Raw genomic sequence first — 44,501 nt, 5'->3', positions numbered from 1 at the left:
AAACGGGCAACCAACTTTCTAGGTGCAATTTATCTGGCTGCTTCTGTCATCTGGCTCAATTGATGACACGCCCTAGCTTTTTAATAAAATTTGTACTTTTTCTAATTTAATTATTTCACCTTGAGATTTATATATTTCAACAGCTTTATGACAATTTATGTCTCCTAGAAAAAGGGTAGCTTCTCGTGCGTAATATTGATAACTTTGCTTGCAAAAATTCTATATCAATGTCAACATCTGACTCAGTTTTCATCGCTTGAAATCCCATACTTCTGCTGCATTTCCCGTTTACATTTCGAAACAGAACATGTTTGACCTGTGTTTACGTCCTTCAGTACCATTGTAAATAGTAGTATTTAAGACAGTGCCTCATCAACCATCAGCCATCCTATAACTACCCATCAGCACAATTAATCACGGGATCGCTTGCTGTATTCTTCACAGTTTGTTACAAAAGTACAAAGAACTTCTAGAGACCCAAAACCACATGTTCGGCGGACTTACTGGTTTACAAGATCCTAAAGGCACAGATTGGGGGGAGCGGATGCTCAACACAGTCGCCAGCCAAACGATTCGCCACCTGTTTACCCAAAGCGAGTCAGTAGAAGTCTTTGTGCGCTGCTATCCCTCCAGCAAACTGTTGCAAGGCAGCATTGATAGCTTCAAAATGAGCGGTCGTGGCTTGGTGATTCGAAGAGATTTCGCAGTAGAGGAGATGTCTTTTGAAACCGATGCGGTTGCCATTGACTTCGGCTCGGTTTTAAGCGGCAAACTCAGTCTTAAGCAACCTACTCAAGCGATCGCTCAAGTAATATTATCAGAGGCAGGCATCAACCACGCCTTTAATGCGGAACTGGTGAAAAAGCGCCTGCTTAACCTCTCTCTACCATCACTTACAGCATTATCTGGCGGTGAACCAGTCTCATTTACGGAAGTCCAGGTACAGCTATTACCTGAAAATCGCTTACAGCTTGTAGCAAAAGCGGATTTAAACAATGGCGAACTCGTACCCCTAACTATGACCTTAACAATAGGCATTGAAAGGCGACGGCGCGTTTCTTTCAAAGATCCGAAAATTGAACTTGACCAAGTGCCAGAAGCCCAACGGGAAATCTCGCAAACCTTGAGCGTAGCGCTGGTAGAAATTTTGGATAATATGGTTGATTTGGATCGTTTTGACCTTGATGGAGTAAAAATGCGGCTCAACCGATTAGAAACTGAGGGTCAAAAAATTATTTTCAGTGGATATGCTGAGATTGAACGGATTCCAAGTAGTGCTTGATATTTTCATTTCACGCGAAAATGAAAAGTTTTTTGACAAAGAAGAGGGGCTTAATTCCCTTCTTTTTAAGCATGGTTAAGGAGGATCTAGTCTTAACCCAAGCGTATTGGCATATAGAGGCAAATAAAAGGTGGGAGATATTAGCCCTCTATAGTCCCTTTTGTCAAATAAATCTGAAGCCCTTGGTTCAAAAAACCTTGACTCATTTTTGAAAAAATAAAATGCATTTGCAGTCTGAAATCCGAAATCCTTATGTAAAAAGACCTTCAAAATTTCAGCTTATTTTTATCTCTCTAGAGAAATAAAGTAGGGCTAGTCTTTATCGTTTCTTTAGATAGAAGTTATATGAGGAAATGAGCAATTATTCTGGTGGTTATGCAGTCAACCGTACTGTATTGGTAGCTAAAGCTACTTCACTAATATCCTAATTAAGGAGTAACAAACTATGCAAGTTCTCGAAAATAACGCTCTGTTGACCGAATTCTCTGTTGAAGAATCTGCTGCTATCAATGGCGGTAGATCTAATTCTAAAAAGTATCTTAAATACATCCAATTGGCTCAAACCCCTGCTTCTCCAGGTGGTACTACAGTGACCACAGGTGAATCACAAGATGCATGGAACCTCCTAATCGGCTAAATTAGCCGGATCTCGATTAGACAAGTTTAGTTTTGGAGAGATGATGCTCATAGTTATTTGTACAAACCAACTATGAGATGAAGCTCAAAGAAATCTTGTTGCGTGTGAGAAATAGTAGGGTAACAATATTGCTGTTACCCTACTTAATATAGAAAATGGCTAGAAATTTTAAATTCAATCCAAAATTATCTATCTTCCCACGCCTACATATTGGAATCCAGCCCGTATCATTGCTTCGGGGTCGAGGAAGTTACGACCGTCGATGATAACGGGATGGGCCATCAATTTTGCCATCTTCACATAGTCGAGAGTGCTAAACTGCTGCCATTCGGTGACGAGTACTAAAGCATCGCAGCCATCAGCGAGTCTTTCGGCATCGGTTTCTACTAGCACACCAGAAAGCCCATGACGTAGACCTGTTTGAGAAACAATTGGGTCGTAGGCTTTGACTTTGGCTCCCAGTCTGTTTAGCTGCTCAATTAGGTTGAGTGCTGGAGCATCGCGTAAGTCGTCGGTATCGGGCTTGAAGGTCAGTCCGAGTAGTCCGACTGTTTTGCCTTTGAGAATTTTTAGAACTTGTTGGAGTTTTTCCAAAGCAATCAACCGCTGACGTTCGTTGACACTAACAGCGGATTTCAATAGCTGGGCTTCATAACCATAGTCATCAGCAGTGTGAATCAGAGCGGAGACATCTTTGGGAAAGCAAGAACCACCCCAACCAATCCCAGCTTGTAAAAACTTGTTACCAATGCGGGAGTCTAGACCAATACCTCTGGCTACTTGAGTAACATCAGCACCGACGCGATCGCAAATATTAGCAACTTCGTTAATAAAACTAATCTTAGTGGCTAAAAAGGCATTAGCAGCATATTTGATCATCTCTGCCGAACTCAGGTCTGTTGCCAAAATTGGCACAGGGGGTAAAGATTGATCCTCTGCGTACTTGCGTTCCACAATTGGGGCATACAGTTGTTGCATCAAGGCTACTGCTCTTTGACTATTGCCCCCTAGTACAATCCGATCGGGGTTGAAGGTATCGTGAACTGCTGAACCTTCGCGCAAAAACTCTGGATTGCTGATTACATCAAACTGGGCTGTAACCTCAGGTAATTTCTCATCACTAGACACCCCACCTGCGGGTATCAGTGTTTTCTGCCGCTCTGCAATACCATCTAGAACAAGCATCCGCACCCAGTCACCTGAACCAATGGGTACTGTAGATTTATTCACTATGACTTTATAACCACCGTTGAGATTTTCGCCAATCCCACGAGCTACAGCTTCAACATAACGAGTATCACTTTCGCCAGTGGGTAAAGGTGGCGTTCCCACAGCAATAAACAGAATTTCTCCGTGGGAAACTCCAGCAGCAAGATCGCTAGTAAAATGAATCTTCTCTGCATGAATGGCAGACTGCATAATTTCTGAGAGTCCTGGCTCAAAAATTGGGGACTGCCCAGACTTCATTAACTTAACTTTTTCTTCGTTGTTATCTACGCAAATTACATCATGTCCAATATGAGCCAAGCAAGCACCTGTAACTAAACCAACGTAACCAGTACCAATCACACAAACACGCATTTTTTAACTCCTCACTTTTTTGGGATTAGTCTTCAAAAAGAAGTTCTCAATATGACACTTAATACACTGCCAGGAAACTCAGCCACTAAGCATATTAGTTATCGAGGGCGAGCCTGTATGAAAATTCAGAGCGACCCTAGGCGCTTTAGATGGTTGAATTATTGATATCGCTTTGAATGCGATCGCGAAAATCTTCTATTGTCAGTTTTAACCCCTCTTGCAGAGGAATGGTAGGTTCCCAATTTAACCAAGTTTTTGCCTTTGTAATATCAGGCTGGCGACGCCGGGGATCGTCCGAAGGTAGTTCCTCGAACTTAATCTTTGCGTCTGGGTTGATCATATTTTGCACCGTTTGTGCCAATTGTAAAATCGTGTATTCACCAGGATTGCCCAGGTTCATCGGGCCAATGTAGTCGCTATTCATTAGGCGGATGAATCCTTCTACCAAATCGGAAACATAGCAGAAACTACGAGTTTGCGAACCATCACCGTAGACGGTTAAAGGATTACCCCGTAAGGCTTGAACTATAAAGTTGCTCACCACCCGACCATCGTTTTCTAACATTCTCGGCCCGTAGGTGTTGAATATCCGAACAACTCGAATATCAACTTTATTTTGCCTATAGTAATCAAATGCTAAAGTCTCAGCAATTCTTTTACCTTCGTCGTAGCATGAACGTATCCCAATGGGATTGACGCTACCTCGATACTCTTCAGTTTGGGGATGAACTTCTGGATCACCGTAGACTTCACTAGTTGAAGCCAAGAAAAACCTAGCTTTCACACGTTTAGCCAGCCCCAACATATTCAGTGTTCCCATCACGTTAGTTTTAACGGTTTTAACTGGGTTGTACTGGTAATGTACTGGTGAAGCAGGACAAGCTAAATGATAAATTTGATCTACTTCTAACCGAATTGGTTCGGTAATATCGTGGCGGATCAGTTCAAAGTACGGATGACCTAGCCATTTTATTATGTTGCGTTTGTGACCAGTGTAAAAATTATCCAAGCATATTAATTCATGCCCAGCAGTCATTAGTCGGTCGATGAGATGGGAACCAATAAACCCAGCACCGCCCGTCACCAAAATTCTCATAGTTTCCCAGTTACTTACAAATATTTTCAGTAGCTATTGCACTTACTTTTAGATTACCCAGCTTGGGGACAAAAATACAAAACTAAAAAAAGAAGAAGGCTCAATTAAAAAGTGTTGTTGAACCTACTTATTTTTCTACGGATGTAGTTTTGTTATATTTTTACCTTTTTGCTTAAGAATTTAATTAGCAAAATAACAAACTTAGTCTCAAGATTGTCAGTCTCCTGCCTAAAGTTCATCAAATCTTCAACAATATAAAGTATTTTTACGGTTAGTACTGTTCTTTGTTGGATGCAAAGTAGCAGAAATTAGGTTGAAACTCGTCCAATTTCAAGGTCTTACAATTGCCCATATTTTTACAATAGTTAAGCTAGCTCTCTCGTGTTTCCCCTGTATTGCACGAAGCTGGTACTACAAATGCGTGTATTTGTTGCAAAGATTTTTGGAAATTATTATATCCCAAGTCGACTTAAGTTTACTGAACTCTGGCTCATATTATACAGCAGATGTAATGCTAGTAACCGCATTAGAGGTAATTACATTAGTTTGAGTGCGTTGCGGTTCTCCAAGCATGACTATAGAGCAAGTAAGTTGTCTGGCTAATTGGGTTGTGACATCGCTAATGGCTAACCCTCCAGGACTGGTACGATTACGTATAAAAGGTAAAACGACTAAATCATATAATCGTGCTGCCTGCAAAATTGCTTGGGCAACATTTTCATGAGCGATAATTTGAATTTCTGGGGTATTGGCCAAAGCCAATTTAGATACCAATAGGGAGAGATGCGATCGCCTCCAAGCAATTTTACTGGAACTAGTGCGGCGATCGCACACATTCAGCACAGTAATGTGGCTTTGATTTGCCTCAGCCAACATCTGAGCAAATTGCACAGGTTGTAATGTAGGTGCTGTTAAATTTTCTATAGGTACTAAGATGCGCTGAATTTTTTTCGGTGATTCTACTAAACGTGTTACCACTACTGGACAATGGGATGCCCAAAGCACACCATCAATCACATTCCCAAATAAACGCGCTCGTAACCCAGTACGTTTACCCCAACCCATAACAATTAAATTAGCCTTTTGTTCGCGAGCTGCTCTGCTAATTCCTTGAGCAAAGGCATCATCAATTCGCATCACTGGTTCTGCGGTCACGCCCAACGCTCGACTTTGTGCCGTGGCTTTTGTTAATAATTGCTCACTCCGTTGTAGATATGCTTCTAACTGCGGTGCATCCATCTGAGCAGCAGCATTAGCGATCGCAAGCGGTATAATTTTGCCTTTGGACTGACGCGCTAATAACGCCGCCATTTCAATCAAATACTGCTCGGTATGAGGATTATACACAGGTACGACTATAGTAAAAGCACTGGCTGTCTCTGGTGCCTTCTGGTCAGGTAGAGATGGTGCTGAATCTTCCGCTGGTGAGGAAGTCAAACCAACAGCTATTCGACTGGTGATCAACGGTCCCAAAGTTGATGTAACAAGCATTAAGACAATGACACTATGTAATACTTCTATTGGCAGCAACCCAGCCCGATATCCCACTAACGTTGCTGCTAACGTTGTAGCAACCTGGGGAAGTGACAGCGACCACATTGTTAGGATTTCTTGCCACTTATAGCGGTAAACTACTTTTGTCAACAGAGCTGCGAACAATTTACTGGCAATTAAACCGATTATCATCAACAGCGTTAACTTGAGCGTGTCTAGGTTGTTCACAAAGGCGGGTAGATTGATCAGTAAGCCAAGGTCAACAAAGAAAATGGGAATGAACAGCACACTGCCAATAAATACTACCTTTTCTTTGACTGGGCCTTCACCCACAGCTTCATTCACCGCCAAACCCGCTAAAAATGCACCAACAATTTTTTCTACCCCAATCAATTGAGCGCCTACAGCCGCCAGAAACACAGAAAGCAACACAAACAAAAACTTGTTTCCTTCGTCCTCTCCAGACCGCTTGAAAAATTCTTTGCCTACCCAATCAAAGCCTGTTACAACGGCAACAGAGTAAATAGTTAACCAACCCGACAAGATGAGTAGTTTCGCGAAACTAAATGCCCCAGTATGAGCAACCGCTACACAAACGGCTAATATCAGCACTGCGCCAATATCCGTAAAAATTGTAGCTCCAATAGTGACAGTAACAGCTTCGTTGTTTACTACTCCCAAACGGCTGATTATGGGATATGCCAAAAGGGTATAGGAAGCGAATAAAGAGCCAATTAAAATTGAAGTATTCCAGCCATAGCCTAAAACCAACCCGACTAAGGTTCCCATCAGCAGGGGTATACTGAAAGTCAAGCTAGCAAACCCAAAGGCACGACTTTTTTGTCGGCGAAACTGTTCTAGATCAATTTCTAGCCCTGCGACAAACAGCAAGTAAATTAACCCAATATCTGATAATAGGTTAATCATTGGTGAGTCAGACTGGAATAAATTCCAGCCTGAGGGTCCAAGTACTAGCCCTGAGAAAACCAAACCCACTAATGCTGGTAATCTTAGCCGCTCAAACATGATGGGTATAACTAAGATGACCACCAACAAAATAGCAAAGGGAACAATTGGTTCCTTGCCAAGAACTTGGGAAGTTGGTTCCAGAACAAGAACTTGTGATATGAGTTCCATAGGTAGGAATTGAAGGGGCTATGGTAAAACTGCGATTACCTTGGGGGCGATCGCTTGATCGATATAAATAAATGGAGAAGCCACCTGACGAAAAATCAAAAATCTTAACTTACACTAACTAGGCAATTGTCTAAGAACTAACTACCTACGGGTGGATTTGACTCAAAATGAACCGCAAGCGATCGTAGTCGTCTTTAAGTAGCACACTCAAGCTACGTCCAGCTTTAATTAGCCACTCTCGGTCAGCTTTGCGTAACTGGTATACATCTCGAATGGCAGCTGCGGTCAAAGACTCTATTGGCGCACCATTGATACAAAGCAGTGTCCGTAAAAAATCTAGTTCTTCAGTAAATTTAATGATAGCTTCTGGTTCACACCGATAAACAGCTTGATGAATTTGTGGGGGACGTGGTGGTAGATACTGATATACTCTTTGGTTATAACTTTGATTTTGCGAAGATAGTTCAAATCCGACGATCGCAGCCCGGAATTCTGTTCGGAGCATGGCAAATATTTGGGGTTGTTCCTCCCGTAAGTCTTGCAAGGACAACCCCAAAGCTCTAGCCCGGTGTACGGAATCTATGGGCATAGTTGTGGCATAATACACTACAGCATAAATTTTATTGCCAGATTCTTCATCGACAGAACAAACCCAACTACCAAAGGGTGGCATAGAGGGAAAGCTCAAATCTTCCGGTTCCAAACACTGGGCCAAAAATTCGGTACTAGTAGTTTCAATCACCTCCGCAATGTGGTTGGGATGGCGATCGCCAGTGGCAAACTGTGGTAGGGGGAGGCGCATAGTAATTTAGTCATTAGTCATTGGTGAGCCAGCGCGGTCTTCTCCCAAGGGGAGACGCCAAGGGCGATGGGGGTTTCCCCCATGAGTGACTGGCGTTAGCGCAGCGCTAGCGATAGCGCAGCGTTAGCGAGTCATCGAGCGTCGGCACGAGCGTCACCCGTAAGGGTCATTAGCCATTAGTTTTTGCTAAATAACAAATGACTAATGACTAATTTTATTTGGCTTTTTTACGTCCGGCTGTGGTCTCTACGAGTTCCAATTCGCTCAGACGGAAGGTAACTAATTTATCCCAGTTACCACCTTCAAATAATACGGCTACTTTGCCATCACTCAGCCGTTGCACGAGTCCTTCGTAGCGATAATAGGTATCTGCGGGATTCTTGACGCGAACAGTTGCTCCAGGCAGAATCATGTTTTTAGCCTCGCTTGTTTCCTTTTAATAGCTTAATACTTGTCATTAGTCATTTGTCGTTGGGGAAGTGCAAATGACTAATAACCAATGACAAATGACGAATCAATAATACTTCTGTCTTTGTCGAAAATTTGCTACCGATTCTACTATTCCCAAGGAAATGAAGTTGGTCAGCATAGCAGAACGCCCATAACTCATCCAAGGTAGGGGAATTCCTGCCACAGGCGCTAAACCAACAGTCATGCCAATGTTCACAATCAGCTGAAACACAATCATCGACAAAACGCCAATAGCCAACAAAGAACCAAAGTTATCTTTGGCGGTTTGGGCAACATGCAGTAGACGCAAGCAAATTAAGCAGAAGACAAACAGTACTACCAAACAACCAACAAAACCGAATTCTTCTCCCACCGCCGAGAAAATAAAGTCTGTATGCTGTTCAGGCACGAAATTCAGTTGCGTCATTGGCCCCTTAAACAGACCCCATCCCCAAATTTCACCAGCACCAATAGCAATGCGAGATTGGATTAAGTGATACCCAGCACCAAGTGGATCGTGATCGGGGTTCATGAATACAGTTAGCCGGTCTTTTTGATACTCTTTCAAAATATGGTTCCAGGCGAAGACTCCTAATTCACCACCCAGTATATTGAGAGTCCACGCACCGATAGCACCTAAACCAAATCGACGCCAGGGAAGAGTTTGCCAGCCCACAATAGCCATCGCAACTGACCAAATTAGCCCTAATGGGCCAAAAGATAGTTCTTTGAATAAAACTATCGGCTCTGATAAAGGCCAAGATATACTAAACAAAATGGCGGCAACTACAGGAGAAATCATCAGAATTAACCAGCCTGGGTTAGCATTTGCCCAGTAAAGCATTCCTAAGACGATCGCACCAAATACCAGTGATGTTGCTAAATCTGGCTGTAAAAATACCAGTCCCCAAGGTATAGCAGTGATTGCCAGAACGCGGAAAACACCTTTGAGGCTAGAAGCAGTGCGTCTGTGTAGCAAAGCTGCTAAGGTGATGATCATGCCGACTTTGGCAAATTCTGAGGGTTGCACGTTAAACCCTGCGATACTAATCCACCGCTGTGCCCCTTTGGCGCTAGTACCAGCAATCATCACGGCGATTAAGCTGAAGTTCGTGAGTGTGTATGTTACCCAGTGCCATTGCATCAAGAGTTCATAACGGGTGCGAGCTAAAAACAGGGCTATAAGCACGCCGATACCCGCTACCATCCAGTGCCACCACCAGTCAGTTACTGGCTGCTTCAGTTCCGTGCTGAGGATCATGATCCCACCAAAGATACTTACAGCAATCGGCAAACAAAATAGTAGCCAATCTACATACTGCCAGGGCTTGACCCAAGACTTCCAGCGAATTTTGGGGAGCGATCGTTTTAACAACATTGTGCCAGTTTAGACTTTAGCTTTTAGATTTAATTGTTGGGTATTGGGCATTAAAAAAACTTTTCTCTAGTCCCTATTCCCTAATCTCCAGTCCCCATACCCAATTCCTAGTATTCCCAAGCTATAGCCCAAGAAGTAGATAGAAATTAAAATTAACTATGTCAAAGCAGCAACTGATACTTTACCAGCAATAGCAAGAGCGATCGCTGTTAATGCTTTTGCCGAAGCTGAATCTGGATCGCCAACAACTATTGGCACACCACTGTCACCACCAACTCGCGCGGAAATCTCTAGTGGTACGCACCCCAAAAGTGGCACTCCCAATTCTGCGGCTGTTTTCGAGCCTCCACCAGAACCAAATATGTCATACTGCTTATCTGGTTGATCGGGCGGGATAAAATAGCTCATATTTTCCACGATCCCCAATACTGGGACATTCATTTGCTGGAACATCCGCAATCCCTTGCGAGAATCTAACAGGGCTACGTTTTGCGGTGTGGTGACAATGACTGCCCCTGCCATCGGCACTGCTTGGGTTAAAGTTAACTGAGCATCTCCCGTTCCCGGTGGCATATCTACAATCAAATAATCCAGTTCTCCCCATTGCACTTGATAGAGAAACTGGCGAATTACACCATTGAGCATAGGCCCCCGCCAAATTACTGGTTGATCTCGGTCAATCAAAAAGCCCATTGAAACTAATTTGACGCCATGATTAAATGCAGGTTCCAGAATATCACCTGTCTCAGTCGAACGCACTACAATCTGGGCATCAGCTAGACCCAGCATGGTGGGGTCATTGGGACCGTAAATATCAGCATCTAGCAAGCCGACTTTCGCCCCAGTTTGAGCTAGAGCCACTGCTACATTCACCGCCACCGTACTTTTACCGACACCACCTTTGCCGCTGGAAACAGCAATGATATTTTTCACCCCAGAAATGCCAGTGCGGTCGGGCAAACTTTTTTGTTGCGGTGTTTCTGCCGTCACTTCTATGCTGACATCTGTAACACCTGGGAGTTTTTCGACAGCTTTCTGACAGTCTTCGACAATAAATTCACGTAAAGGACAGGCAGGAGTAGTTAACACTAAAGTGAAACTAACCTTACCACCGTCAATTGTGACGTTGCGAATCATATTTAGTTCTACCAGACTTTTGCGGAGTTCTGGGTCTTCTACTGGTCGCAAAACTTCTAAGACAGAGTGGGAATCGAGGACATCGTACATAAAAATTCAAAATTTAAAATGAATAATTACACTTGTGGCGAATTGTGGCGAACATCTTAAGCTATTAAGTGGATGCTTTCTTAAGTAAAGTCAGCTTAGTGTTTTCACTATTACTGCCGTAACAAGACTTAGCAAATTAGATTATTACCTAATAGAATCTTAACTTTCTTTGGGCATGGAGCATTGTTTATTCTCTTTGTCCCCTCGTCTCCCCTAGTCCCCAATCCCAACTCCCCCATACCTAAAAATCAAAACAACTGTCATTAAGGGATTTTTTCTTACCAGATACCGTTGACAATGCCGTCTTTTCTACTGCCTCTACTAAAGACCGTGCTACGCGGTCTGCGTAAGGACGGGATAAAGACCAAATCAGGGGCGATAGCCATCCACGTAGCGTTACAGAATAAGACAAACAAGTACCACAAACTGTTGACTCTACTTGATAAGTCACCCGTTCCTCTATCCCAGGAATCGCCAGCACTCGGATACTCAGCATTTCTCTATGATTGACGCGCTCTACAAAAATCCGGATGGGAATCGGCGAAAAGCGTGTTACAGCATGAAAAATCAATCCTGGTTTTGGTACTAATCCGTAGGGTACGTTAGTACTTTTAAGTAGTGGATGCCAGGAAACATCCGTTAAGTCAGCAACTTTTTGCCACAGTTCATCTACAGAAGCAAAACTAATCTCTCGATACGTCCGCACCAGAGAAGCGCAAAACCGACGACGTTTGCGGTGGATGAATTTGGATAACCAATCTTGCATTTTCCTAATCCTCCTCGCTAGACACTTTCTGGTAACTCTGGTATTGTAGGCAACTACGCTCAGATCCTAAATTAAAACTTTCTCAAAAATGCCCTAAACATAGCAAGCCTCGATTCGGCAAAGATGCCAACAGCAACATAATAATATAGCAAATAAGTTTTGAGCAGACGAGTAAAACCCTTGATACTTAAAGGTTACGAGTAAAGTTTAATGTTTATTCCAGAATATTCTAATTAAAAATTTCAAAAAAAACTCAGTCAATATAATATATAAGCCTATACGCATTTGAGGGAAAATAACTCTAGTGATGCCCATCAATCGTATAAATGCTTAACCAGTAAGAAAAAGCGGGTTGGGCAAATAGAGCTTGATTGTTGGCGCGTGTTTCCCCCAAATTTTAAGATAAGAAATTTGTGGCTTTCTGGAAATTGTAATTTAGGTTCGGGAATCTATGTTGACCAACTCGCAAACACCAACTGTAGCAGCAGAATCATCTAAGTCTTTGCCAGCAACTGACGCTCAGACTAGAGTCAGTCAGTTTATGAAACAACTGCAAGACGAAATTACCGAATCATTGGCAAAACTAGATGGTGTGGCTAAGTTTCATGAAGATAGTTGGGAACGCCCAGAAGGGGGTGGAGGGCGATCGCGCGTACTGCGCGAAGGTGCAATATTTGAACAAGCAGGTGTAAATTTTTCTGAAGTTTGGGGTTCCCATTTGCCAGCCTCAATTTTGGCCCAACGCCCGGAAGCAGCAGGGCACGGCTTTTATGCCACAGGCACTTCAATGGTATTACATCCTCGTAATCCTTACGTGCCCACAGTTCATTTAAATTATCGCTACTTTGAAGCGGGGCCCGTATGGTGGTTTGGTGGCGGTATTGACTTGACACCTTATTACCCTTTTGCTGAAGATGCGGCACATTTACACAAAACATTAAAGCAGGCTTGCGACCAACACCACCCAGAGTATTACCCAGTGTTTAAGAAGTGGTGTGATGAATATTTCTACCTCAAACATCGTGACGAGACACGGGGTGTGGGTGGTCTGTTTTTTGATTACCAAGATGGTCAGGGTGCTTTATATCGCGGGCCAAATCCCGATGGGGAAGCAGCTATTTATAGCAATCAGGTGGGAACACCAGCAACCCGCAATTGGGAAGACTTGTTTGCCTTTGTGCAAGGCTGTGGCAGAGCATTTTTACCAGCCTACGTACCAATTGTAGAACGTCGACATGGGATAGAGTATGGCGATCGCCAACGGAATTTTCAACTCTACCGCCGGGGACGATATGTAGAATTTAATTTGGTTTATGACCGAGGCACCATTTTTGGTCTGCAAACCAACGGACGTACCGAATCAATTCTTATGTCCCTACCTCCCTTAGTGCGCTGGGAATATGGCTATCAACCGGAACCCAATTCCCCCGAAGCCGAGTTGTATGAAACCTTCCTTAAGCCTCAAGATTGGATCAACTGGACACCACCTAAATAGGAACTGGGGATTGGGGATTGGGTATTAGCAAAGATATCGCAGTCCCTAGTTATCAGTCCCTAATCCCCACTCCCCACTCTCTACTCCCTCTTTAAATTGCTACTCAGCATTATTTTGGTGAGTTAAACTACTAAAGGTAAGCACTTAGCAGAAAAAGGTGACAATTTTAGCTATAGCTTGTTAATCTCAAGTGACAGCATTAGAAAATTCTGTAACTGGTTAATCTTAATAGGAATGCCACGGGGAGGGCTTTAGTGATTCATATAGACCAAAAAACTTATACAACCCAAGACGGAAACACCGTTATTGTCCTGACACCAGCAGGTCGCCTCGATATCACCACTGCTTGGCAATTTCGCTTGAAGTTACAGGAATGTATTTCCAAACTCAGCCGCCATGTAGTTGTAAATCTGGCTCAGGTCAATTTTATCGATAGTTCTGGTCTCACGTCTTTGGTCGCTGGAATGCGTGATGCTGATAAGGTCAAGGGCAGTTTTCGCATCTGCAATGTACATCCAGAAGCCAAACTCGTGTTTGAAGTGACGATGATGGATACTGTTTTTGAAATCTTTGAAACAGAAGAAGAAGCTTTAGAAGGTGTGCCTCGTAGTATTGCCAGCTAAAAAAGAGTTAAGAGTTAAGAGTGAGGAGTTAATTCATAATTCAATAACTCATAACTCATGACTCATAATTCTATCTTATTTAATACTGGTTTTGCTTGGTGTAGCGATAAGGCCCCATAATCGCTCCCCAAGTTGCTTTTCCAGTTGCTGGATCAATTCCTTTGTCGTAGCTGTGAAATTCTAACGCTGTAGCTTCAAAACCCAAGGAAACATTAATGCTATTGCCAAGATAAGTAAAGCTGCAACGAGTGTCTGGTAGTGGGGTAGCAGTAAACTTATAGCGCTCGGGGGCTAGTGTTTCCTGAGTAACTGTTAGGATACAACCTGGTAGTAAATCTAATTGATCGGGTGTCAGTGTGTTCAGTAGAGCAGGGTTATGACCTGCACCTTTTAGTGCGCCTGGATCTTGGGGCATATAGTATTGTACTTCGATAGATGTGTCAGAGTTGCTCCCGTGACGCAACCGCATAATTCGCTGGCGGTAAGGTTGAGCTAGGTTAATCACGCTAGCCTGTTCTGCAAACAAGGTGATGCTATCTTCTGTGAACAGATTAACTGGTCTTTGCCACAGGCAAAGGTGAACATACCAAACTGGTTCTGCTATGGCTTGTTCCCGATTATCAAATTCACCAGCTAGGTACTCACCTAAAGCAATTAACTGTGGCGAGATGTTCATAAATGCGATAAACGAATCATTAAGGGTGATAGTTTTTGGCTAGTTTTTTAGGGTAAAGGGTCTTATCCCGTGTGGCTACTAGCTGATAAAACACTTCAGATTTGTCTATATTGTAAATGAAACCGTCATCAGCCAAAAGCTCAACTTGGCAAAGTAGCCTTTAAGCGAGAAAATAAAGATACGTCGCCCTTAATATTTCTTTTTTCTTTGTGAATAACGTCCGTACTGTCTCTGATACAAAGCGAACTTTCTACAATCTTCACACCCGTCCGATCAACACTATTTATCGTCGGGTAGTAGAAGAATTGATGGTGGAAATGCATCTGCTGTCAGTAAATATCGATTTTAGCTACAATCCAATTTATGCCTTGGGCGTCGTCACTACTTTTGACCGCTTCATGCAAGGCTATCAACCAGAACGGGATCAAGAATCAATTTTTAACGCCCTATGTCAGGCTATAGAAAAAGATCCGCAACAATATCGGCAGGATGCCCAGAGATTGCAAGCTGTAGCTAAAGGTTTGCCAGTCAAAGATTTAATTGGGTGGCTAGGTCAAACTACTTATTTAGATCGAGATGCTGACTTGCAAGCACAATTGCAAGCGATCGCCAGCAATCCTAACTTTAAATACAACCGATTGTTTGCAATTGGTGTATTTTCGTTATTAGAACAGTCAGATCCCGAATTAGTCAAAGACGAAAAGCAACTCACTGAGGCGCTGAAAGCGATCGCTGCTGGTTTGCACCTGTCCGATGACAAACTCAACAAGGATTTAGAGTTATACCGTTCTAACCTGGACAAAATGGCGCAAGCACTGGTGGTGATGGCAGATATGCTCTCAGCCGATCGCAAAAAACGGGAGCAACGTAAACAACAATCAACTACCACAGTTGCTCCCCCAAGTTCCAACGAATAGTTAGGAGTTAGGAGTCATTCAATTTTAGATTTTAGATTTTAGATTTTTACTTTAATCCAAAATTAAAAATCTAAAATTGGGATAGTTTGGAGTTACTAATAACTGATCGCTCCTAACTCTTAACTTTATACGCCCAATAGTTTGTAGATTAAGCTGTTAATTATAGTCAGCGAAAATGCTCCAATAACAGCACTCCAAATCCCGTAACGTAAGCGAAAGCCCTCTACTAACCAAGCAGCAATACTAAAACAAACCACGGCAATCATAAATGTAAAAATGCCGGATAACAAGTCCAAAGTAAGTAAGTTTGGGACTGCAAAAACAAGGCTTAAAATCGGTCTGACTATTGCCGTCACGATACCAAGCACTGCGGCAGAAAGGAAGGCTTTACCAGGGGTGTCAATTTCAACTCCTAGAGGCAATTTACTAATTATCAACAAGCTGATAGCTGTTACTAGCCAAACAATTAAAAGCGTCACAATATTCATGCCACAACCCCTGAAACGTGAATGGCAATTGGTGATAAATTACTTCAGTTTATCGGTGTAAAAATCTTTAAAGCTCAACCAATTATCTATAAATTAGCAGGAAATTTTTCTCTAACCGAATTTTATTTTAGATATCTTTAGGATTGGAAAAAGCTTGAAGGGGGAGTAGAGAGCAACGAGCAGGGAGCAGGGAGCAGGGAGCAGGTAGGAAGGGAGAAAAAAAAGTTTTCCCCTCTGCCCCCCGTCCCTCTGCCTCTTGTGCCCCCCGCCTCTATCTCATCTTTTAAGAGTAGGTTGGATTTGTTTGGGTACTACAGGCGCTTGAGGGGCTGGTGAGTTAGGAACCAAGGGAGAAAAACTAGGATTAATAGGACTAATGCCTTGCCCCGTTTGAGGTTGACCAGTTTCCGTGGGTAAGGGTACGGAATTAGGTGCTAAGGGAAATTTAGGGGTAAGATTCCCTTCGGGATTGATACCTGGAACTGGTGCAGCGCCAGGATTTATTGGGAAAGAGGGGACAGCAGGCTGGTTTGGTAAGTTTGTGGGTGATTGAGATGGGCCAGGAATAATTCCCAAAGACACGCGATCGCCCCCTACTTGCCGTAGCAAGTCCAATGTCTCAATCACATCATTGTAAGTTGCTGTCCGCGAAGCATTCAGCACCACAACGGCACTAGGGTTTGCTTGGAGATACTGTTTTAACCGCTGTCCCAAATCTTCCCGTTTTACAAGTTGCTTTTCTATGTAAGTATTGCCAACGGCATCGATAGTGACAATCAGACTGCCACTCTGCGATGTTATTCCAGATACTGTAGTGGCACTGGCTTTAGGCAAATCAACATTTATTGCCTGTTGTCGTGTAAATTGTAAAGCCGCTAATAAAAAAAACGTCAGGATACAAAAAACAACATCAATTAAAGGGATGATTTGAATTTGGACTTCTTCAATTGGAGTATGTAGATTAACTTTCATGTCTCACTCTAAAGCCTGGTTCGGGGGTTGAATTCTTGACTATTAATTAGGTGTATTCGGGGGTTCAGGAGGTTCAGGCAACCTAGTCTTTCCTGGCTTGCGGGGTGGAGTAAAATTTTCCCGCACAATTGCTGATGTACTATTACTAAAGTCAGGGGGTGACTGGCGATAGAGCAATTCCATCTCATTCCCTGCCTTCCGAAAAACTTTCACTTGGTTGACTACAAAACTTTGAAATAGACGGTAAAATACCAAACTAATGATGGCAACTATTAGCCCAGTGGCCGTACTAATTAAGGATTCACCAATACCAGTAGTCACCCCAGCAGTAGATTCAGTTCCCAAATCGCCAATCCGAATTGATCGCAAAGAGTGGATTAGACCCAAAACTGTACCCAATAATCCTAGCAGTGGCGCTAGGGCAATCACGGCTTCTAAAAGTTTTTCGCCCCGTCGCATCCCAGCTAATTCATCTTCGGCCGTAGCCTCCAGTGCTAGTCGAAAGGTTTCCGCATCATTTTTCGCTAAACGTAAAGGGGCGTAGAGAAAACGCCCAACAGGCTGATGGCTTGCTTGTCTTGCAATGTCCGCAGCTACTTGCCAATTATCCTGAGCAGCATCCAGGATGCGATCGACTATTTGCTTTTCCTGAGTCAAAATTCGCAACCAGAACCACAGACGCTCGAAAATTACACTCAAAGCCAGAATCGACAGCACAAGCAAAGGCCACATCGCTGGCCCACCCTTATAAAACAAATCTAAAATATCCACTTTTTAAGTTTCCTCCCTCCATGACTAGAGCAAATGTGCTAAAGCATTTTAATTTTAGAGATTAATGCAAAATGAGGGACTTCCAAAATATAAATTTCTCGATAACCTAAAAGAATACAGTGTAAGCATCGCATATTTGACTTAGACTGCTCTATAAACTTGCTGCTGAGTAGGGCAATTGAATGATATACTCACTTTTTTCAGCAAAAGGAGAAAAATATTCCAATTTGCTACCATGTTTTTCGGTGCTAATTTGATAGCTGATTGCCATGGCCATGCCTATTCCTTTGCTTACAGGTTTGGTGGTAAAGAAATGACAAAATTTGGTTCTCCTTGCCAATAAAGTCACCACAACCAGACAATACAAGTGTTTATGGCTTAGTAATTATTGTGACAAGTAATTTGTCTTATGGTCAATTAGTTTGTTGTTTTAAAGTTGTTGTAGTGCCACAAGTTAATCAACCATAGCTCTAACAGTGGAGGCTGACACGATAATTTTTGGCATACTTTTGCTAAACTTCCTTGTAAGCTGGAGCTTTACCACAGGATATTTTCACGTAAAGGAGAACAAATTTTGGCAGCAGTCCGAGTCCGCCAGCATGTTAATCCACTTGGTAAAAAGTATCAAACACCAGCAAGTCCCCTTGACTGGGAAAAAATTTATGCAAAGCCAAATCAACCACTACATCTAGATATTGGCTGTGCTAAGGGACAGTTCTTGTTGAATATGGCCAAGATAGAACCCAACTGGAATTTTCTCGGCTTAGAAATTCGGGAACCGCTGGTGGTGGAGGCGAATAAGTTACGTTCTGAATTGGCTTTAACAAACTTGCACTACTTATTTTGCAATGTGAATAATTCAGTGCGATCGCTTTTATCTTCCCTGCCGCCAGGAAGTTTACAGCGCGTTACAATTCAATTTCCCGATCCTTGGTTTAAAACCCGCCATGCTAAACGCCGTGTAGTGCAACCAGAACTAGTGGCGGAGTTAGCCAGTTATCTTGCGGTTGGGGGGGTTATATTTCTGCAATCAGATATGGAATTTATCGCCGTGGAAATGCGCGATCGCTTTGCTGAAAATCCAGCTTTTGAGAAAATTGGTACAGGAAAATGGTTGGTTGAAAACCCTCTACCAGTTCCAACAGAAAGGGAAATAGGTACTCAAAAAAAGGGTGAACCTGTTTATCGGGCTTTATTTAAAAGGGTGAAGAGTGAAGAGTAGATACGCACCAAGATATTTGCAATTCTTCCTTGATAATAAAAAGATATTTGGGACAATTTTTATTCTTCGAGTAGAGGAAGGGTGACGGTAAAGGTTGTACCTACTCCAACTTGGCTATTGACTATAATCTCACCTCCGTGTGCATCGACACACTTTTTAGCGATCGCTAGTCCCAAGCCAGTACCTGGAATGGTTCCAACATTGTCGGCACGTCGGAAAGGCTGAAACAGTCGCTTTTGTCCTTCTTTAGGAATGCCAATTCCCCAATCTTGAATTCGGAAAATTACTGTTTTTTCCTGACTAATTAATTCAAAACGCACTATACCGCCCGGTAGTGAATACTTAATCGCATTGCTCAGTAAATTGCCCAAAATGTGCCGCAGCAAGCTTTCATCCCATAATGCTTCGTCTAATTGGCCACAACTGGCGAACACTAAAGTCAGATGCTTATCACTTGCCATTAATCGAACTTCTTCGACCATTTGACGGCAAAAAGCTTCTAAATCTAAGCAGATGAGTTCATACCCCAGCCTACCAGAATCAGCTTTCCCGATGAATGTAACTTCATCCAATAGCTTTGCCATGTTTTTGATCGCCGAGCGAATCATTTGCAAATGATTCAGTTTTTTCTCTTTGGTCAATCTTTCATCTTGGTTTTGTAGCAAACCAGCAGCCAAGAGAATAGTATTTAGGGGATTGCGGATGTCATGGGAAAGCATCGAGACAAATTCAGATTTGAACTGGTTGAGTTCATTGGCTTTCACCAGTTCAGCAGTTCGTTCTTCAACCCGAATTTGTAACGTTTCATTGACTGTGCGTAGTGATTCTAAAACCTGCTTGCGCTCGATCGCATAACGCAAAGAGCGAACCAACACATCTACATTTACCTGGCGCTTGACTAGATAATCTTGTGCCCCCTGGCGCACTGCTTCAATTGCCAGTTCTTCGTCATTAGTATTGGTTAGGACAACAATCGGTATGCTTGGCGCTTGACCAATCAGAGGAGGTAAAGATGACAATCCCTGACTGTCAGGTAGAGTTAAATCTAATAAAATAACATCATAATTACACTGACTTAGTTCCTGAAGTGCTTCCCCCAATCGCTTCACATGAACCAGAGTAAACTCTTGGGACTGGGCTTGCGTCAGAAACTCTTGTAACAACCTAGCAGAAGCTAGGTTATCTTCAATTAACAAGATTTTTACTGAGTAGCTCACAACCATAATCTTCGGGTTTCACCCCCTATTGCTCCTCTATCTTGTCATTTGTCATTTGTCATTTGTCATTTGTCATTTGTCATTTGTCATTTGTCCCCTTGTCTCCCCTACCCCCTGCCTCACTCCGATGGTAGCGTCACAGTACAGAGCCAAAAATCTTCAATACTTTTGACGATTTGGAATAATTGGTTGAGATTACGGGATTTAGTGATGTAGCAATTTACATGTAAATTATAGCTGTGAAAAATGTCATCCTCATTTTTTGAGGTTGTTAGCACAACAACTGGAATACGTTTTAGTACTGGGTCGGCTTTTATTTCCGCCAGCACTTCTCGACCATCTTTTTTAGGCAAGTTCAAATCCAGCAGAATCAGGTCAGGGCGCGGTACATCAGCATATTCACCTTCTTGGCGTAAATAAGCCATAGCATCTATGCCATCCCTGACCGTTACCACTTGGTAGGGCACTGAACTATTTTTCAACGCTTCTTGGATTAAGCGAATGTCAGCTTTATTGTCCTCGACCAAAAAGATGGTTTTGTGTTTTTCTCCCGTTTCTACGCTCAAGTTCGCGTCCTCCAACTGGAATCGTAAAGAAGAAGGTTGCGCCTTCACCCAGTTCTGACTCTACCCAGATTCGTCCTCGGTGACATTCGACAATCTTCTTACAGATGGCTAAACCCATACCTGTACCAGTATATTCATCCCGCGTATGTAAGCGCTGAAAAATGACGAAAATGCGATCGCTAAATTGTGGATCAAAGCCAATTCCATTATCCCGAACTGAGAACAGCCATGCATCTTCTATTCTTTCTGCTCCCACATGGATTTGTGGCGGCTGATCGCTGTGGAACTTAATCGCGTTACCGATGAGGTTCTGGAATAGCTGCATCATTTGGGTGCTGTCAGCCATTACGGTTGGTAAGGGGTCGTGAGTGATAGTAGCTCCAGTTTCATTAATGCGTTGACGCAAATTGCCCAACCCTCGATTTAAGGCTGTCTCTACCTCAGTCATTTGAAATGCGATCGCCTGCATATCCACTTTCGAGTATGCCAGCACGTCATCAATCAACGTCTGCATCAGGCTAACTCCCTGCACAGCGTAACTGATAAACTCCTGAGCATCTTCGTCAAGTTCTTCGCTATACCGCATCTCTAACAGCTGCACGTAATTCACGACTTGATTGAGTGGTTCTTGCAAGTCATGGGAGGCGACGTAGGCAAACTTTTTCAGTTCGGCGTTAGAACGTTCTAAATCCTGCGCTAACTGGGCTAGTTCATCGGCTTGACGCAATACAATATTTACAATTGCTTTCCGCAGTTCCAATGCTGCTTTAACTTCTACATCTTTCCAAGGTAAAGATGTTAAGCGAACTGTTTCTTTCCACAGTTCAAATGATTTGCGTGGACACAGGCGGACATTTCCTTCTGACTGGCTAACTTCAAACGCCTTATTAGGATCGCCACCCCAATTTACAGTTTGAATTACTTCCGGTCGGAACCACAAAACATAATTCCGCTTGGCGATAGGAATAGCTAACAAACCACTGGCGACATTTTTAAAACCTTCGGCATCTGGATAAATGTGTGGTAGAGAATCTGTATAGAATACTTCTTCCTCAACATTATTCTTTAGCCATTGGACTAAAAAATTTAGGTCTTCTTCTCTAGGTGTTTCACCAACTACCGTGCAATTTCCCCCAAAACACACAGCTGCACCTTGAGCGCTAGCCAAATCTAAAAGATACTGCGGGTTTTTAACTAAACCATCAATGAAGTTTTCTTCTTGAGACATGTATTCAATCAAGACTGATTGAAGGTGTGTCAGATTTATCCGGTGATAGTAGTCTTGGGTTTCTTCTCTAGCTGAGATTTCTGCAAATATTACTCGTCCCAAAAATTCGCAAGCTTTACGCAATTCGTAGGAAACATATTTAGGGGATTGATGATGACAAGCAATTAGTCCCCAGAGTTTTTGGTCTTTAATTAAAGAGATAGTCAGCGAGGCACCAACACCCATATTATGCAAGTACTCTGTATGACAGGGAGCCGCACTTCTGAGAATAGAGTTGGTTAAATTAATCGGGCGATCGCTAATTGGATTATTAATAGGAAAAAGTTTTACTGGCTGAGAATAAGAATCCGGGATGATTCTGATCGAATTGGCAGCAAATAATTTTCTCGCTGGTTTAGGAATATCTGACTCTGGGTAATGCAGCCCTAAGTATGGTTCTAAGCTTTCTAGTTTTTCTTCAGCGACAACGGAACCATGCCCATCATCATCGAATTTATATAGCATAACCCTGTCAAATTCCGTTATTTTCCGAACTTCTTGAACGATAACTTGACAAAAGTCCCGTAGATTTGCTGTTTTTTCTAGTTGATTTATAGAGGCTCTAGCTAGATGATAAAAGCTTAAAAATGGAATATTTTCCTGAGTAAGAGCAGGTTCTAACTCCAGAACTAAAAATCCTTCTGTATTGCGGTGAAATACTGCATCAAATACTATATAGTCATCGCCTTTTTTTCGCACCCAAACTTTGGTGGGATTGATGAAATCAAGATTTTGCCCGGATAGCCCTGTTTTAATTCTCTCTATTTGAAAGGGATCAAGTAAATCTTCTAGTTTTTTGTGTAACATATTTTCGGGAGCAATTCCGAAAATCTTTAATGTATTAGTGCTAACTTGTAATATTTTTAGCTCAGGCTCCTCCAAGACTAACAGGACACCATGAGGCTGAATTTGGCTAGAAATATGAATCGATGCCTCTTTCAAGCTAATTAAATTAATACCTGGCAATTGTAAGTTCATTTCCATGACGATCCTCCTGTGTTGTCCGGGAGCATCAAAACTAGAGTATCTATAATAATGCAGAATGATGAACGTAAAAAATTTTATAATTTTCCATCCATCATTTTTACTTAGTATCTAATTTCCCATGCCCTAGTGTTGCGTTTTGCAGCCTTAGTCTCATCTGCTTGCGCTTTGAAAAGTCTAACAGTCGTTAAAGTTACATAGCGATAAGAAATGTGAAAACCATGTGATTAAACAATTCTGTATTTGTGTAGCTATGTTAAGTTTAGAAAGAAGTTAGGAGTTATTATTCTTCAAATGCTCCATGCCCCTTCAATCAAATCCAAGAGTTGAACCACATTCGCAGCTTATAATCGTTAGGAGAGAGGGGTAAACCCAAATAAACGGGCATCCAGAAAATAAAAGCAACCATAATGATAAAAGTAATAGTGACACCTAGCGCCCGGAGTTGTTGATAATAACTGCGAAGGCACTGATCGACAAACCAAGCGATCGCTAGAAATACAAACACCACTGCACACATATAGTGGTAGATAAAAACGCACCTCGTTACCTTCACCCAAGGTAATAAATTAGCAGCATAATTTATAACTAAATATAAACCAATCCAAGTATCAACACTCAGAGTTGCAGGCACCGAAAAACGCTTTTCTTTCAACCAAGGAATTACGGCTTGTGACACCAGCATCCCTACTAAAAACAACATAGCAGCGACACCAAACCACCACAAAAATGGATTGCCCATTGCATGGACATCATAAATAACTTGTCCAGCACCGGCAGGCAAAGGCGGGCCCATCACAGGTAACCCTTCGGTGATACTTTCAGCTGTTTGATAATAATATGCCATTGGTCGAGTCATCAATGGCCATTTGTACCAGGCAGCACAATAAGGATGCACGTTAGGACTATTGCCACCTAGCTGTAAGTGAAACTTCAAAATTTGCTGATGTACTGCAATAAACCCATAAGTTTTATCTAGTTGAAGGTGAGGAATCCAGATGATGCTGTAAATCAAAGCTGGGATAATTCCTAGATAAAATAGTATGTGAAAAATATTTAGCTGAGTTAGGTTTTGTAGTGGTGTCTGAGATGAGAGGGATGGTGGGGATGGGGGAGAATAAGTACTAACTCCTGACTCTTGTACAGACGCGATTAATCGCGTCTCTGCTAACTCCTGACTCCTGGCTTCTGACTCTTGCCTGCTGCCTCCTGTCTCCTTCAATGAAGAAGGTACAAAAAAGAATTTGGAGTTAAGAAAAGAATGTATCAAATGAATTATCCAAGCTGCTATCCAGATGAGATAAGCACCTGACAGGAACCATAAACCATTCCACTTAGTACCGACTGACGCACCAAAAGCAATGCCAGCAAAAACTAACCAAAAAGAACGTCGCCGATTTTGGTTATCTAATGCCAATAATAAAAACCAGTGCCCTAACAAACCAAAGATAACGATATAAATATTGCTTAAAGCATAGCGAGACTCAACTAAAAAAATGCCATCACAAGCTGTGAACAAACCTGCAAGGATTGCAAAGCTACGGCGATAACTCAATTGATAAGCGATCGCAGCCACAACTAAAGGGATAAATGAGCCAGTGAGGGCATTGAACCAACGATAAGTCCAAGGCGATCGCAATGAACCTGTCAGCCCATTTACCGTATCGTGTCCAAAAGGAATGTGACTGCCAATCCAAATGCCGATGCCGATGATATATTGACTCAGCGGCGGATGAGCATTAAAAAATGGCGTATGCGTAAGATAATTATTTCCGAATTTAGCAAAGTAAACTTCATCAAACACCAGAGTGTTGAATCGCTCTAGTCCCCAAAACCGTAAGGCAAGTGAGAGAAGAAATATACTCACCATCCCAATTCGGAACCACTTTTTAGTCATTTGTCATTAGTCATTTGTCATTGGACATTAGTTATTCTTTCTTCCCCTGCTTCTCCTACTCCCTTGCCCCTGCTCCCTGCTCCCTGCTCCCTTTCCACTCTTCAGGTGCATCTAGTTGGAACAGGAGTAGTTCAATACCGTAATACTTGTTTGTCCGCCCTATTGGTTTCATACCCAGCCGTTCTGTTACACGGATTGAAGCATGATTTTCTGGCTTCACTACGGCATAAATCACTGGTAAGTTCAAAATACTAAATCCGTAGTTGAGCATAACTCGTCCGGCTTCTGTTGCATACCCTTTACCCCAAGAAGCTCGCCCCAAGTGCCAGCCTACCTCATAATCTTGAGTGGGTAAACCATCTTTGTCGGGCAATTGTTTGAGAAGGATAGTTCCCACAATTGTTGTAGTTTCCTTTTCGACAATTGCCCAAGATCCAGTACCATTGTTGCGTCGGTGCAATCGCTCAATGTTTTCAATCAAGCGCTGATGCTGTAACTCAACGCTCGTGACACGAGAAGCTTTTCCAAGAAAGTGCGTAACTTCAGGATCGCTGTAAATTACAAAGGCTTGTTCGGCATCGCGTTCGGGTATCCAACTACGAACGATCAAGCGTTCAGTTTCCAAAAGATTTGTCATCTTGCTTTTGGTTGAAATCGGAGCGATAGCTTTTCAACAGATCACTCCTGCTGATTGTACTAGTGCTGAATCAACTACAAACCATCCCACGGATATTTTTACTCAGGACTCGGTATTCTCGACTTTTGCCACTTCCAGCATCGTCTTTAAAACCGAATCTGGATTCAGACTAATCGAGTCAATTCCTTGTTCAACCAAAAACTGAGCAAATTCTGGATAATCGCTAGGTGCTTGCCCACAAATGCCGATTTTGCGATCGCATTTTTTCGCTGCTTCTATGGCCATTTTTACCATTCGCTTTACACCCTGACTGCGCTCATCAAATAACCGCGCCACTAACGCCGAATCCCTATCTATCCCCAGTGTCAACTGAGTTAGGTCGTTGGAACCTATTGAGAAACCATCAAATACCTTAGCAAACTCCTCAGCCATAATTACATTATTAGGCAACTCACACATCACATAAACTTGCAAGTCGTTAACGCCCTGTTTTAAACCATTTTTTGCCATCTCTGCCAAAACCAAACGTCCTTCATCGGGAGTGCGACAAAAAGGAATCATCGGGATCACATTCGTCAAACCCATTTCTTCCCGTACCCGCTTGATAGCATGACATTCTAGGGCAAAAGCTTCTCTGTAGCCTTCATCATAGTAACGTGCCGCTCCTCGCCAACCCAGCATTGGGTTTTCTTCATGGGGTTCAAACTGTCGCCCACCTAATAAATTGGCATATTCATTACTTTTGAAATCTGAGGTTCTGACAATCACTGGTTTTGGATAAAATGCCGCTGCAATTCTACCTATGCCTTGGGCTAATTTATCTACAAAATATTGTGGTTTCTCATCGTAAAGTGAAGTAATATCAGCAATTTTGGTTTTGACAAATTCATCTTTTAATAAGTCATAGTGAATCAATGCCATTGGATGAATTTGAATTTGGTTAGCAATAATAAATTCTGTCCGCGCTAAACCTACGCCATCGTTGGGAATTGCAGATAGACTTAGTGCTTCTTGAGGATTACCCACATTCATTAAAATTTGAGTGCGGGTGCGGGGTAAGTTCTCTAAAGGAACTTCTTTAACTTCAAAAGGTAATAAGCCTGGATAAACTTTTCCCTCTTCCCCTTCAGCGCAAGAAATTGTTACCTCTTGACCAGGTTTCAAGATTTCTGTAGCATTGCCACATCCAACGATCGCAGGTACACCCAATTCTCGCGCAATGATTGCTGCGTGACATGTGCGACCCCCAGAGTTGGTGACAATTGCACTAGCACGTTTCATAATTGGTTCCCAATCTGGGTCAGTTCTCTCTGTTACTAAAACTTCCCCAACTTGGAACTGTTCAAGTTTCTGAACATCTAAAATTAGGCGTACTTTCCCTTGACTAATTGCTTCCCCAATTGCGCGTCCCGTGACAAGAGGGATTGGGGAATGCGAAGATTTTTCCCCATTCCCTATTCCCCATTCCTTATTCCCCTGTACCAAGCGATAACTCCGCAACACATTTCCCGTCTTCTGCGACTGGACGGTTTCGGGACGCGCTTGCACAATAAAAAGTTGGTTAGTAATCCCATCTTTTGCCCACTCGATATCCATTGGTGTGGAAATGCCGTGGACTTGGGAGTAATGGTCTTCAATTAAACACGCCCAACTTGCTAGTTGTAAAATTTCTTCATCATTCAGGGCAAATTTGCCTCTTTCGCTGGCCGAAACCGAAACATTTTTTGTAAATTTGGAACCGTCATCATAAATCATTTTCAGTTCTTTACTACCCAATTTTTTATCGATAATCGGGCGAAAACCAGCTTTTAAAGTTGGTTTAAAAACACAGTATTCATCGGGATTTACAGACCCCTGAACAACGTTTTCACCTAAACCGTAGGCGGCTGTAATTAATGCCGCATCCTTAAAACCGGTTTCTGTGTCAATGGAGAACATTACCCCAGAGGTTGCTAAGTCAGAGCGCACCATTTTTTGCACACCCACAGCCAGAGCAATGCTAAAATGATCAAATCCCTTGGTGTGGCGATAAGAAATGGCGCGATCGGTAAATAGGGAAGCAAAGCATTTATGACAAGCTGCTAAAACTCCTTCAGCACCGACAACGTTGAGGTAAGTTTCCTGCTGTCCGGCAAAACTAGCATCAGGTAAGTCTTCAGCAGTGGCGCTAGAACGGACTGCAACATCTGTCTCTGCATGGTATCTTTCACAAAGACTCTGGTAAGCTTTAGCGATCGCCTCCCGCAATTCTAAAGGAAATGGGGTGTGGATTAATAGCGATCGCGCTTTTTTTCCCCGTTCTCGTAAATTTTTGACATCCTCAACATCCAAGTCAGCAAAGAGTTTGCGTAGCTTTACCTCTAAACCTGCTGATTTGATGAAATAACGATAAGCGTAAGCAGTGGTGGCGAATCCAGTGGGAACGTTAATACCTTTGGGCGTTAGCTGTTGAATCATTTCCCCCAGTGAGGCATTTTTACCACCAACTACAGGGATATCAGCGATGCCAACTTCATCAAACCACAAGATGAGCGATCGCTCTTGGGAAGATTGAGATAAAGTGCTTTTAGATACTGTAGCCATAAATATTACCTTTTAAGTTTATACTGAGTTTCTAAGTGCGTAACCGCTAGTATATTTTTCCCATATTCAATTTTAGATATTGCAGCCAATGGCGTGATTTTTGATTGTGCTATTAAATGCGAAACTATAGTCCATAAATAACAATTATTCGGGATAATGACAGTATCGTAATACCGGATGCAATGCACAATGGCGCAACTAGAAAGACTACTGAAAATGGCAGAAGATGAGCTAACTGAGTACAGCACTGATGCCCGCAAAATTGAAAAACTACGGCGTAAAATAGGTTTATCAGTAACCGCAGCTGAACAGCGGCAAGTCAAAGAGGCATTACTTGCCACTAAGCAATCTTCTAATATGATTACTCAAATTGTGGAAGAACAAAGACAAGCAGCAGCCTTACCATTTTGGGGAATTGCTGGATTGGGTTTGTTATTCGGAATTTCTTTAAATCAACCCATAGGTTTGTTAGCAGCTATAGTTGGAACTGTATTAGCTTTTAGAATTCAGAAATGGGGTTGGCAATTGCAGGCAAGTCGTCTATTGTTACAAACATTGGAAGATATTGAAGCGCGTATTGCCCAACCGAATAAGTAACAAAACAGATCCACTTTATAGAGAAAATATCTCCAAATATTTGTATTCTAATATACAAAGCAATCGAATAGTCACTTGATTGACACCTCGTCAGTACTTAACAATTCCTTTGGGATCACCATAGCAAAAAAAATTAGATATTGGATTTGATTCAGATATTTATTCACATGGCTTGCCTGCAATAAATGCTACATGTCCTTTTGACAAAAGGTATTGGCCATAATTACGCGTTGTTTCAAATCCAAAGCCCACGCGCTGGAGTTTACTTTCAACAGTTGTCGCTTTGTATAACCGCAGACAGTGTACTTCGTTAGCCCTGCAATGTCGAAGATAAATCTTGTGGGGAGTTAAGGCATTATATGTGCGGTGGAAAAGCTGAACAAGAATTTGGCGCTCGTTGTCTGAATCAAACAAGTAGCTGAAACATTTATCAATCAATGTGACAAGACAAAGCTTTAATAGATTCCCTCGTTCCCAGCCTCTGGCTGGGAATACCTACTGGAAGGCTCTGCCTTCCTTACTCGCGGCAGCAGCCCAATGAGTAGCATTTCCAGCCAGAGGCTAGAAACCAGGTTTTAAAGGAGTTTCTGCTTAAGTTGACACCAATGTATCCTTATTGCCTTCTCACAGAGATTGTGTAACTAGGTAGATGTGAGGCATCTGTTTGAGTTTTCACAAGTCGCCAGTCATTATCTATATATAAGTGCTCAAAGGCTTGAGAAGTTCCTAAGGATATTTTTTTAAATTCATTAGCATGATTTATCTCTATATTTTCTAATTTGAGAGCTTTAGGCAAAACCAATTTTGACGCGTTCAGTTTGACTTTAGTGTTAACTACATGAGTAAACCAGTTGTAGACTGATTCTAAAGTTAGAGGAATTTCTCTATTTGTAAAAGTCTGAAATCTATCAATGTTTTGAAGATACCATTTGCCATTTTGAACTCCATATTTTTGGATAACCATGAAATCATAAGCTGGCAATCTTGATTGAAAGTTCTGGGATAAAGGCGCTTCTTTTCCCATTATATAGCGAGCTACACTGGCACAGTAACCATCATGCTGGAAAATTTGAAAGGACTGCTCTTGTATTCTTTTCGGTAAACTTTCATGAAACGATATGGTAGACCAGATTGGTGTCCAAACACCCACTAAAAGCCTTAGCTGCTCCGTAACACTGAAAGCAGGATTGTGTTGGCTCAACTTTATAAAATAGGGAAGTAATTCAGTTTTATAAAAATTTATTTCGTCATCCAAAGCTTCTGGATTTCGACCTTGAACTCGTGCCAAAATTTCATTTTTAAATTTTATTTTTTTTGGAGCACTTAATTGATTTTTCAGTAATAGTCCGAACATTACCATTTACCTTTTTCTCATTTTTTTAGATGACTTGGTAAGTATTAAAAGCTGGTGAGTTTAATGCTCATAAAACTATTATCTATTCTTTTATTTTGTAAAACGGTAGAGCCTTTTTGTCCCTATTTTTAACAGTTATTAGATATTTATCTGCTTGATATTATCTATTTATACTTATAAAATGCTGTGATCCAGATCACTGTAAACTAAAATATATTGAAGAAGCATTTAGAAATTAGAGTATTGCATACATATACCTGTAGCGGCTACTCTCCGAGTTCTCCAATGGAGTACTCAAAGGGTACGAGAAGTGCTAACAATTCCAAACAGCCAACAACCGCACCCACAAGTGGACGCGGTTTCTCAAAGGAAGATCGTGAAGTGGGAAGGATAAAAATTTTGCTCCTTCACACTTCATTGTTTATCTGAAATTTCTACGATTCTCTTCCTGATGCCCAGGTATCACGCCATTTAACTGTACCTTCTTTGGCAATCACCCAACGGCGATTTACGAGATTTTCGCGCAGAGGCGATCGCCCTTCCCGCCACATGGCATATTTATAAGAAATCAGCTTACCAGTACTTTCATCAAAGGGAATCTCGGCAGACCAGGTATTCGAGTTGATGTATTCTAAAGGATATGCTTTGCTGATATCCCAGTTACCCAACTCTGGGCAATCTCCTGTCACCACAATGATTTCACCGGGTTGGGTATCCACGCCATTGAGTTGCACGCGCACAATTGTCTGTGCTTTGATCCGTTCGCCAACGTGGCTGAAAACAAGCACTCCCCGTTCTTCTAGTACCAAGTCATAAATCTTGCCGTCTTTCACCTCATACTTATTGCGAGTCACCACACAAGTATGTTCTCCATCCGGTAATTCTGTTTCTACTTCAGGGAGAGTAACTTCTGCTCCCCGGTTTAAAGCGACAAAACACACGGAGTCACGATAGCGACGCACATAACAGTAAACATCAGGTGTTAAGTATTTTTGCCAGTGGCTACCCATTGACACGGCTGGATTGAGTCGCCGTAAGCCAGATAGTAGCCTGATGCAACGATAAATCTCACTCTCAGTATCCCAATTTTCCATCATCGGGCGGTTATAAGGATCGTTACCGCCATCGGTGTCATCATGCAGATACTGTTCTGTACCGTAGTAAATGCAGGGAATGCCGCGACAGGTCATAATTAAGGCGATCGCAACCTTTAACATCGCTGGATCGGGGTTCAGCGATTGGAAGCGGGACATATCATGATTATCAATGAAGGTAACTAGCTCTGTTGCCCCGTTATAGCGATAATCTTGGTCAAAAATGTATTGAATTGTTTGGAATCCATTTTCTGAACCTTGCGCCAGTGCAGCTCGAATTGCCACACACAACCCAAAGTCTAGAAGTGTCATGCCTGAGTGGTTAACAAATTCCACCGAGCGATCGTCACCAGGATTACTGTAAATCCATTCACCAAAAATAAATACATCTGGTTTGTGATTGGTCATCTCACCAGTGAATTCTTGCCAAAACCAGATAGGCATGTGCTTGACAGTATCCACCCGTAGTGCATCCACACCCCGGTCTAGCCATTGTTTAATTGCTGACTTAATATACTGCCGATATTCCGTATTGTTTTCATTGAAGGTTGCTAGACCAGCTAATTCACAGTTCTGTACTTGCCAATCGTCTTCCCAGTTTTGCACTTCGCCGTAATGGTGATACCAATTATTGACATCATCATTGAAGTCAGCAATTTTGACGCCATCATCATACAATTCGCCTTTGCTACCGCTGGTATCAGGGCTGCTGTGGTTGCAGACAATATCCAGCACCAGCTTCATATTCCGCTTGTGCAGTTCTGTAATCAACCGATCAAAGGTCGTATTTTTTTCTTCTTGGGTGGCGTTTAAAGAAGGATTCTCTCCATCCGCAATGTAGCGAGGATTAATCCGCTTAAAGTCTTTTGTCCAATAGCCATGTAGCGCTGCATTGCCAACAAATAACTCTTCAACCTGCTCGAATAGTGGAGTTAGCCAAATGGCGGTAACCCCCATGTTTTTGAGATAATCTAACTTATCGATTACACCCTGCAAGTCGCCACCCCAGTACTTACCCCAATCTTGTCTAGTTGGATCGTACAGTTCTGAGTTTGCACCTTCGCTGTTATCTGGATCGCCATCATAAAAGCGATCGACCACAAGAAAGTAAATGGTTTCCTGACGAAATTCAATATCTCTAGTGTAAAGAAACTCTAGATCAATCTCAGTATCTGTTGGTGGTGTTTCTATAATAGCTTCTACTTTTTCTCGTGCAGAATCAACTTTATATTGATCTGGTGAAAACTGAGATGGAGGAGTTTGTACCATAAAAAAAACTCAAAATTTCATGTAATTCATACTTGTAGATCAACAGTACAACGTTTAGAGTATTGTGTGTCGCTACAAACATCGGTATTGTGACATCCTGCCTACGGAGTAGGTATCTATCGTTAGCTAGTTTATAAATCTATCGATAGATATAATTCGTCTGCTAGAGGATAAAAACAAAGGAATACAGCAGTTATTAACGATAATTGCTTCATCACAAAAATTTACAATATTTACTTAAATCGACTTGCGGTAAATATTGAGCCTAGCCCGTGTTTAGGTGTATATTCGACAACAGATTTTAGAACATCTCAACTCCTTCGGTGTGAAACAAGAATTTGTCCTGTAAGGTCAATACTTGGTTAACAAGCCAATGGAATACAAACTCGATCGAGTTTGTTAGGTCAATTACTACCATCCGAAAGACTCGATCGGCGGTCATTTGGATTACTATGAAAACCTGGACAACGTTGAAATGAAATATCAGGCATCCTGGGGAGAATAAGGATACCAAGGTTACTGGTTAAATTCAAGTTTTTACGAAAATATCGCCGACCGCTTCCTACATGTCTCAAATCATGATAGAGGAAGTCAGGAGTCTGTGGAGTCGGATTACAGCAAGGCTTAATTAGCACTGGAGATTAGCTGTCAACAAGGTTTCGTTACACCTGAGCAATACTTGAGTAAAACACGTATTAGCCAAATTTTTCTCTAGAAGATTCGCTCCATTGGTAAACTGACCATTGTCACTTTCAATCTGTTATTACTATCAAGGAATTAATTCAGGTAGCAATTATGACCAAATATGACAAGGTTTTTAACTCACCAAAGACATCAGAGGAATCACTAAGTCCAGAGGAAGCGGTGGCGGCGATCGCAACTGTCACCGCGATCGCGGATTCATCCATTGAAGATGTAGATGCAGAAAGTTTAGCGGGTATCCTCTGGGAATTCGAGGTCTTCGAGGAATATTCAGAAGATGACATTGCGGAAATAGTTGATAGACTCATCTCCATTGCAGAAGAAGAGGGAATTGGGCCCCTGTTTAATACCGCCAAAGTATCTCTCTCAGATGAATTAGTGCTGGATGGTTTTGCTGCTGGGGTAATAGTGCTTTTAGACGATGATCTCGCCATCCCCAAATCAAAACAAGCCTACCTGAAAAAGCTACAAACAGCCTTGGAACTTGAGGATGAAGAAGCAGAGGAAATCATCAAGGAGGTAATTGCAGCCTTTCAAGAAGCGGAAGCAGAATTTGCAGACGACGAAGATGAAACAGTAGTCATAGAAGATTTTAGTCAACAGACATATGAATCCCCTTTAGGTAATTTTACTGTGCAGATTCCGGTTGATCCGCAGCAGGGTGGTAGAATTCAAAGCCAGGAAGGAGTAGTTGGCTTTTCTGATGATATCGGTACTTTGCTGAGAATCGATTATTATCCTTTCCCCCTAGAACAGTTAGAGGAACTGGAGTCTGTTGGACAAGAAGAATATTTACAAACAATCTTAGTAGACAAGTATGTACCGCAAGCGATTTTTGCCAATGTACCAGATGCTTCTGTGGAGTATAGCGAATATCTGGAAGATACCTTGCGAGGCGCTTACTACGTGTTAATCGATATGCCCAAAGGTTCGACGATTTCTAAGCAAGAAAATAATGGAACTGCGATCAGATTAGATGCGTATCGAGGGCTACTCACCTTTATCAGTGGTGAATTTTTGTATATAGTTAGTAGTCAGCACAGCTTTCTCAATGGCGAAACTCCTGATTCCGTTGAAGAAGAAGCCGAAGACATCAAGGAGAGTATTTTAGAGTTTGTTGAGACCATAGAATTTACTTAGTACATGTCACCGCAAAAAGGTTCGGAAATAGAGTTTTTATGGTGACGGTATTAAATAATCTCTCTATCCAAAAAAGCGATGTCTACGATGGGCTACGCATACGCTAAACAAATTCACGCCATCACCTACCAATAAAATTGGAAAGGGATGGCGTTCTCAATTCAGTGTTCATAACTCATGAACTTATCTGATGTACATTTGGAAAGGGCCATGTCTGACGACAAGCCCAGAGGCAGAATGTCTCCGGTGTCTACGCTTGTAACTTTTCATGACAATAACCCTGCTGAACAATCGCTATCAAATCATCCAAGTAATCGGCGCTGGTGGGTTTGGCGAAACCTTTCTGGCAGAAGATGTCCATATGCCTTCTCGCCGTCGCTGTGTAATCAAGCAACTTAAACCGATAACCAATAATGACCCGCAAACCTACCAACTTATCCAACAGCGGTTTGAACGGGAAGCAGCAACTTTGGAATATTTGGGTGAAAGTAGTAACCAAATTCCGAAACTTTACGCCTACTTTTCTGAAAATGGGCAGTTTTACCTTGTCCAAGAATGGATTCACGGCCAAACCCTGACAAAAATTGTCGAAGCTAAAGGATTTGAGAGTGAAACTGCTGTTCGACAAATTCTCTTGAGTCTGCTTTCAGTCTTGGATTATGTCCACAGCAAAGGCATTATTCACCGGGATATCAAGCCTGAGAACATTATTCTCCGTTCTGTTGATGGCAAGCCAGTTTTGATTGATTTTGGTGCAGTCAAAGAAACAATCCGTTCAGTGGTGAATTCTCCAGGATACCCGACGCGATCGCTTGTCATTGGTACGCCTGGTTATATGCCTAGCGAACAAGCCGTTGGCCGCCCAGTTTATGCTACTGATATTTACAGCTTAGGTTTAACGGCGATTTATCTGCTGACTGGCAAACACCCGCAAGAACTACAAACCGATCTCAAAACTGGGGAAATACTTTGGCAGCAGTACGCCCCTCACGTCTCTTCCCAATTGGCGACGGTACTCAATCAAGCTATTAAGCCTCATGCTGGCGATCGCTACAGCACTGCCAGTAAAATGCTACATGCCTTGCAGTCTGCTAGTAATATACCTCCTGAATTAGCTGCAAATACTTCCACAATCAGTTTTTCTCCCACCACTACATCGACTCGACAAACCCAGGCATTATATTCTCCGCAAAAAAATTCTGCAATCGCAGGGTCTTCTACTCGTGGAAACTGGCAAAAACCTGCTGTGATTGTTGGTACTTTGCTGGTAGGCAGCTTGCTTGGTGCTGTAGCAATTTCTAGCATCACTCGTCAGCAACAACCAGAAACAACCATTGCCACAAGTCCAAACCCATCGCCAGAATCTTTGCCCACTCCTACACCTACCGAACCGCCCGTTTCTTCCCAAACTTCTCCAGTCCCAGTTGTACCGACCTCACGACCAAAACAGCCAGTAATCCCCGATCCTTTGCCAACCTCTAGTCCCCCAGTTGTATCCATAGCACAGCCAGAAAAAGAGCCTGTAACTTCAGATACTCCAGCGCCAGTAGCAGTATCAACACCACAGCCAGAACCAGAGAATATTGCACCTCCCACCCCAGAAGCAACTTCCACAGCACAAAACAACGATCGGCGACCTAGTAAATTAGCTACGACTAGCAGTAGCCAAAGTAGCAAAAGTGTTCCCGCATTTCCTACAGGTACATCAAGAAGCGCTGTAGAAGCTACCCTCGGCAAACCAAATCAAGATTTAAGAGGCGCATGGGGCAAGACCCGTGCTGTTGTTTACAAACTAGTGCCTGATAAAATTGACCTAGGCTATTTATTTGATCGTAATTCTAAAGTGCTGCGTCAAACTGAGGTATCTTTTGCCCAATCAGTAGACCCCCAGATAATGGAGGCTACCTTGAATGGAATGTTAGGTGGGCAAGCCACTGAAGAAATTAAGCAGGGACTCAAACAGATACAACAGCGACAGTCTGATAATTTTAGTTTTAAAAATGGCTTAGTTAAAGGTCAGATTATCCGCCAACAATGTGATTTTATTTATATTAGTATTTGGGATGCAGATTTACATGATTTTGTGAATCCATCTACAGGCAAAAGGTGTTAATTTTTTGAGAACAATATTTCTCAAAATTTAGGTTTCTGTATCCCTTAACACAGATTCGGTATTCAATATAGTCAATAAAAAACTGTATTTATTGGTCTGCAATCAACACAATTTCAGTCTTACCAAGTACAAAAACCCAATTTTTAGAATTAGTGCATTTGTTTTCTAGCTTTTGCAACTCCCAATCCCCAATTTCAAACTGAGTTTTCAATTCTTAATCTTCATAAAGTTATAAATAGCATTATTAAGTTTTTAATAATACTTGTCTCAGCTTCTACATTCATGTCGTAAAGTGCGATCAAAATTGTGTAATCTGAAGACAGCTAAGCTAAATTATTCAATTGAGGTCTGATGACTCCTACAATTATGCGTCAGCTTTGGTCAGTGGTTGAAACCGCCCAAGCCAAGCTCCTCTTACAACTGGATGATGCTAGCTTGGTGCAGTGGTTAGTGAAACAAACCGAAACGCAAGTGTTGTTAGATTCTAACGAAACTGATTATCTGTGCCACTACATTCAATCTCGGCTAGCCCTTATACGTGATATTGCTCATGAACGCCAGTGTTCATGATGCCTACGGCGGGCTACGCCAACGCAAAATTACGATGAATTAATTGATAGTCAAGTGTTATTACTATTGACTATTGGCTTTTTGGAAAAATAACCTTCCACTAAGCAGTCAGAGCCTACTACACGCCAACGAACACGTTCTAGAGACAACGCCTCAGTCATGGTAGTAAAGCCTAAATCGCCCACAGGTGTAGGAGCAATACTACCACCAATGATTTTCGGGGCGATAAATGCTAGAACTTTTTGCACTGCTCCTTGAGCGATCGCACTAGCAGCTAAGGTACCCCCACACTCCCACAACACGCTAGAAAAACCCCGATCGTATAAGTACGCCATTGCCTTGTCTGGTGTAAGGGATGTTACTTCCACCACCTCCACCCCCTGTTTGAGCAACAGTTCTTGAAAATCGGGGTTAGCACCCTCCTCTGTCAATACCAAAGTTGGAGCATCCGCAGTTTGCCACAGATGGGCACTTTCCGGTAAGTTGAGATGGCGACTCATCACCACTCGCAGGGGATTATGTGCCCCCACCTGATGGCTGGTTAAGTAAGGATTGTCTTGTCGGACTGTATTACCACCGACAATTATTGCGTCACAAGCGGCTCGCAGCTGATGTACTTCACTACGGGCATCTTGGCTTGTCACCCAGGCGCTGTGGCCAGAGTTAGTAGCGATTTTGCCATCTAAAGTCATGGCATATTTTAAAATTCCCAAAGGGCGCTTGTAGAGAATACGATGCACAAAAGCTTCATTTAGCTGATGACAAGCTGCCTCTTCTACTCCTACCAACACTTCGATCCCCGCCGCTCGTAAACGGGCAATACCACCTCCAGCTACCAGTGGATTGGGATCAACCATACCCACTACTACTTTTGCCACCCCTGCTTGGATCAATCCTTCCGAACAAGGGGGAGTACGCCCGTAGTGATTGCAAGGTTCGAGGTTTACATAAATTGTTGCACCACGAGCGCGATTCTCCTGGGGAGAGGCTGCGCCAACGCCTGCTGCTTTTAAGGCAAACACTTCTGCATGAGGCTCACCTGCACGAGGATGAAACCCTTCCCCGACAATCTCGCCATCCTTGACAATCACTGCTCCCACTAGTGGATTTGGCGAAGTGCGCCCTAAGGCCAGGCGAGCAAGTTCCAAGCACCGCAGCATCATGCGAGAGTCAAAGTCACTTCCTACCTTTTCCTTTGGTGATGAATTCGAGCCAACTGCTGACTCCACCAAAAGTATATTTTCCTGAGTGTAATTTGGTAAGGATGCATCTGCTTGAGCGACCACAGGGAAATTATCCATAATTTTAAGCAATACTGTAAATGTTATGCACGCGATCGCCCAGCCTTTCCACAGGAGAATCGCGCTTTGATCCTGATATAAACAGAAATATCCAGGCAGGGGTACGGGAAGCGTTGCAGAAAAGTGGGATGAATTGGGGCAAGCATAAGGAAAATTTTGGAAGTTGCTAAATCTATCCCGCAACTATGCAAAGCTGTACGAGAAAGCGGAGCAAATGCTCTCTATAAGACGCTGCACCCTGCGGAATCTTGCTACAAACTTTTGTCTCCGACACGCTACGCGAACGCAAAATCTCAAATCCAAAATAGTACGAGATGGGTTACTTTTATGTTCGCCGATTAACCAGGGTAGCGCTAGCTTGGTCAACAGGCATCAGCACAACTTCATTAATATTGACATGGGGCGATCGCGTCACACAGAAAAATATCACATCAGCCACATCATCTGCTGTCAGGGGTGTAACTCCCTGGTAGACTTTGTTGGCGCGTTCAGTATCTCCGTGAAAGCGCACCTCGCTAAATTCTGTTTCTACCATACCAGGGTCAACGGAAGTTACACGTACCCGCGTTCCCAACAGGTCTTGTTTTAAACCTTCAGAAATTGCTCTCACAGCAGCTTTGCTAGCACAGTAGACATTGCCACCGGGATAGGTTTGATGTCCGGCAATGGAACCTAAATTTACCACATGACCGCGATCGCGACTCACCATTCCAGGAACGACATAGCGGGATAGGTAAAGTAAACCCTTAATGTTAGTATCAATCATGTCTTCCCAATCTTGAAAGCTGCCCTCATGCAACTTGTCTAAACCGCGACTTAGACCAGCATTATTAATGAGAATGTCAATTTCAGACCAGGCAGAGGGTAGAGTCGCAATGGCAGATTCCACAGCGCTGCGATCGCGCACATCTAGCTGTAACAAATGAACTTCAGTCCTAAAATCTTTATTGAGAGTATCTGCTAACTGCTGCAAACGTTCTAAGCGTCTTGCCGCTAAAATCAGTTTTGCACCCGCACCAGCGAAGATTCTCGCACAAGCAGTACCAATACCACTACTTGCACCAGTGATCAAAATGGTTTGATTTTGTAGGGAAGTCATTAGGATAGTTAGGAGTGAGGAGTTAACAACTATGAATTATGAATTAGCACAAGTTTCATGGTTCATAATTTATCATCAGTCGGTCTATAACTCCTAACTCTTGTACAGACGCGATTAATCGGGTCTCTCCTAACTCTTGTACAGACGCGATTAATCGGGTCTCTCCTAACTCCTAACTACTTCTTCACCACTTGCAGGCGCTGAGTTATCATCGTCATCCCATTACCCCGCAGGATTACGGCAGAAACCCATTGGCTACCAGGGGTAGATGGTGCTTGTCCAACTTTAAACAGTCCACCAGATGTTAGTAATTGCAAATCCACAGATGTGGGGTTGAGAAATTTATCTGGTTGGATGGGTTCCTCTAGCGCCGTTCCTAGTAAAAAATCATCACCAAGTGGTTCTTCGACGATCGCATCAAAATTATACTTCTGACCGACTTTCACCTGCTGTGGTAATTTAATATCAATTTGGGGCGGCTTGCTGCCAGAGGTAAGTAGGGTGCGTTCTGACAAAATGTCTTGGTGGACGATTTTTCCGCCTGCAATGCGCTGACGCGATTTAATCGTGGCATTGAGAGCTAACTTATTAGCGTTACCGGAGGGTAAGCCAGTTATGTTTGTTTCTGTTTCGGCAATAATTCCATTGCCTTCAGGTTTTGAAGATAGCAGTTTCGTACTGTATTGCAATTTGGGATATCGTTGCCAAAGTGAAATCAAAGACTTTTCCAAGGTTTGGAGGTTTAATCCATCCCCATGAGTGAAATTGGGGCTGTAGAATTGCAACACCCCTTTGACATCGCCCCGGCTGGCGGCGGCATCAACTTGTGTCAAAAGATTTTTCAGATCGGCTGGTGCATTTTGGGCTGTACCAGCTTGGGCTAATTGCTGTGGTGTCGTTGCTTGAGTGCGTTGCCAACCACTTGTTAAACCAAGGGTTAGCAGGAACGTAACCAGCCAGATATTTGCAGGCAATCTGAGTTGGCGTCTCACTAAGGCAGTAATAATTTTAGTCATTGGTAAGAATTTACTGATTTGATTAGAGAAAGTGAGGAAATTGTTTTATCTTAGTTAAGCTAGACGCTAAACGGTAGAGGTTTGATGGCAAACGCACCGATACGATTATTAATAGCTGCCAGTGGGACTGGGGGACACTTGTTTCCAGCGATCGCACTGGCACAAAAACTTCCAGATTATCAAATAGAATGGCTGGGAGTACCCAATCGGCTAGAAACTCACCTTGTCCCTAAGGAGTATCCCTTGAATACTATTGCAGTTGAAGGGTTTCAGCAAGGGTTTGGACTCTCCTCGATTCGCATCTTGGGTAAACTCGCCCTTTCGATTCTGAAAGTCAGACGAATTCTCAAACAGGGGAATTTTCAAGGGGTGTTTACCACAGGGGGTTACATTGCCGGACCAGCAGTGATTGCGGCGCGTTCCCTAGGTTTACCCGTGATTTTCCACGAATCTAATGCCTTACCAGGTAAAGTAACTCGTTTTTTTGGCCCTTGGTGTAGTGCGGTAGCCTTGGGATTTGAAGTAGCTGCTAAGTATTTACCCCGTGCTAAAAATGTCTGTGTTGGCACTCCCGTAAGAGCACAATTTCTCGATGGGACAATTGATGCATCGCTGGATTTAGCCATTCCTGAAGGTGTTCCCTTAATTGTCGTCTTTGGTGGTAGCCAGGGTGCAGTTGCAGTTAATAAGTTGGTGCGCGAATCTGCAAAAGCTTGGTTTGATGCTGGTGCATATCTAGTACACTTAACTGGTGATCGCGATCCAGAAGCAGATAGTCTCAAACATCCACAGTACATAGCCTTACCTTTTTACAACAATATGGCGGCGTTGTTGCAACGAGCATCTCTAGCGATTAGTCGTTCTGGCGCAGGTAGCTTGACAGAATTGGCAGTATGTGGAAAACCAGCGATTTTGATTCCTTACCCCTTTGCCGCAGAAGACCATCAATCTTATAATGCAGACGTATTTACAAAAGCTGGTGCAGCGTTAACGTTGAAGCAATCAGAGTTGACGACTGAAGTATTGCAAAGTAATGTGTTGAATTTATTGCAGTCACCGCAAGAATTAGCAAAGATGGGGGAAAACGCAAAAGCGATCGCAGTTCCTGATAGTGCCGAAAAGTTGGCGCAGTTAGTGCGTGAGATGATAGAAACTTAAAAAATTCCAAATTCAAAATTGTTCGCGCAGCGTCACGGAGTGAAGATACTAAGAGATAATAGGAATTTATTCTCTAGGTTATGAATATTTTATTTAACCAAAAATTTCGCCTCACAGTAGGTTGTGCTGGTTTGTTCCTTGTCAGTTTAGCCAGTAGCCATCTATATAATCAGTCAACAATTAAACAGCTAGCCCCACAAGAACAGTCTTTTACTCAGCAAGAAAATTTTACCCCACTTCAATCACATATTTCCTTCACTTCAAATCAAGTTGCCGATCCACTTACTTCAAAGTTTCAAAATCCTTTTGTCGTTCAACAAACATCCGATCAGATTTTAGGCGAGCAAAATGCTTTTTCATCTCAGCAGGATTTGTTAGCAGCATCTACACCCTATCCAGTTGTTGATGAGTTCAAAAAATATAAATTTAGCGTTAATGGCAGCCAAGTTTTTAGTACAGTAAAACTACCAAGTAGTAAGGTTAATTTCAATCAAGGAGATTTATTAACCGTTCTCGTTAATACTAGAAAATATTTTCAAGACTACGCCTCAGAAGATCCAGATGTTATGCGTACAGGAGTACTTGCTACTCAAGGAGTTACTGTGCCAGATGTTCTCAAAACTTTGGATTTCATGATTGCTGTTTTAAAGGAGGATATTGCTAATAATCGAGCTACTCGTTTACAAGACCATAAATTTATCAATACCAATTTTCGAGTCATTAAATGGACTGCCTACAACCCAAAGAGTAAACAGCAAAAACAATTACGAATTACCAAATATGCTGTCTTTACTCACTCTGGTTCTCGTAAGAAAACTTCTACTTTTAATACACCAATTTATAGCTTAAAAGAAAACTTTAATAACGATAAGTTTTACACTAGATACACAAAGCAGGATGTTTTATCGGGTATTTACGAACCCGGTGGTAAAGAATTTGGTAAAGTTACAAATCTCGCTTATCTAACCAGAAATGGCTTAGAAGAAGCAATTATGGAAGGAACAATACTGATTAATTTTACAGATGGTTATAAGGCATTTTTTAATGTAGATAGAAATAATGGAATGCCTTACATTCGCGGATTGAAAGCAACAGCACAAAAGCGTTATTGGTATTTTAGAGAGGTTAATGCTATTAAAGGCTATGGATACAAAATAGATGCAAAAATATCTATCAAACCCGGAGTCACTTTTGCTGGAGATGTTTTGAATATCGGCTTAGGTAAAGTGGTTGTGATTGAGCACACTCAAGGTGGTCGCAAACATTTGCAAATGGGAGTCATCGCTGATACAGGCGGAGCATTTTTACCCAATCTTTATCAACTCGATTTTTTGGCAGGTATTTTTAAGAATAAAAAAGAGTTTGGGCAGAATATCAGCCAATTGCCGGACTATGCTACAGCATATTTTTTAGTCAAGAAGTAATGCATTACTAATTCGTAATACTCGCCGGAAGCAAGTATTACGAATTAGTAATTATTTGGTCAACAGTTCTAAGTTATGACCATTGGGATCATAGAAATAGAAGCCACGACCTTCCTTCCTGTGGTTAATTTGTCCTTTATTATGATGCATGGGGTCGCTACTATATTCAATACCGGCCTCGTTGACGCGTGCAAAAATTGCATCAAATTCCTCGTCACTGACATGGAAGGCATAATGATGCGACTCGAATGTTTCAGCGTCAGCGAAGTCTAGCGTCAGTCCATCATTGACATGCACAGCAGCAAAGTGGTCAACGGGAACCTCAACCTCTAAACCAAAAATTTTTGCAAAGAACGTCGCCGATGCTTCCTTGTCATGTGCGGGCACTATGGTGTGATTTAGAGTAATTGTCATGTCACACGTCCCCTCCTAATTTCGGTAATAATCTATATCAACTCTCTATTCAGAGTCGATAACAGCAATTTTCCTTTCTATTTTATCTTTTGGGCGCTGACACCAGAGTAAACCTATATAAATTCCGTGTTTTTTGTATTTTTAACACCCGCAAACACTAAATATAATTTTTAAATAAGCAAAACTAATGACTTTTATCAGCTTTGCTGAAGTAATAAAACTTGATTAAAAATTGTAAAGCAGTGTAAAGTAGTTTCACAGGCAAAGACAAAACCGCCTGATTCATAAATAACTAACCGCACTTATAAAACAATGACAACAACCTTACAACGTCGCGAAAGCGCCAACGTATGGGATAGATTCTGTGAGTGGATCACCAGCACCAACAACCGGATCTACATCGGTTGGTTCGGCGTAGTCATGATCCCCACCCTGCTAGCCGCAACCGCCTGCTTCGTAATCGCCTTCATCGCCGCACCTCCAGTAGACATCGATGGAATCCGTGAACCTGTTGCAGGTTCCTTGATCTACGGAAACAACATCATCTCCGGTGCAGTAGTACCTTCCTCCAACGCCATCGGCTTGCACTTCTACCCAATCTGGGAAGCAGCATCTCTTGATGAGTGGCTGTACAACGGTGGTCCTTACCAATTGGTAATTTTCCACTTCCTGATTGGCGTATTCTGCTACATGGGTCGTGAATGGGAACTATCCTACCGCTTAGGAATGCGTCCTTGGATTGCTATAGCATATTCTGCTCCCGTTGCAGCAGCAACCGCAGTATTCCTCGTATACCCCATCGGACAAGGTTCATTTAGCGATGGTATGCCTTTGGGTATCTCCGGAACCTTCAACTTCATGATCGTCTTCCAAGCAGAACACAACATCTTAATGCACCCCTTCCACCAATTAGGTGTAGCAGGTGTATTCGGTGGAAGTTTGTTCTCTGCAATGCATGGTTCACTAGTAACTTCTTCTTTGGTTCGTGAAACAACCGAAACCGAGTCCCAAAACTACGGTTACAAATTCGGTCAAGAAGAAGAAACCTACAACATCGTTGCAGCCCACGGCTACTTCGGTCGTCT

The 44,501-nt window shown here is 42.5% G+C and carries 37 protein-coding genes; 13 read left to right on the top strand and 24 right to left on the bottom strand.

Annotated elements, in window-relative coordinates:
* The first annotated feature begins 487 nt into the window (after positions 1-487).
* A complete protein-coding gene (locus tag RM347_RS29950) occupies positions 488-1,282 on the top strand; it encodes an LmeA family phospholipid-binding protein (protein ID WP_322718189.1) in 795 nt (264 codons plus the stop codon).
* A gap of 445 nt (positions 1,283-1,727) precedes the next feature.
* Complete coding sequence (locus RM347_RS29945; RefSeq protein ID WP_322718188.1) at positions 1,728-1,919, top strand: hypothetical protein; 192 nt, start codon at positions 1,728-1,730, stop codon at positions 1,917-1,919.
* Positions 1,920-2,108: 189 nt separating this feature from the next.
* On the opposite strand, the gene RM347_RS29940 is transcribed toward RM347_RS29945, so the two are convergent.
* From RM347_RS29940 to RM347_RS29905, 8 genes are all read right to left on the bottom strand, one after another.
* Positions 2,109-3,500, bottom strand: a complete 1,392-nt coding sequence (locus RM347_RS29940; protein ID WP_322718187.1) for a UDP-glucose dehydrogenase family protein — start codon at positions 3,498-3,500, stop codon at positions 2,109-2,111.
* A gap of 145 nt (positions 3,501-3,645) precedes the next feature.
* Positions 3,646-4,596: a UDP-glucuronic acid decarboxylase family protein gene (locus tag RM347_RS29935; RefSeq protein ID WP_322718186.1), complete on the bottom strand. Its 951-nt coding sequence runs from the start codon at positions 4,594-4,596 to the stop codon at positions 3,646-3,648.
* Positions 4,597-5,091: 495 nt separating this feature from the next.
* Positions 5,092-7,227: a cation:proton antiporter gene (locus RM347_RS29930; RefSeq protein ID WP_322718185.1), complete on the bottom strand. Its 2,136-nt coding sequence runs from the start codon at positions 7,225-7,227 to the stop codon at positions 5,092-5,094.
* Positions 7,228-7,372: 145 nt separating this feature from the next.
* A complete protein-coding gene (locus RM347_RS29925; protein ID WP_292778930.1) occupies positions 7,373-8,029 on the bottom strand; it encodes an HAS-barrel domain-containing protein in 657 nt (218 codons plus the stop codon).
* A 214-nt stretch (positions 8,030-8,243) separates the two neighbouring features.
* Positions 8,244-8,441, bottom strand: coding sequence for an NAD(P)H dehydrogenase subunit NdhS (locus tag RM347_RS29920; RefSeq protein ID WP_099099801.1), 198 nt, complete (start codon positions 8,439-8,441; stop codon positions 8,244-8,246).
* A gap of 102 nt (positions 8,442-8,543) precedes the next feature.
* The gene (gene rodA / locus RM347_RS29915) at positions 8,544-9,857 is read right to left on the bottom strand and encodes a rod shape-determining protein RodA (protein WP_322718184.1); all 1,314 of its coding nucleotides are present in this window, start codon (positions 9,855-9,857) and stop codon (positions 8,544-8,546) included.
* 156 nt (positions 9,858-10,013) lie between these two features.
* Positions 10,014-11,084, bottom strand: coding sequence for an Mrp/NBP35 family ATP-binding protein (locus tag RM347_RS29910; protein ID WP_322718183.1), 1,071 nt, complete (start codon positions 11,082-11,084; stop codon positions 10,014-10,016).
* Between the two features lie 241 nt (positions 11,085-11,325).
* Positions 11,326-11,850 carry an SRPBCC family protein gene (locus RM347_RS29905; protein ID WP_322718182.1) on the bottom strand — a complete coding sequence of 175 codons (525 nt, stop codon included), beginning with the start codon at positions 11,848-11,850 and terminating at the stop codon, positions 11,326-11,328.
* Positions 11,851-12,301: 451 nt separating this feature from the next.
* On the opposite strand from RM347_RS29905, the gene hemF reads away from it, so the two are divergent.
* The gene (hemF, locus tag RM347_RS29900; RefSeq protein WP_322718181.1) at positions 12,302-13,345 is read left to right on the top strand and encodes an oxygen-dependent coproporphyrinogen oxidase; all 1,044 of its coding nucleotides are present in this window, start codon (positions 12,302-12,304) and stop codon (positions 13,343-13,345) included.
* 254 nt (positions 13,346-13,599) lie between these two features.
* Entirely contained in the window at positions 13,600-13,968 is a 369-nt protein-coding gene (locus RM347_RS29895; RefSeq protein WP_012411454.1) for an STAS domain-containing protein, read from the top strand.
* 79 nt (positions 13,969-14,047) lie between these two features.
* Here the strand turns inward: RM347_RS29895 and RM347_RS29890 are convergent, their stop codons facing one another.
* Entirely contained in the window at positions 14,048-14,644 is a 597-nt protein-coding gene (locus tag RM347_RS29890) for a chromophore lyase CpcT/CpeT (RefSeq protein ID WP_322718180.1), read from the bottom strand.
* Positions 14,645-14,853: 209 nt separating this feature from the next.
* On the opposite strand from RM347_RS29890, the gene psb29 reads away from it, so the two are divergent.
* A complete protein-coding gene (gene psb29, locus RM347_RS29885) occupies positions 14,854-15,561 on the top strand; it encodes a photosystem II biogenesis protein Psp29 (protein WP_322718179.1) in 708 nt (235 codons plus the stop codon).
* Positions 15,562-15,686: 125 nt separating this feature from the next.
* On the opposite strand, the gene RM347_RS29880 is transcribed toward psb29, so the two are convergent.
* From RM347_RS29880 to RM347_RS29870, 3 genes are all read right to left on the bottom strand, one after another.
* Positions 15,687-16,049 (bottom strand): phage holin family protein, encoded by a 363-nt coding sequence (locus tag RM347_RS29880; RefSeq protein ID WP_322718178.1) that lies wholly within the window; start codon positions 16,047-16,049, stop codon positions 15,687-15,689.
* Between the two features lie 276 nt (positions 16,050-16,325).
* Complete coding sequence (locus tag RM347_RS29875) at positions 16,326-17,021, bottom strand: ExbD/TolR family protein (protein ID WP_322718177.1); 696 nt, start codon at positions 17,019-17,021, stop codon at positions 16,326-16,328.
* 42 nt (positions 17,022-17,063) lie between these two features.
* The gene (locus RM347_RS29870) at positions 17,064-17,792 is read right to left on the bottom strand and encodes a MotA/TolQ/ExbB proton channel family protein (protein ID WP_322718176.1); all 729 of its coding nucleotides are present in this window, start codon (positions 17,790-17,792) and stop codon (positions 17,064-17,066) included.
* A 574-nt stretch (positions 17,793-18,366) separates the two neighbouring features.
* Between RM347_RS29870 and trmB the strand changes: the two genes are divergently transcribed.
* The gene (gene trmB, locus RM347_RS29865) at positions 18,367-19,014 is read left to right on the top strand and encodes a tRNA (guanosine(46)-N7)-methyltransferase TrmB (protein WP_322718174.1); all 648 of its coding nucleotides are present in this window, start codon (positions 18,367-18,369) and stop codon (positions 19,012-19,014) included.
* A gap of 59 nt (positions 19,015-19,073) precedes the next feature.
* Here trmB and RM347_RS29860 read toward each other — a convergent pair whose 3' ends face one another.
* From RM347_RS29860 to ppsA, 6 genes are all read right to left on the bottom strand, one after another.
* A complete protein-coding gene (locus tag RM347_RS29860; protein WP_322718173.1) occupies positions 19,074-20,237 on the bottom strand; it encodes a hybrid sensor histidine kinase/response regulator in 1,164 nt (387 codons plus the stop codon).
* A 113-nt stretch (positions 20,238-20,350) separates the two neighbouring features.
* Positions 20,351-20,797: a response regulator gene (locus RM347_RS29855; protein ID WP_322718172.1), complete on the bottom strand. Its 447-nt coding sequence runs from the start codon at positions 20,795-20,797 to the stop codon at positions 20,351-20,353.
* Positions 20,742-23,048 carry an ATP-binding protein gene (locus RM347_RS29850; RefSeq protein ID WP_322718171.1) on the bottom strand — a complete coding sequence of 769 codons (2,307 nt, stop codon included), beginning with the start codon at positions 23,046-23,048 and terminating at the stop codon, positions 20,742-20,744. The genes RM347_RS29855 and RM347_RS29850 overlap by 56 nt, the downstream gene beginning before the upstream one ends.
* 313 nt (positions 23,049-23,361) lie before the next feature.
* Entirely contained in the window at positions 23,362-24,945 is a 1,584-nt protein-coding gene (locus tag RM347_RS29845; protein ID WP_322718170.1) for a dolichyl-phosphate-mannose--protein mannosyltransferase, read from the bottom strand.
* A 55-nt stretch (positions 24,946-25,000) separates the two neighbouring features.
* Positions 25,001-25,582 (bottom strand): GNAT family N-acetyltransferase, encoded by a 582-nt coding sequence (locus RM347_RS29840; protein ID WP_322718169.1) that lies wholly within the window; start codon positions 25,580-25,582, stop codon positions 25,001-25,003.
* A 102-nt stretch (positions 25,583-25,684) separates the two neighbouring features.
* The gene (gene ppsA / locus RM347_RS29835; protein WP_322718168.1) at positions 25,685-28,165 is read right to left on the bottom strand and encodes a phosphoenolpyruvate synthase; all 2,481 of its coding nucleotides are present in this window, start codon (positions 28,163-28,165) and stop codon (positions 25,685-25,687) included.
* A 189-nt stretch (positions 28,166-28,354) separates the two neighbouring features.
* Here ppsA and RM347_RS29830 point away from each other — a divergent pair, with 189 nt between their 5' ends.
* A complete protein-coding gene (locus RM347_RS29830) occupies positions 28,355-28,762 on the top strand; it encodes a hypothetical protein (protein WP_322718167.1) in 408 nt (135 codons plus the stop codon).
* A 613-nt stretch (positions 28,763-29,375) separates the two neighbouring features.
* Here RM347_RS29830 and RM347_RS29825 read toward each other — a convergent pair.
* Both RM347_RS29825 and RM347_RS29820 read right to left on the bottom strand, forming a co-directional pair.
* Positions 29,376-30,116: a hypothetical protein gene (locus RM347_RS29825; RefSeq protein WP_322718166.1), complete on the bottom strand. Its 741-nt coding sequence runs from the start codon at positions 30,114-30,116 to the stop codon at positions 29,376-29,378.
* A 434-nt stretch (positions 30,117-30,550) separates the two neighbouring features.
* Complete coding sequence (locus RM347_RS29820; protein WP_322718165.1) at positions 30,551-32,479, bottom strand: alpha-amylase family glycosyl hydrolase; 1,929 nt, start codon at positions 32,477-32,479, stop codon at positions 30,551-30,553.
* Between the two features lie 795 nt (positions 32,480-33,274).
* On the opposite strand from RM347_RS29820, the gene RM347_RS29815 reads away from it, so the two are divergent.
* The 3 genes from RM347_RS29815 to RM347_RS29805 all read left to right on the top strand — a co-directional run bounded on the left by RM347_RS29815 (position 33,275) and on the right by RM347_RS29805 (position 37,004).
* On the top strand, positions 33,275-34,321 hold the full coding sequence (locus RM347_RS29815) for a hypothetical protein (RefSeq protein WP_322718164.1): 1,047 nt from the start codon (positions 33,275-33,277) through the stop codon (positions 34,319-34,321).
* 268 nt (positions 34,322-34,589) lie between these two features.
* Positions 34,590-36,434: a protein kinase domain-containing protein gene (locus RM347_RS29810; protein WP_322718163.1), complete on the top strand. Its 1,845-nt coding sequence runs from the start codon at positions 34,590-34,592 to the stop codon at positions 36,432-36,434.
* A 351-nt stretch (positions 36,435-36,785) separates the two neighbouring features.
* Positions 36,786-37,004 (top strand): hypothetical protein, encoded by a 219-nt coding sequence (locus tag RM347_RS29805; protein ID WP_109012126.1) that lies wholly within the window; start codon positions 36,786-36,788, stop codon positions 37,002-37,004.
* A gap of 50 nt (positions 37,005-37,054) precedes the next feature.
* Here RM347_RS29805 and ribD read toward each other — a convergent pair whose 3' ends face one another.
* The 3 genes from ribD to RM347_RS29790 form a co-directional block, all read right to left on the bottom strand.
* The gene (ribD, locus tag RM347_RS29800) at positions 37,055-38,305 is read right to left on the bottom strand and encodes a bifunctional diaminohydroxyphosphoribosylaminopyrimidine deaminase/5-amino-6-(5-phosphoribosylamino)uracil reductase RibD (RefSeq protein WP_322718162.1); all 1,251 of its coding nucleotides are present in this window, start codon (positions 38,303-38,305) and stop codon (positions 37,055-37,057) included.
* A 325-nt stretch (positions 38,306-38,630) separates the two neighbouring features.
* Positions 38,631-39,404 (bottom strand): SDR family oxidoreductase, encoded by a 774-nt coding sequence (locus tag RM347_RS29795; RefSeq protein WP_322718161.1) that lies wholly within the window; start codon positions 39,402-39,404, stop codon positions 38,631-38,633.
* A 176-nt stretch (positions 39,405-39,580) separates the two neighbouring features.
* The gene (locus RM347_RS29790; RefSeq protein ID WP_322718160.1) at positions 39,581-40,420 is read right to left on the bottom strand and encodes a nuclear transport factor 2 family protein; all 840 of its coding nucleotides are present in this window, start codon (positions 40,418-40,420) and stop codon (positions 39,581-39,583) included.
* Positions 40,421-40,504: 84 nt separating this feature from the next.
* Between RM347_RS29790 and murG the strand changes: the two genes are divergently transcribed.
* Both murG and RM347_RS29780 read left to right on the top strand, forming a co-directional pair.
* Positions 40,505-41,578 (top strand): undecaprenyldiphospho-muramoylpentapeptide beta-N-acetylglucosaminyltransferase, encoded by a 1,074-nt coding sequence (gene murG / locus RM347_RS29785; RefSeq protein ID WP_322718159.1) that lies wholly within the window; start codon positions 40,505-40,507, stop codon positions 41,576-41,578.
* Positions 41,579-41,658: 80 nt separating this feature from the next.
* The gene (locus RM347_RS29780) at positions 41,659-43,002 is read left to right on the top strand and encodes a hypothetical protein (RefSeq protein ID WP_322718158.1); all 1,344 of its coding nucleotides are present in this window, start codon (positions 41,659-41,661) and stop codon (positions 43,000-43,002) included.
* Between the two features lie 51 nt (positions 43,003-43,053).
* Here the strand turns inward: RM347_RS29780 and RM347_RS29775 are convergent, their stop codons facing one another.
* Positions 43,054-43,416, bottom strand: coding sequence for a VOC family protein (locus RM347_RS29775; RefSeq protein ID WP_322718157.1), 363 nt, complete (start codon positions 43,414-43,416; stop codon positions 43,054-43,056).
* A gap of 312 nt (positions 43,417-43,728) precedes the next feature.
* Here RM347_RS29775 and RM347_RS29770 point away from each other — a divergent pair.
* Positions 43,729-44,501: photosystem II q(b) protein (locus RM347_RS29770; RefSeq protein WP_428850634.1), on the top strand; the 773-nt coding region annotated here is incomplete at its 3' end.

The sequence above is a fragment of the Nostoc sp. ChiQUE02 genome, assembly GCF_034531305.2.
Classification (GTDB): Bacteria; Cyanobacteriota; Cyanobacteriia; order Cyanobacteriales; family Nostocaceae; genus Nostoc.
This window is presented reverse-complemented; position numbering and strand designations above follow the sequence as displayed.

Excerpts from the sequence above, each read along its gene's own strand:
- RM347_RS29950 (WP_322718189.1), top strand. The coding sequence starts at position 488 with ATGTTCGGCGGACTTACTGGTTTACAAGATCCTAAAGGCACAGATTGG.
- RM347_RS29945 (WP_322718188.1), top strand. The coding sequence starts at position 1,728 with ATGCAAGTTCTCGAAAATAACGCTCTGTTGACCGAATTCTCTGTTGAA.
- RM347_RS29940 (WP_322718187.1), bottom strand. The coding sequence starts at position 3,500 with ATGCGTGTTTGTGTGATTGGTACTGGTTACGTTGGTTTAGTTACAGGT.
- RM347_RS29935 (WP_322718186.1), bottom strand. The coding sequence starts at position 4,596 with ATGAGAATTTTGGTGACGGGCGGTGCTGGGTTTATTGGTTCCCATCTC.
- RM347_RS29930 (WP_322718185.1), bottom strand. The coding sequence starts at position 7,227 with ATGGAACTCATATCACAAGTTCTTGTTCTGGAACCAACTTCCCAAGTT.
- RM347_RS29925 (WP_292778930.1), bottom strand. The coding sequence starts at position 8,029 with ATGCGCCTCCCCCTACCACAGTTTGCCACTGGCGATCGCCATCCCAAC.
- RM347_RS29920 (WP_099099801.1), bottom strand. The coding sequence starts at position 8,441 with ATGATTCTGCCTGGAGCAACTGTTCGCGTCAAGAATCCCGCAGATACC.
- rodA (WP_322718184.1), bottom strand. The coding sequence starts at position 9,857 with ATGTTGTTAAAACGATCGCTCCCCAAAATTCGCTGGAAGTCTTGGGTC.
- RM347_RS29910 (WP_322718183.1), bottom strand. The coding sequence starts at position 11,084 with ATGTACGATGTCCTCGATTCCCACTCTGTCTTAGAAGTTTTGCGACCA.
- RM347_RS29905 (WP_322718182.1), bottom strand. The coding sequence starts at position 11,850 with ATGCAAGATTGGTTATCCAAATTCATCCACCGCAAACGTCGTCGGTTT.
- hemF (WP_322718181.1), top strand. The coding sequence starts at position 12,302 with ATGTTGACCAACTCGCAAACACCAACTGTAGCAGCAGAATCATCTAAG.
- RM347_RS29890 (WP_322718180.1), bottom strand. The coding sequence starts at position 14,644 with ATGAACATCTCGCCACAGTTAATTGCTTTAGGTGAGTACCTAGCTGGT.
- RM347_RS29880 (WP_322718178.1), bottom strand. The coding sequence starts at position 16,049 with ATGAATATTGTGACGCTTTTAATTGTTTGGCTAGTAACAGCTATCAGC.
- RM347_RS29875 (WP_322718177.1), bottom strand. The coding sequence starts at position 17,021 with ATGAAAGTTAATCTACATACTCCAATTGAAGAAGTCCAAATTCAAATC.
- RM347_RS29860 (WP_322718173.1), bottom strand. The coding sequence starts at position 20,237 with ATGGTTGTGAGCTACTCAGTAAAAATCTTGTTAATTGAAGATAACCTA.
- RM347_RS29850 (WP_322718171.1), bottom strand. The coding sequence starts at position 23,048 with ATGGAAATGAACTTACAATTGCCAGGTATTAATTTAATTAGCTTGAAA.
- RM347_RS29845 (WP_322718170.1), bottom strand. The coding sequence starts at position 24,945 with ATGACTAAAAAGTGGTTCCGAATTGGGATGGTGAGTATATTTCTTCTC.
- RM347_RS29840 (WP_322718169.1), bottom strand. The coding sequence starts at position 25,582 with ATGACAAATCTTTTGGAAACTGAACGCTTGATCGTTCGTAGTTGGATA.
- ppsA (WP_322718168.1), bottom strand. The coding sequence starts at position 28,165 with ATGGCTACAGTATCTAAAAGCACTTTATCTCAATCTTCCCAAGAGCGA.
- RM347_RS29830 (WP_322718167.1), top strand. The coding sequence starts at position 28,355 with ATGGCGCAACTAGAAAGACTACTGAAAATGGCAGAAGATGAGCTAACT.
- RM347_RS29825 (WP_322718166.1), bottom strand. The coding sequence starts at position 30,116 with ATGTTCGGACTATTACTGAAAAATCAATTAAGTGCTCCAAAAAAAATA.
- RM347_RS29820 (WP_322718165.1), bottom strand. The coding sequence starts at position 32,479 with ATGGTACAAACTCCTCCATCTCAGTTTTCACCAGATCAATATAAAGTT.
- RM347_RS29815 (WP_322718164.1), top strand. The coding sequence starts at position 33,275 with ATGACCAAATATGACAAGGTTTTTAACTCACCAAAGACATCAGAGGAA.
- RM347_RS29810 (WP_322718163.1), top strand. The coding sequence starts at position 34,590 with ATGACAATAACCCTGCTGAACAATCGCTATCAAATCATCCAAGTAATC.
- RM347_RS29805 (WP_109012126.1), top strand. The coding sequence starts at position 36,786 with ATGACTCCTACAATTATGCGTCAGCTTTGGTCAGTGGTTGAAACCGCC.
- ribD (WP_322718162.1), bottom strand. The coding sequence starts at position 38,305 with ATGGATAATTTCCCTGTGGTCGCTCAAGCAGATGCATCCTTACCAAAT.
- RM347_RS29795 (WP_322718161.1), bottom strand. The coding sequence starts at position 39,404 with ATGACTTCCCTACAAAATCAAACCATTTTGATCACTGGTGCAAGTAGT.
- RM347_RS29790 (WP_322718160.1), bottom strand. The coding sequence starts at position 40,420 with ATGACTAAAATTATTACTGCCTTAGTGAGACGCCAACTCAGATTGCCT.
- murG (WP_322718159.1), top strand. The coding sequence starts at position 40,505 with ATGGCAAACGCACCGATACGATTATTAATAGCTGCCAGTGGGACTGGG.
- RM347_RS29780 (WP_322718158.1), top strand. The coding sequence starts at position 41,659 with ATGAATATTTTATTTAACCAAAAATTTCGCCTCACAGTAGGTTGTGCT.
- RM347_RS29775 (WP_322718157.1), bottom strand. The coding sequence starts at position 43,416 with ATGACAATTACTCTAAATCACACCATAGTGCCCGCACATGACAAGGAA.